This is a genomic window from Burkholderia sp. AcTa6-5, from assembly GCF_017815075.1.
GTDB classification, from domain to species: Bacteria; Pseudomonadota; Gammaproteobacteria; order Burkholderiales; family Burkholderiaceae; genus Burkholderia; species Burkholderia sola.
In genome coordinates this window covers 1-48433 of record NZ_JAGIQE010000040.1, presented here as the reverse complement: position 1 = coordinate 48433, position 48433 = coordinate 1, and the positions used below count along the sequence as shown (strand labels likewise).

47 protein-coding genes and 1 pseudogene are annotated in these 48433 nt (G+C 66.2%); 30 read left to right on the top strand and 18 right to left on the bottom strand.

Features of this window, described 5'->3' with window-relative positions:
* The 3 genes from J8I33_RS32695 to J8I33_RS32685 all read left to right on the top strand — a co-directional run.
* A partial coding sequence (locus J8I33_RS32695) for a 4Fe-4S dicluster domain-containing protein (protein ID WP_185727961.1) occupies positions 1–270 on the top strand: 270 nt, incomplete at its 5' end.
* Positions 271–318: 48 nt separating this feature from the next.
* Positions 319–1512: a beta-ketothiolase BktB gene (gene bktB / locus J8I33_RS32690; RefSeq protein WP_050017773.1), complete on the top strand. Its 1194-nt coding sequence runs from the start codon at positions 319–321 to the stop codon at positions 1510–1512.
* A 38-nt stretch (positions 1513–1550) separates the two neighbouring features.
* Positions 1551–2405, top strand: coding sequence for a 3-hydroxybutyryl-CoA dehydrogenase (locus tag J8I33_RS32685; RefSeq protein WP_050017772.1), 855 nt, complete (start codon positions 1551–1553; stop codon positions 2403–2405).
* Between the two features lie 115 nt (positions 2406–2520).
* On the opposite strand, the gene J8I33_RS32680 is transcribed toward J8I33_RS32685, so the two are convergent.
* A complete protein-coding gene (locus J8I33_RS32680; RefSeq protein WP_124631908.1) occupies positions 2521–3384 on the bottom strand; it encodes a DUF2071 domain-containing protein in 864 nt (287 codons plus the stop codon).
* Between the two features lie 126 nt (positions 3385–3510).
* Positions 3511–4191 carry a deoxyribose-phosphate aldolase gene (gene deoC, locus J8I33_RS32675; protein ID WP_209939819.1) on the bottom strand — a complete coding sequence of 227 codons (681 nt, stop codon included), beginning with the start codon at positions 4189–4191 and terminating at the stop codon, positions 3511–3513.
* A gap of 146 nt (positions 4192–4337) precedes the next feature.
* Here deoC and deoR point away from each other — a divergent pair, with 146 nt between their 5' ends.
* On the top strand, positions 4338–5108 hold the full coding sequence (deoR, locus tag J8I33_RS32670; RefSeq protein WP_124557405.1) for a DNA-binding transcriptional repressor DeoR: 771 nt from the start codon (positions 4338–4340) through the stop codon (positions 5106–5108).
* Positions 5109–5139: 31 nt separating this feature from the next.
* On the opposite strand, the gene J8I33_RS32665 is transcribed toward deoR, so the two are convergent.
* Genes J8I33_RS32665 through rbsK form a run of 3 tightly spaced genes read right to left on the bottom strand, consistent with a single transcriptional unit; the run spans position 5140 to position 8535 of the window.
* The gene (locus J8I33_RS32665; RefSeq protein ID WP_209928234.1) at positions 5140–6192 is read right to left on the bottom strand and encodes an aldose 1-epimerase family protein; all 1053 of its coding nucleotides are present in this window, start codon (positions 6190–6192) and stop codon (positions 5140–5142) included.
* A 2-nt stretch (positions 6193–6194) separates the two neighbouring features.
* Positions 6195–7568 carry an L-fucose:H+ symporter permease gene (gene fucP, locus J8I33_RS32660; protein WP_209939818.1) on the bottom strand — a complete coding sequence of 458 codons (1374 nt, stop codon included), beginning with the start codon at positions 7566–7568 and terminating at the stop codon, positions 6195–6197.
* Between the two features lie 40 nt (positions 7569–7608).
* On the bottom strand, positions 7609–8535 hold the full coding sequence (gene rbsK, locus J8I33_RS32655; RefSeq protein WP_209939817.1) for a ribokinase: 927 nt from the start codon (positions 8533–8535) through the stop codon (positions 7609–7611).
* Between the two features lie 459 nt (positions 8536–8994).
* Between rbsK and J8I33_RS32650 the strand changes: the two genes are divergently transcribed.
* Entirely contained in the window at positions 8995–9249 is a 255-nt protein-coding gene (locus tag J8I33_RS32650) for a type II toxin-antitoxin system Phd/YefM family antitoxin (RefSeq protein ID WP_124557408.1), read from the top strand.
* The gene (locus J8I33_RS32645; RefSeq protein WP_124557409.1) at positions 9240–9662 is read left to right on the top strand and encodes a type II toxin-antitoxin system VapC family toxin; all 423 of its coding nucleotides are present in this window, start codon (positions 9240–9242) and stop codon (positions 9660–9662) included. The genes J8I33_RS32650 and J8I33_RS32645 overlap by 10 nt, the downstream gene beginning before the upstream one ends.
* Positions 9663–9837: 175 nt before the next feature.
* Here the strand turns inward: J8I33_RS32645 and J8I33_RS32640 are convergent, their stop codons facing one another.
* Positions 9838–10440, bottom strand: a complete 603-nt coding sequence (locus J8I33_RS32640; protein ID WP_124640004.1) for a LysE family transporter — start codon at positions 10438–10440, stop codon at positions 9838–9840.
* A 794-nt stretch (positions 10441–11234) separates the two neighbouring features.
* Between J8I33_RS32640 and J8I33_RS32635 the strand changes: the two genes are divergently transcribed.
* Genes J8I33_RS32635 through J8I33_RS32620 form a run of 4 tightly spaced genes read left to right on the top strand, consistent with a single transcriptional unit; the run spans position 11235 to position 16810 of the window.
* A complete protein-coding gene (locus J8I33_RS32635; protein WP_209939816.1) occupies positions 11235–12851 on the top strand; it encodes a tryptophan halogenase family protein in 1617 nt (538 codons plus the stop codon).
* Entirely contained in the window at positions 12851–13936 is a 1086-nt protein-coding gene (locus tag J8I33_RS32630) for a monodechloroaminopyrrolnitrin synthase PrnB family protein (protein WP_348636050.1), read from the top strand. Before J8I33_RS32635 ends, J8I33_RS32630 begins: the two co-directional genes overlap by 1 nt.
* A 54-nt stretch (positions 13937–13990) precedes the next feature.
* Complete coding sequence (locus tag J8I33_RS32625) at positions 13991–15691, top strand: tryptophan 7-halogenase (RefSeq protein ID WP_209939815.1); 1701 nt, start codon at positions 13991–13993, stop codon at positions 15689–15691.
* A gap of 24 nt (positions 15692–15715) precedes the next feature.
* On the top strand, positions 15716–16810 hold the full coding sequence (locus J8I33_RS32620) for a Rieske 2Fe-2S domain-containing protein (RefSeq protein ID WP_209939820.1): 1095 nt from the start codon (positions 15716–15718) through the stop codon (positions 16808–16810).
* Between the two features lie 186 nt (positions 16811–16996).
* Here the strand turns inward: J8I33_RS32620 and J8I33_RS32615 are convergent, their stop codons facing one another.
* On the bottom strand, positions 16997–17509 hold the full coding sequence (locus J8I33_RS32615) for an Lrp/AsnC ligand binding domain-containing protein (RefSeq protein ID WP_124640009.1): 513 nt from the start codon (positions 17507–17509) through the stop codon (positions 16997–16999).
* Positions 17510–17679: 170 nt separating this feature from the next.
* Here J8I33_RS32615 and J8I33_RS32610 point away from each other — a divergent pair, with 170 nt between their 5' ends.
* Positions 17680–18696 (top strand): 1-aminocyclopropane-1-carboxylate deaminase, encoded by a 1017-nt coding sequence (locus J8I33_RS32610; protein ID WP_050014211.1) that lies wholly within the window; start codon positions 17680–17682, stop codon positions 18694–18696.
* A gap of 72 nt (positions 18697–18768) precedes the next feature.
* Positions 18769–19158 (top strand): annotated as a pseudogene (locus tag J8I33_RS32605) (pyruvate dehydrogenase (acetyl-transferring), homodimeric type); the annotation flags it as partial.
* A gap of 186 nt (positions 19159–19344) precedes the next feature.
* Here the strand turns inward: J8I33_RS32605 and J8I33_RS32600 are convergent.
* The gene (locus tag J8I33_RS32600) at positions 19345–20241 is read right to left on the bottom strand and encodes a LysR family transcriptional regulator (protein ID WP_209939814.1); all 897 of its coding nucleotides are present in this window, start codon (positions 20239–20241) and stop codon (positions 19345–19347) included.
* A 134-nt stretch (positions 20242–20375) separates the two neighbouring features.
* Between J8I33_RS32600 and J8I33_RS32595 the strand changes: the two genes are divergently transcribed.
* The 5 genes from J8I33_RS32595 to J8I33_RS32575 all read left to right on the top strand — a co-directional run bounded on the left by J8I33_RS32595 (position 20376) and on the right by J8I33_RS32575 (position 26136).
* On the top strand, positions 20376–21800 hold the full coding sequence (locus tag J8I33_RS32595) for a M20 family metallopeptidase (RefSeq protein ID WP_209939813.1): 1425 nt from the start codon (positions 20376–20378) through the stop codon (positions 21798–21800).
* A gap of 48 nt (positions 21801–21848) precedes the next feature.
* Entirely contained in the window at positions 21849–23135 is a 1287-nt protein-coding gene (locus J8I33_RS32590; protein ID WP_209939812.1) for an MFS transporter, read from the top strand.
* Positions 23136–23227: 92 nt separating this feature from the next.
* Positions 23228–23701: a hypothetical protein gene (locus tag J8I33_RS32585; RefSeq protein WP_209939811.1), complete on the top strand. Its 474-nt coding sequence runs from the start codon at positions 23228–23230 to the stop codon at positions 23699–23701.
* 300 nt (positions 23702–24001) lie between these two features.
* Entirely contained in the window at positions 24002–24679 is a 678-nt protein-coding gene (locus J8I33_RS32580; RefSeq protein WP_050014215.1) for a heavy metal response regulator transcription factor, read from the top strand.
* Entirely contained in the window at positions 24676–26136 is a 1461-nt protein-coding gene (locus J8I33_RS32575) for a heavy metal sensor histidine kinase (RefSeq protein ID WP_209928170.1), read from the top strand. The genes J8I33_RS32580 and J8I33_RS32575 overlap by 4 nt, the downstream gene beginning before the upstream one ends.
* A 130-nt stretch (positions 26137–26266) precedes the next feature.
* On the opposite strand, the gene asnB is transcribed toward J8I33_RS32575, so the two are convergent.
* The 4 genes from asnB to J8I33_RS32555 all read right to left on the bottom strand — a co-directional run bounded on the left by asnB (position 26267) and on the right by J8I33_RS32555 (position 34771).
* On the bottom strand, positions 26267–28039 hold the full coding sequence (gene asnB / locus J8I33_RS32570) for an asparagine synthase (glutamine-hydrolyzing) (protein ID WP_209939810.1): 1773 nt from the start codon (positions 28037–28039) through the stop codon (positions 26267–26269).
* Positions 28040–28495: 456 nt separating this feature from the next.
* Entirely contained in the window at positions 28496–30028 is a 1533-nt protein-coding gene (locus J8I33_RS32565) for an efflux transporter outer membrane subunit (RefSeq protein ID WP_209939809.1), read from the bottom strand.
* Between the two features lie 31 nt (positions 30029–30059).
* Positions 30060–31478 carry an efflux RND transporter periplasmic adaptor subunit gene (locus J8I33_RS32560; protein ID WP_209928164.1) on the bottom strand — a complete coding sequence of 473 codons (1419 nt, stop codon included), beginning with the start codon at positions 31476–31478 and terminating at the stop codon, positions 30060–30062.
* Positions 31479–31531: 53 nt separating this feature from the next.
* Complete coding sequence (locus J8I33_RS32555) at positions 31532–34771, bottom strand: efflux RND transporter permease subunit (protein ID WP_209939808.1); 3240 nt, start codon at positions 34769–34771, stop codon at positions 31532–31534.
* Between the two features lie 207 nt (positions 34772–34978).
* Between J8I33_RS32555 and J8I33_RS32550 the strand changes: the two genes are divergently transcribed.
* Both J8I33_RS32550 and J8I33_RS32545 read left to right on the top strand, forming a co-directional pair.
* Complete coding sequence (locus tag J8I33_RS32550) at positions 34979–35224, top strand: AbrB/MazE/SpoVT family DNA-binding domain-containing protein (RefSeq protein ID WP_209939807.1); 246 nt, start codon at positions 34979–34981, stop codon at positions 35222–35224.
* 161 nt (positions 35225–35385) lie between these two features.
* Positions 35386–35700 carry a DUF4148 domain-containing protein gene (locus tag J8I33_RS32545; RefSeq protein WP_209939806.1) on the top strand — a complete coding sequence of 105 codons (315 nt, stop codon included), beginning with the start codon at positions 35386–35388 and terminating at the stop codon, positions 35698–35700.
* A 67-nt stretch (positions 35701–35767) separates the two neighbouring features.
* Here the strand turns inward: J8I33_RS32545 and ansP are convergent, their stop codons facing one another.
* A complete protein-coding gene (ansP, locus tag J8I33_RS32540) occupies positions 35768–37258 on the bottom strand; it encodes an L-asparagine permease (protein WP_050017630.1) in 1491 nt (496 codons plus the stop codon).
* A 471-nt stretch (positions 37259–37729) separates the two neighbouring features.
* On the opposite strand from ansP, the gene J8I33_RS32535 reads away from it, so the two are divergent.
* The 6 genes from J8I33_RS32535 (at position 37730) to J8I33_RS32510 (ending at position 41414) form a co-directional block, all read left to right on the top strand.
* Entirely contained in the window at positions 37730–38536 is an 807-nt protein-coding gene (locus J8I33_RS32535; RefSeq protein WP_050017628.1) for a transporter substrate-binding domain-containing protein, read from the top strand.
* A gap of 89 nt (positions 38537–38625) precedes the next feature.
* Positions 38626–39312: an amino acid ABC transporter permease gene (locus tag J8I33_RS32530; protein ID WP_050017627.1), complete on the top strand. Its 687-nt coding sequence runs from the start codon at positions 38626–38628 to the stop codon at positions 39310–39312.
* Positions 39309–39959, top strand: a complete 651-nt coding sequence (locus J8I33_RS32525) for an amino acid ABC transporter permease (protein WP_050017626.1) — start codon at positions 39309–39311, stop codon at positions 39957–39959. The genes J8I33_RS32530 and J8I33_RS32525 overlap by 4 nt, the downstream gene beginning before the upstream one ends.
* The gene (locus J8I33_RS32520; protein WP_089471091.1) at positions 39946–40695 is read left to right on the top strand and encodes an amino acid ABC transporter ATP-binding protein; all 750 of its coding nucleotides are present in this window, start codon (positions 39946–39948) and stop codon (positions 40693–40695) included. The genes J8I33_RS32525 and J8I33_RS32520 overlap by 14 nt, the downstream gene beginning before the upstream one ends.
* 174 nt (positions 40696–40869) lie before the next feature.
* Complete coding sequence (locus tag J8I33_RS32515; protein WP_124557425.1) at positions 40870–41148, top strand: DUF4148 domain-containing protein; 279 nt, start codon at positions 40870–40872, stop codon at positions 41146–41148.
* The gene (locus J8I33_RS32510; RefSeq protein ID WP_050017624.1) at positions 41145–41414 is read left to right on the top strand and encodes a hypothetical protein; all 270 of its coding nucleotides are present in this window, start codon (positions 41145–41147) and stop codon (positions 41412–41414) included. The genes J8I33_RS32515 and J8I33_RS32510 overlap by 4 nt, the downstream gene beginning before the upstream one ends.
* Here J8I33_RS32510 and J8I33_RS32505 read toward each other — a convergent pair.
* The 3 genes from J8I33_RS32505 to J8I33_RS32495 form a co-directional block, all read right to left on the bottom strand.
* The gene (locus J8I33_RS32505; protein ID WP_209939805.1) at positions 41342–42484 is read right to left on the bottom strand and encodes an FAD binding domain-containing protein; all 1143 of its coding nucleotides are present in this window, start codon (positions 42482–42484) and stop codon (positions 41342–41344) included. The two genes, J8I33_RS32510 and J8I33_RS32505, sit on opposite strands and share 73 nt — an antisense overlap.
* Before the next feature lie 41 nt (positions 42485–42525).
* Complete coding sequence (locus tag J8I33_RS32500) at positions 42526–43401, bottom strand: alpha/beta hydrolase (protein ID WP_176016161.1); 876 nt, start codon at positions 43399–43401, stop codon at positions 42526–42528.
* Between the two features lie 127 nt (positions 43402–43528).
* A complete protein-coding gene (locus tag J8I33_RS32495) occupies positions 43529–44248 on the bottom strand; it encodes a TetR/AcrR family transcriptional regulator (RefSeq protein WP_124557429.1) in 720 nt (239 codons plus the stop codon).
* A 238-nt stretch (positions 44249–44486) separates the two neighbouring features.
* Between J8I33_RS32495 and J8I33_RS32490 the strand changes: the two genes are divergently transcribed.
* Positions 44487–44723, top strand: coding sequence for a DUF1427 family protein (locus tag J8I33_RS32490; protein WP_089490279.1), 237 nt, complete (start codon positions 44487–44489; stop codon positions 44721–44723).
* Positions 44705–45442, top strand: coding sequence for a YoaK family protein (locus J8I33_RS32485; protein WP_050017619.1), 738 nt, complete (start codon positions 44705–44707; stop codon positions 45440–45442). The genes J8I33_RS32490 and J8I33_RS32485 overlap by 19 nt, the downstream gene beginning before the upstream one ends.
* Positions 45443–45615: 173 nt before the next feature.
* On the opposite strand, the gene J8I33_RS32480 is transcribed toward J8I33_RS32485, so the two are convergent.
* Positions 45616–46524 carry a LysR family transcriptional regulator gene (locus J8I33_RS32480; protein WP_209939804.1) on the bottom strand — a complete coding sequence of 303 codons (909 nt, stop codon included), beginning with the start codon at positions 46522–46524 and terminating at the stop codon, positions 45616–45618.
* Between the two features lie 108 nt (positions 46525–46632).
* Positions 46633–46911, bottom strand: a complete 279-nt coding sequence (locus J8I33_RS32475; RefSeq protein WP_209939803.1) for a XapX domain-containing protein — start codon at positions 46909–46911, stop codon at positions 46633–46635.
* 298 nt (positions 46912–47209) lie between these two features.
* On the opposite strand from J8I33_RS32475, the gene J8I33_RS32470 reads away from it, so the two are divergent.
* From J8I33_RS32470 to J8I33_RS32460, 3 genes are all read left to right on the top strand, one after another.
* Positions 47210–47896: a hydrolase gene (locus tag J8I33_RS32470; RefSeq protein ID WP_034175518.1), complete on the top strand. Its 687-nt coding sequence runs from the start codon at positions 47210–47212 to the stop codon at positions 47894–47896.
* A 168-nt stretch (positions 47897–48064) separates the two neighbouring features.
* Positions 48065–48232: a DUF1427 family protein gene (locus J8I33_RS32465; RefSeq protein ID WP_014725963.1), complete on the top strand. Its 168-nt coding sequence runs from the start codon at positions 48065–48067 to the stop codon at positions 48230–48232.
* A gap of 19 nt (positions 48233–48251) precedes the next feature.
* On the top strand, positions 48252–48433 hold a 182-nt coding region (locus tag J8I33_RS32460; protein WP_148093459.1), incomplete at its 3' end, for a hypothetical protein.

Here is a 48433-nt window from a genome sequence, read left to right as displayed (position 1 = left end):
AACCACGAGGAGAACCAGCCGGCGCACCTGACGCTGAAGGATGCGAGCGTGCCGGTGAACGTGAACCTGCGCACGTATGCGGGGCCGGAGGCGCGCTTCTGCCCGGCGGCCGTGTACGAGTTCGTGAAGAACGACGACGGCGGCGATCGGCTCGTGATCAACGCGCAGAACTGCGTGCACTGCAAGACCTGCGACATCAAGGACCCGACGCAGAACATCGTGTGGGTCACGCCCGAAGGCGGCGGCGGGCCGAACTACCCGAACATGTAACGCAACGCATCCCCGCGCCCGCGGGCGCGAACGAACCGGAGTGAGACGATGAGCAATGCAGCGAAGGAAGTCGTGGTGGTGAGCGGTGTCCGTACCGCGATCGGTGATTTCGGCGGCAGCCTGAAGGATTTCTCGCCGACCGACCTCGGCGCGAAGGTGGTCGCCGAAGTGCTGTCGCGCGCGAACGTGCCGGGCGATGCGGTCGGCCATGTCGTGTTCGGCCACGTCGTGAACACCGAGCCGAAGGACATGTATCTCGCGCGCGTCGCGGCGATCAACGGCGGCGTCGCGCAGCACACGCCGGCGCTGACCGTGAACCGCCTGTGCGGCTCGGGCCTGCAGGCGATCGTGTCGGCCGCGCAGACGATCATGCTCGGCGATGCCGACATCGCGATCGGCGGCGGCTCGGAGAGCATGAGCCGCGCGCCGTACACGGTGCCGGCCGCGCGCTTCGGCCAGCGCATGGGTGACGCGAAGCTCGTCGACATGATGCTCGGCGCGCTGCACGACCCGTTCCAGACGATCCACATGGGCGTGACGGCCGAGAACGTCGCGAAGAAATACGACATCTCGCGTGACGCGCAGGATGCGCTGGCGCTCGAATCGCATCGTCGCGCGGCGCGCGCGATCGCCGAAGGCCGCTTCAAGGACCAGATCCTGCCGATCTCGATCCGCACGAAGAAGGGCGAAGTCGCGTTCGACACCGACGAGCACGTGCGGCACGACGCGGGCCCGGACGACTTCTCGAAGCTGAAGCCGGTGTTCGCGAAGGAGAACGGCACCGTGACGGCCGGCAACGCATCGGGCATCAACGATGCGGCCGCCGCCGTGCTGATGATGAGCGCGGACACCGCGCGCGCGCAGGGCGTGAAGCCGCTCGCGCGCCTCGTCGCGTATGCGCATGCGGGCGTCGATCCGGCGTACATGGGCATCGGCCCGGTGCCGGCCACGCAGAAGGCGCTCGAACGCGCGGGCCTGAAGATCACCGATCTCGACGTGATCGAAGCGAACGAAGCGTTCGCCGCGCAGGCGTGCGCGGTCACGCAGGAGCTCGGCCTCGATCCGGCCAAGGTCAACCCGAACGGCTCCGGCATCTCGCTTGGTCACCCGATCGGCGCGACCGGCGCGCTGATCACGGTGAAGGCGCTGTACGAGCTGAAGCGCATCGGCGGGCGTTACGCGCTCGTGACGATGTGTATCGGCGGCGGCCAGGGGATTGCCGCGATCTTCGAGAACATCTGATAATCGACCGCTCAGCATCCGAATACACAGGAATCGTCATGGCCATCGAAACCGTCGGCGTCGTGGGCGCCGGAACCATGGGTAACGGCATTGCGCAAACCGCCGCCGTTGCAGGACTGAACGTCGTGATGATCGACGTCAGCGACGCCGCGCTCGACAAGGGCCTCGCCACGCTGAAGGGCAGCCTCGAGCGGCTCGTGTCGAAGGACAAGCTCGCGGCCGACGCCCGAGATGCGGCGCTCGCGCGCATCACGACGTCGACCGACTACGCGAAGCTTGCCGCGGTCGACATCGTGATCGAGGCCGCGACCGAGAACGTCGAGCTGAAGGGCCGCATCCTGAAGCAGATCGAGGCCGTCGCGCGCCCGGACGCGATCATCGCGACCAACACGTCGTCGATCTCGATCACCGCGCTCGCGGCGCCGCTCGCCGATCCGTCGCGTTTTCTCGGCATGCACTTCTTCAACCCGGTGCCGCTGATGCCGCTCGTCGAGATCATCCGCGGGCTGCAGACGAGCGACGCGACCGCGTCGGCCGTGCGCGCGCTGACCGAGCGTTTCGACAAGTCGCCGATCGGCGTGCGCAACTCGCCGGGCTTCGTCGTGAACCGGATCCTGGTGCCGATGATCAACGAGGCGTTCTTCGTGCTGGCTGAAGGCATCGCGTCGGCCGAGGAAATCGACGCGGGGATGAAGCTCGGCGCGAACCACCCGATCGGGCCGCTCGCGCTGGCCGACCTCGTGGGCCTCGACGTGTGCCTCGCGGTGATGGACGTGTTCCTGAAGGACTTCGGCGACCCGAAGTATCGCGCGTGTCCGCTGCTGCGCGAGATGGTGTCGGCAGGCAGGCTCGGGCGCAAGACCGGGCGTGGGGTGTACGACTACAGCAAGTAAGCCGGTCGTCCACGGTGTTTCGCGCGGCCGCCTTCGGGCGGCCGTGTGTTTTGTGCGGCGGGATGACGCGTCGAGTACCGACAGGTCGCGCGGCAACGCGTGCTTGAACATCGCGCTACAGCAGCCGCTCGGACAGTACGCGGAATGCGACGTCGGGCACGACGAAGCACAGCGGTTCGCCGGTCGCGCCGATGCGGGCGAGGAAGTCGCCGCCCGCGGGCCCGACCGTCTTCAGCGGCCGCACCGCATCGACGTCGATCGGCAAGTCGATCGACGCATATGCGAGGCGGTCGCAGTCCTCGACATGGGCGACGGCCGCGTGCTGCAGCGACAGCGCGGCGACGGCCGCGCGCCAGTCGTCGAAGAACGGCGCGAATGCGTCGGGCAACGTCCGGTCGTGCGACGCTTCGGCCGTGCAGCGGAAGTCGGGCGCGCTGCCGCCGCTGCCAGCCAGCCGCGTGTCATAGCGTCCGTCGTGTGCCTCGTGCGTAAAGGGCCGCGCGAGATGCGACGGCAGCGCGTCGCTGAACAGCCGGCTGCCGAGAGCATAGAGCGGGTGATCGAACACGTTCTTCACGAACAGCACGGTGCGCTCGGCCGGCGCGCCGCCCGGCAGCGCATCGACGTAGAGCCGCCAGTTGCTTTGCAGCGGCGACGGAAACGCGCGCCGCAGCGGGCCGGCGAGACGCGGGCCGAAATGCCGGTGCCGGTAGGTGAGCGTTGTGAACGGTGTGCGGCCGCCGCGGCTCGCGAGCGTGACGCCGCGCGGCACGAGGTGCGCGACGGCCGCGACATCGACGACCCACGTGCAATACACGACGTGCTCGACGTCGCTTGCGAGCTGCAGGAACGGTAGCCGCGACAGCAGCGCGCGACGTGCGCGCAGCAGCGGGCCACTCGCGACGATCCGGTTGGCGAGTCGGCCGGCGATGCCGGAGGACGGATGGACGAAGGCGTTGTCGTGGCGCATGGGCGGCATTGTGCCGGGGTTGTCGCATACGGGGAAGATGCGCGGCAAGTGTCTTGAGCCGAGCGGGCGCACATCCGCCGGCGACCCCGCGCGGTGCTGCTCGCGCGACGCATGGCGACGGCCGGGCTTCGCGCGTCAATACCCCGACCCGCCGCCGCCCTGATCGGTCACGATCGCCACCCCCGAACTCGTGCCGAGCCGCGTCGCGCCGGCTTCGAGCATCGCCAGCGCGGCTGCGCGATCGCGCACGCCGCCCGACGCCTTCACGCCGAGCGTCGGCCCGACCGTACGCCGCATCAGCGCGACATCGGCCAGCGTCGCGCCGCCGTGGCCGAATCCGGTCGACGTCTTCACGAACGCGACGCCGAGATCGCGGCACATCCCGCACACGCGCACCTTCTCGTCGTCGGTCAGTAGCCCCGTTTCAAGGATCACCTTGAGCGGCACCGGGCCGCAAGCGCGATGCACGGCGTCGATGTCGGCCTTCACGTCGTCGGTGCGGCCGCTTTTCAGCGCGCCGATGTTGATCACCATGTCGATCTCGCCGGCGCCCGCGGCGATCGCGGCGGTGGCTTCGAACGCCTTCGTGGCGGACAGCCCCGCGCCGAGCGGGAAGCCGACCACGGCGCAGACGAGCACGCCGGTTTCAGCCAGTTCGTGCGCGGCGAGCGGCACGTTCGCCGAATTCACGCAGACCGAGTAAAAGCGATGCTCGGCCGCCTGGCGGCAGAGTTCGCGGATCTGCGCGTCGCTCGCGTCGGGCGCGAGCAGCGTGTGATCGATGGTTTGGGCGAGTTGGGCGTTGGAAAGCGGCATGTGTCAGGGCTCCACGGATCGTGTGCGGAAAGGGCACACGGAAAGTTGATGTTTTCACATCGGTTTGTTACAAATACGACATTCCGGCCGGGCCCGCGGGCCCGGCACGACGAGCGACTCACGCGGCGGGCACGCAGGATACAGGCATGGAAACAAAGAAGGGCGAACGGATCAAGACATTGATGAACGTGCTGCAAGGGCAGAACGCGATTCATCTGAGGGAAGTCGCCGAGTTGTTCGGCGTGTCCGAAATGACGATCCGCCGCGATCTCGCGGACAACCCGCACGGCCTCAGCCTGATCGGCGGCTACGTGACGCGCCATTTCGCCGCGCAGCGCAGCGACATCGGCGAATACCTGATCAGCGCCGAGAACAACCGGCAGACCGAGGAAAAGCGCCGCATCGGCAAGCTGGCCGCGCAGTTCGTGACGACCGGCGACACGATCTTCGTCGACTGCGGGTCGACCACGCCGTTCATCGTCGACTTCATTGCCGACGACCTCGAATTCACGGCGGTCTGCAATTCGCTGAACGTGTTCGCGAAGTTGCAGCAGAAGCCGCATTGCAACGTGATCCTGTGCGGCGGCGCATATCACCGGCAGAACATGGTGTTCGAATCGGTCGCCGAAACGGGCATTCTCGATTCGGTACGCGTGTCGAAGGCGTTCATCTCGGCGGCCGGCGTGAGCGAGCGCTGCGGCGTCACGTGCTTCAACTTCCACGAAGTCGATGCGAAGAAGAAGGTGATGGCGCGCGCGCAGAACCGCTTCCTGCTGGTCGACCACACGAAGTTCGACGAAGTGCGCGCCGCCTATTTCGCAGAATTGACCGATTTCAACTACGTGATCTCCGACGGGCAACTGAGCCGCCGCTACGAAACGGCGATCCGCGAGCACGGGATCGCGCTCGTGACCTGATGCGGCGCCGTGCATCGCGCTTTTCAGCACGTCACGCATCGCGCGCTTCCGCCGCGCTGAGGTAGCCGGTAAGCACCTCGAAGCGGCGCGATGCGCCGGGCGCCAGCGCCGCGACGTGGCCCTTGCGGCGTTCCGCTTCGTAACCCTCCGGCTCGCAGGTCGACGGCAACGCGAACGCGGCCACCTGCTGATCCGCGTTGTGCAGGATCCAGCGCGTCGCATGCGGGAATTGCGCGGGGCGATACGCGGTGTGGAACGCGCCGCCGTCCGGATGCGCGAGCCGGAAATGCGCGACGCCGTCGGCATCCGTTGCCACGTCGTTCATGAAGAACACGATCTCGGGGTCGTACAGCGCGGGCGCATCGAGCGTCGCGAGCCGGGCCGGTTCGTGCGCGAGCATGGCCGTGTAGTCGCGCCATGCGGCGGTGGGCTTCACGTGCGCGGGCACGCTGTCGCGCAGCCGCATGCCGCCGCGCGGCAGCGACTGCACGAAGCGGCCGCCCGGCACGTATGCGTAGTTCAGGTGGGCCATGTACATCAGGTCCATCGGCGCGCCGCCGAGGTTCGTCACGTCCATCGCGATCGTCATCCGCGCCTCGTGCTCGGCCAGCCGCACCGACGGCCGCGCGACGTAGTGGCTGCCGAAGCCTTGCACGTATTCGTATTCGCCTGTCACTTCGACCGTCGCGCCGCGCGCGTCCATGCCGACGACGAGGCTCGCGCGGTCCATCGGCGCGCAGGGCATCTCGCCGTGCAGCGCGTGCGTGTCGTCCGGCCCCGGGCAGCCGTTGCGCAGCAACCCGCTATGGAACATGAAGCAGCCGTAGGTATCGATGATCGACGCCGCGCGCTTCGGCTGCCGGAACATGTGCTTCATCGTCAGGTCGCGGCCGTCGAATTCGGCGGCCCAGATCATCTGACCGAGATACGGCAGCACGACCAGATGACCGCGGCGGTTCTCGAGCTTCAGCGCCTCGACGCCGGACGGATACGCGAACGCGGTGACGGTGAGGCTGTCGGTGCGGTACAGCGTGCGCGGCGCTTCGCGGAAGTCGTCGCGCCGCAGTTCGATCTCGCCGCGCATGGTCAGGCTCCCGACGTGTTGCGCGTCGCACCGTAGCGCGCGGACGAATGGCCGTCGGCCGCCGCGTCGGGGGTCGACGCCGGCAGGTGACGCAGGCAGTAGAAGCCGTAGTACACGATCACGACGAAGCACAGCAGCGGCACGACGAACGCGAGCTGCATGTTGCCGCCGGTGTGATCGGAGATCAGCCCCTGGATCAGCGGCACGACCGCGCCGCCGACGATGCTCATCACGAGGATCGAGCCGCCGTATTCGGTGTCCTTGCCGAGGCCGTCGATCGTCAGCCCGTAGATCGTCGGCCAGCACGGGCCGAGGAAGATGCTCACGCACACGGCCGCATACACGGCGGTGATGTTGTGTACGCTGATCGTGTACGCGAGCAGCGCGATGCACAGGATGCCGTACACGATCAGCACCTTGGCCGGGCCGACGCGTTTCATCACGAGCGTCGCGACCAGCTTGCCGACGAAGAACGCGAAGAACGTCGCGAGCAGATAGCGCGATGCGCCGCGCTCGGTGAGGCCGCCGATCTGCATCGCGAGCCGGATCGTGAAGCTCCACACGCCGACCTGCGCGCCCACATACAGAAATTGCGCGACGACGCCCGCGACGAAGCGCCGGTTGCCGAACAGCCGCGCGAGCGTGCCGCGCGCGTCGATCCGGTGCGCGACCGTACTCGCGCCGTTGCCCTTGCAGGCCGGATACGGCGTGAGCGCGAACACGATGAACACGGCGACGAGCACGACGATCAGCCATTTGTACGGCTCGAGCGTGGCCTGGATCATCGCGAGCTGGTGCGTATGCGCGTCGGCGGCCGACATCGCCGCGAGCTGCGCATGCGACGCATCGCCTTCCTTGAAGATCAGGAAGCTGCCCATGTAGACGCCGGCCATCGCGCCGAACGGGTAGAACGTCTGCGAGATGTTCAGCCGCCGCGTGCTGGTGTCGCGCGGGCCCATCAGCGTCGAATACGAGTTGGACGCCGTTTCGAGAAACGACAGGCCGGCGGCGATCACGAACAGCGCGACGAGGAACATCCCGTACTTCGCCATCGACGCGGCTGGGAAGAACAGCAGGCAGCCGGTCGTGTAGAGCAGCAGGCCGACCAGGATCGTCGTCTTGTAGCTGAACTTCTTCACGACGGTCGCGGCCGGAATCGCGAGGAAGAAGTAGCCGAGATAGAACGCGGACTGCACGAACGCCGATTCGAAATCGGACAGGAAGAACGATTTCTTGAACTGCGCGATCAGCACGTCGTTCAGGTTCGCGGCGGTGCCCCACAGCGCGAACAGGCAGCACAGCAGCGTGAACGCGAAGAGCGGCGTGCGATTCAGGTAATAGCCGTCAGGCGTGTGTTCGATCGGGGTCCGGCTCATGGGTGTCTCCTTCCCAATGTCTCGTCGATGAAGGCGCCGGTCAGAAGCCGGCGTCGCGGAGGAAGCGTTCGAACGTCGCGGCGTCGGCGTACGACTTCTGCGTGCCGAGGCCCGTGACCGAATGCGCGGCGTACGCGGACGCGTAACGCATCGCGTCGACCGCGTCGCGCGACGCCGCGTAGCAGCGTGCGAAGCAGCCGATATAGGCGTCGCCGGCGCCCGTTGTGTCGCGTGGGTCGACGGGGACGCCCGGCACGTGGTGCACGCCGTCGCGCGACACCAGCAGCGAACCGTTGCTGCCGAGCGTGACGAGCACGTGCTGGAGCCCGCGTGCGACCAGCGCTTGGGCGGCGCGCGTAGCGCTCTCGCGCGAATCGACCGGCATGCCCGACACGATCGCGAGCTCGGTTTCGTTCGGCACGAAGAATTCGACGGAACGGATGCGTTCGAAATCGAGATCGGCCACGGCGGGCGCTGGGTTCAGCAACACGGGAATGCCGTGCCGCGCGCCGAATTCGATCGCGTGATAGACGGTGTCGAGCTCGATTTCGAGTTGCAGCACGATCAGCGCGCATTCGGCGAGCATCGGCGCGGCCGCGTCGATGTCGGCCGGCCGCAGGTGGCGGTTCGCGCCCTTGACGATCAGGATGCTGTTGCTCGAATCGGGCTCGACGAAGATCGGCGCGACGCCGCTCGGCACGCCGGCGACCTTGCGCACGTGCGCGGTGTCGATGCCTTCGCGCTCGAAGTTGCGAATCGTGTTGTCGGCGAACACGTCGTCGCCGACCTTGGTGACCATCACGACGCGCGCGCCGAGGCGTGCGGCCGCGACGGCCTGGTTCGCACCCTTGCCGCCGCAGCCGAGCTCGAAGTTCGACGCCTCGAGCGTTTCGCCCCGGGCGGGCATGCGCGCGACGTAGGTCACGAGGTCGACCATGTTGCTGCCGATGACGGCGATTGTCTCCATCTGGGTCTCTTCCTTGGTATGGGGGCGGCCGTATGCGTGGGTGGCAGCGGGTCGCGATAGGTGATAATAAAATCACATAGAGTGTGAAAATGCAATCCTATGATGTTAGGATGGTCACTTTAGGGCTGGCGGGAGGGTGGGGAATTCCCCCATGCGTGCCGGAGAGACGGCTTCACGTCAGGCGGTGCTGATGCACAATTGCGAGCGCTCAGATCGAGCGCGGGGAGAGGCGAGAGCCTCGCCGGGAAGGTGGCTGAATTCTCTCCGCGGTGCGGAGAGGATTAGGGGGCGGCAGGATTCCGCGGTTACCGAGATTCCCACTGCTACCGCGTGGTGCCGCGCCCGGGCGAGCGTAACGCGCGGCGCGTCACCGACTTCATCGTCAGGGGCGAAGCCCCGATCTGTGTTCGAATGCGTAAAATACGTATAATACGCATTTGTTGCTCCGAGGAGGCCACCATGCCCACCATTACCGCCACCGAGCTGGCGCGTCACACCCGCCAGATCCTCGATCAAGTCGCCCAGCGCCGCGAGACCGTCGTGGTCGAGCGCAATCAGACCGTGATCGCGCGCCTGGTGCCCGCCGACCCCGTCATGAACGCCGTGCAGGCGCTCGAGGGCCTGCAGCAGAGCCTCGGCGCCGACGATGCGGCCCGCTGGTTGCGCGACAGCCGCGCCGGCTTCGACGACGGAGTGCGTGACCCGTGGGCGTGATCATCGACAGCTGCGTCTGGGTCGGTCTCGCCGGCGGCACCGTCGACGCGCGCGCCGTGATCGATACCGCCGGCGACGCGCCCGTGTTCATCTCGACGATCTCGCTGGGCGAACTGGCGTTCGGCGTGCAGTCCTGTGCTGATGCCGCCGAGCGGGCGCGGCGGGGAGCCCATCTGCGTCAGCTCGAGCTGCGCCCCGTGCTCGAGGTCACGCGCCACACCGCGGCCGCGTTCGGCGTGCTGGCCGCCGCGGTCAAGCAGGCCGGCCGCTCGCCGCGCCCGCGCTACAACGATCTATGGATCGCGGCGCAGGCGATCGAGCACGGCTACGCACTGATGACGCTGAACGTGGCGGATTTCGCGGACCTGCCGGGACTGAACGTGCGAGTGCCGACCACCGCCGGGGGGAATTGAACGGCTCTCGAACAACGCACGGCCGCGACGGCCAGCGCTACAACGGTATCGCGAAAGAGTCGACGCCGGTCTTCGCAACGCGGTGGATAGTGACAACCTAAATACGCGGCAAGCAAGCGCTTGAATAACTCGCTTGCGGAGCGAAATGCGTTTTCGCCGCGAAGCGCCGCGTCAATCAGCGGTTCACGACCGAGTACACGAGCGTGCCGGAGAACATCAACAGCACGAGCGACGCGCCGCGCAGCAGCGTCGACGTACGGGCGGCCCACGCGCGTTGCGACGTGAGGAGCCCGCCGAGGGACGACCAGCCCACCCCGATCGGCGCGAGCACGACCAGAAATACGACGAGCGCCCACGCGAAATAGTGTGCGGACCTGAACGCCTCCAGCGGAAACAGCGTGCTCGAGAACAGCAGCGCCTTCGGGTTCATCATCGTCGCGACGAACACGTCGCGAAAGCGCACCGGCGCGACCGATACGTCCTGCAGCACGCGGCTATGCGTCCACATCCTGAGCGCGAGGAAAAAGATGTAGACGGAACTCGCGAGCTTGACCCCGTCATACAGCCAGGGCCGGCCGGCAGCGAACGTGGACAGAAAGAATCCCCATACGGCAATCGCGATCGCATAGCCGAGCGCCTCCGCGACGACCAGCGGCCACGTGCCGCGCAGGCCGACCTTCAACCCGGACGACAGCAGCAGCGTATTGGTCGGCCCCGGCACGATCAGCACCAGCGAGACGTACATCGACATTTTCAGCAACGCTTCCTGGATGGGCACGCGGCCTCCTCGATTCGTCAGTGTCGCGGTTCGCGTCCGGCCGAAGCGGCGCGCCGCTGAAATGGCGGTTGACCTTCATGCACAGACCGTTCGATCTGCGCTTCCGTGAACTTGCCCGTTTTCATCGCATGGCCTTCGTGTCCGCCCGGGCACATGATGACGAATTTCTCTGCCGACGAGTCTGATTATTTTTGGGTCGAGATCACGATCGTCGAAATGCGAAAAGGTCGGAAGCTTTATATTTGAAGTGGTGAATTATTTGTTTCTTTCATGTGAATTGCGTCTGTCATTTCGCATATTTTTTGAAGAAATGATTATTGAGTCATGCGCGCAAAATGAAAAAATTAATTTTTTTGTTTCGAAAAAATTGAATCGGTCGTTGTGAGGTATTTGGTCGATATTTTCAGGTATTTAGAATTTCTCTGGACAGCCGGGGATTGATATGAAATTTTTCGAGATGTGCCATCATGAACGCTGCTATTGTGTGTCGGACAGTCAAGCACAAGGTACGACGATCCTGGAAACAATTAGGTAGACTGAATTTGTAAATGCACTAATGGCAATCACCGTGTCGTAAATTCAATTTGTCGAAGCAGAATCCATTCCGTGGTGTGCCTCCGCGTGCGATGGAGGCTTCGCGTTGTCGCCTGACTTCGCTGCGATTCACTACGCCTTTTCGGTGTCATTTGTCGTGATGGACCGGGCGCGTCATTATGCGTTACCGGACGAGTGGCTGGTTCAATTCGACAAGGCGGCACTATCCATTCAGGTTTCAAATCCCATGGGAAGCGTTCATGAGTAATCCGATCAAGAATATCGTCATCGTGGGCGGCGGCACGGCGGGCTGGATGTCCGCGTCGTACCTCGTCCGGGCGCTCCAGCACCACGCGAACATCACGCTCGTCGAATCCGCGGCGATCCCCCGGATCGGCGTGGGCGAGGCGACCATCCCGAGTTTGCAGAAGGTGTTCTTCGACTTCCTCGGGATACCGGAGCGGGAGTGGATGCCCCAGGTGAACGGCGCGTTCAAATCCGCGATCAGGTTCGTGAACTGGCGGAAGTCGCCTGATGGTTCGCGCGGCGATCACTTCTACCATTTGTTCGGCAACGTGCCGAACTGCGACGGCGTGCCGCTGACCCACTACTGGCTGCGCAAGCGCGAACAGGGCTTCCAGCAGCCGATGGCGTACGCGTGCTATCCGCAGACCGACGCGCTCGACGCGAAGCTGGCGCCGTGCCTGGCCGACGGCACCCGCCAGATGTCCCACGCGTGGCACTTCGATGCGCACCTGGTGGCCGACTTCCTGAAGCGCTGGGCCACCGAACGCGGGGTGAAGCGCGTGGTCGACGAGGTCGAGCAGGTTCACCTGAACGATCGCGGCTACATCGCCAGCCTGTCCACCAAGGAAGGGCGCACGCTGGAAGCGGACCTGTTCATCGACTGCTCCGGCATGCGCGGGCTCCTGATCAACCAGGCGCTGAAGGAGCCCTTCATCGACATGTCAGACCACCTGCTGTGCGACAGCGCGGTCGCCAGCGCCGTGCCCGCCGACGACGCGCGCGACGGGATCGAGCCGTACACGTCGGCGATCGCGATGAACTCGGGGTGGACCTGGAAGATCCCGATGCTCGGCCGGTTCGGCAGCGGCTATGTGTTCTCGAGCAAGTTCACGTCGCGCGATCAGGCCACCGCCGACTTCCTCGACCTTTGGGGGCTCTCGGACAAGCAGCCGCTCAACCAGATCAAGTTCCGGGTCGGGCGCAACCGGCGCGCGTGGGTCAACAACTGCGTCGCGATCGGGCTGTCGTCGTGCTTTCTGGAGCCGCTGGAATCGACAGGCATCTACTTCATCTACGCGGCGCTTTACCAGCTCGTGAAGCACTTCCCCGATACGTCGTTCGACCCGCGGTTGGCCGACGCATTCAACGCCGAAATCGTCTACATGTTCGATGACTGCCGGGATTTCGTGCAGGCGCACTATTTCACCACGTCGCGCGACGACACCGCGTTCTGGCGCGCGAACCGGCACGACCTGCGGCTGTCGGACGCGATCAAGGAGAAGGTCGAACGCTACAAGGCGGGGCTGCCGCTGACCACCACGTCGTTCGACGATTCCACGTACTACGACACCTTCGATTACGAATTCAAGAACTTCTGGTTGAACGGAAACTACTACTGCATTTTTGCCGGCCTGGGACTGCTGCCCGACCAGTCGCTGCCGCTCTTGCGGCACCGGCCGGAGTCGATCGACAAGGCCGACGCGATGTTCGCGCGGATCCGGCGCGAGGCGGAGCGTCTGCGAGCGACCCTGCCGACGAACTACGATTACCTGCGCTCGCTGCGCGCGGGCGATGCGGGACTGTCCCGCAGCCAGCCCGGGCCGACGCTCGCGACGCCGGAGATCCTGTAGTGGACCGCGCCCCGGACCGGGTACGCGCGATCGCGGCCACGCACGCTGCCGTGGCGGCCTGCGACCCGCTGCAGGCGCGCGCGCTCGTCCTGCGGCTGCCGGGCCTGAACCGTCGACAGGATGTGCCGGGCATCGTCGGGCTGTTGCGCGAGTTCCTCCCGGCGCGCGGCGTGCCCTCGGGCTGGGGCTTCGTCGAAGCCGCCGCCGCGATGCGCGACATCGGGTTCTTTCTGGGATCGCTCAAGCGGCACGGACACGAGCCCGTGGATGCGGTGCCCGGGCTCGAGCCGGTGTTGCTCGACCTGGCGCGCGCGACCGGCCTGCCGCCGCGCGAGACGCTGTTGCACGTGACGGTCTGGAACCCCGCGGCGGCCGACGCGCAGCGCAGCTACACGGGGCTGCGCGACGAAGCGCACCTGCTCGAGAGCGTGCGCATCTCGATGGCCGCGCTCGAGGCGGCCATCGCGTTGACCGTCGAGCTGACCGACGTGCCGCTGCGTTCGCCCGCGTTCGCGCAAGGGTGCGACGCGCTGGCGGACTATCTGCAGAAAATGGTCGACTCGATCGTCTACGCGTATCGCTTCATCTCGGTGCAGGTGTTCTACGACGAGCTTCGTCCGTACTACGAACCGATTCGAGTTGGCGGCCAGAACTACCTCGGCCCCGGTGCGGTCGAAATGCCCCTTTTCGTGCTGGAGCACGTGTTGTGGGGGGCGCGATCGGACCACCAGGGTTATCGGGAATTCAAGGAGACGTACCTGCCCTACGTGCTTCCCGCGTTCAGGGCGATCTACGCGCGGTTCGCCGGGCGGCCGGCGCTCGTCGACCGCGTGCTCGGCGAAGCGCAAGCGGCCCGTGCGCGCGGCGAGCCGGTCGAGGCCGGGTTGGCGGCCCTCGACCGCGTATTCGAGGTCCTGCTGCGTTTTCGCGCGCCGCACGGCAAATTGGCCGAGCGTGCGTACGAAGTCGGGCGAAGCGGCCCCACGATCGGCAGCGGCGGGTACGCACCGAGCATGCTCGGCGATCTGCTCACGCTCACGCGCGCGGCACGGTCACGCGTTCGCGCCGCGCTCGACGCGCGCTGACGGCGCGACGCGGGCGGCGGCCATGTGTTCCATCTCACCAGGAGAGTTTGCCCCATGACTCAGCAGAGCCCCGCGAACGGGCGCGACAGCAACCACTACGACGTGATCATTCTCGGCTCGGGCATGTCGGGCACCCAGATGGGGGCCATCTTGGCCAAGCAACGGTTTCGCGTGTTGATCATCGAGGAATCGTCGCATCCGCGCTTCACGATCGGCGAATCGTCGATCCCCGAGACGTCGCTGATGAACCGCATCATCGCCGATCGCTACGGCATTCCGGAGCTCGACCACATCACGTCGTTCTATGCGACGCAGCGTTACGTCGCGTCGAGCACGGGCATCAAGCGCAACTTCGGCTTCGTGTTCCACAAGCCCGGCGAGGAGCACGACCCGAAGGAGTTCACGCAGTGCGTGATTCCCGAGCTGCCGTGGGGGCCGGAGAGCCACTATTACCGGCAGGACGTCGACGCGTACCTGTTGCAAGCCGCCATCAAGTACGGCTGCACGGTTCGCCAGAAGACGAGCGTGACCGAATACCACGCCGACCAGGACGGCGTCGCGGTGGCCACCGCCCAGGGCGAACGCTTCACCGGCCGCTACATGATCGACTGCGGCGGGCCGCGCGCGCCGCTCGCGACGAAGTTCGGGCTGCGCGAAGAGCCGTGCCGTTTCAAGACACACTCGCGCAGCCTCTACACGCACATGCTCGGGGTCAAGCCGTTCGATGACATCTTCAAGGTCAAGGGGCAGCGCTGGCGCTGGCACGAGGGAACCTTGCACCACATGTTCGAGGGCGGCTGGCTCTGGGTGATCCCGTTCAACAACCACCCGCGATCGACCAACAACCTGGTGAGCGTCGGCCTGCAGCTCGACCCGCGTGTTTACCCGAAAACGGACATCTCCGCGCAGCAGGAATTCGACGAATTCCTCGCGCGGTTCCCGAGCATCGCGGCGCAGTTCCGGGACGCCGTGCCGGTGCGCGACTGGGTCAAGACCGACCGTCTGCAGTTCTCGTCGAGCGCCTGCGTCGGCGACCGCTACTGCCTGATGCTGCACGCGAACGGGTTCATCGATCCGCTGTTCTCCCGCGGGCTCGAGAACACCGCAGTGACCATCCACGCGCTCGCGGCGCGCCTGATCAAGGCGCTGCGCGACGACGACTTCTCCCCCGAACGCTTCGAGTACATCGAGCGCCTGCAGCAGAAGCTGCTGGACCACAACGACGACTTCGTCAGCTGCTGCTACACGGCGTTCTCGGACTTCCGCCTGTGGGACGCGTTCCACCGGCTGTGGGCGGTCGGCACGATCCTCGGGCAGTTCCGGCTCGTGCAGGCGCACGCGAGGTTCCGCGCGTCGCGCGACGAGCGCGCCCTCGATCATCTCGACGACGATCCCCCGTACCTCGGGTACCTGTGCGCGGACATGGAGGGGTACTACCAGCTGTTCAACGACGCCAAGGCCGAGGTCGAGGCCGTGAGCGCCGGGCTCAAGCCGGCCGGGGAGGCCGCGGCGCGGATTCACGCCCTCATCGACGAACGCGAGTTCGCGAAGCCGATGTTCGGCTTCGGGTACTGCATCACCGGCGCCAAACCGCAGCTCAACAACTCGAAGTACAGCCTGCTGCCGGCGATGAAGCTGCTGCACTGGACGCAGACCAGCGCGCCGGCGGAGGTGAAACGGTACTTCGACTACAACCCGATGTTCGCGCTGCTCAGGGCGTACGTCACGACCCGCATCGGCCTGGCGCTGAAGTAGTCGACCGACCCCGGAATGAAAATGATAGACGACGTTCAATTGAATCAAGTGCGGGCCAGCGAGCATCCGTCGGCGGCGTACGACGCGACCACGCGTGTAGCCGCGAGCTGGTACGTCGCGATGCGCTCGGACGACCTCAAGGACAAGCCGACCGCGTTGACGCTCTTCGGTCGGCCATGTGTCGCGTGGCGCGGCACGACGGGCCGCGCCGTGGTGATGGACCGCCACTGCGCGCATCTTGGCGCGAACCTGGCCGACGGGCAGATCAAGGATGGGTGCATCCAGTGCCCGTTTCACCACTGGCGGTACGACGAGCACGGCCAGTGCGTGCACATTCCCGGCCACAGTGCGGCGGTGCAGCGCCTGGAGCCGGTGCCGCGCGGGGCGCGCCAGCCGACGTGGGTCACCGTCGAGCGGTACGGCTACGTGTGGGTCTGGTACGGCTCTCCGCAGCCGCAGCACCCGCTGCCTGAAATCGCCGCGGCCGACGTCGACAACGGCGACTTCATGCACGTGCACTTCGCGTTCGAGACGACCACGGCGGTGTTGCGGATCGTCGAGAACTTCTACGACGCGCAGCACGCGACCCCCGTCCACGCGCTCCCGGTCTCGGCCTTCGAGCTCAAGCTCTTCGACGATTGGCGCGCGTGGCCGGAGGTCGAGCCGCTGGCAAGGGCCGGTGCGTGGTTCGGCGCCGGGATCGATTTCAGCGTCAACCGGTACTTCGGGCCCCTCGGCATGCTGTCGCGCGCGCTGGGCCTGAACATGTCGCAGATGAACCTGCACTTCGACGGCTACCCCGGCGGGTGCGTGATGACCGTCGCGCTGGACGGAGTCGTCAAATACAAGCTGCTCCAGTGCGTGACGCCGGTGAGCGACGGCAAGAACGTCATGCACATGTTGATCTCGATCAAGAAGGTGGGCGGCGTCCTGCGCCGCGCGACCGACTACGTGCTGTTCGGGCTCCAGACCAGGCAGGCCGCGGGGTACGACGTCAAGATCTGGAACGGGATGAAGCCGGACGGCGGCGGCGCGTACAGCAAGTACGACAAGCTCGTGCTCAAGTACCGCGCGTTCTACCGCGGGTGGGTCGACCGCGTCGGCTCGAGCGAGCGGTAACGCATGAGTCGGCGGCGCTGGCCGGCCCGGTGTCGGTCGCGCCGCTTCGTCCGGCGCTCGCGAACCGCGGCGCACTGAGCGGCCGCGTGTCGCCTTCGCGTGCCGCGAGTCGGCCGGACCCGCTTCCGCGCGATTGTCGCCGGTGCGTTGCAGCGTGCACAGGAAAGGGCCCGCCTGTCTCAGCCGCTATATGGCGATCTGCGTCGAAGAAAAAACCTGCTTGAGCACCATGAAAGTCCGAATCTGACGCACGCCGGGCAGATAAAGCAGTTGTTCGGCATGGAGCCGGTTGAAGCTTTCGCTGTCGCGGGTGCGCAGCATCATGAAGTAGTCGAACTCGCCGGTCACCACATGGCATTCCATGCAACCGGATACGTTCTGTGCCGCTTTTTCAAACGCGGCAAAGGATTCGGGGGTCGATCGATCCAGCACGACCCCGATGATGACGACCATGCCCGCGTCGAGGGCAGGCGCGTTGAGCAACGCGACGATTCCTCGGATCAAACCGAGGCTCTTGAGCCGTTCGACGCGGCGCAAACAGGCCGGCGCACTCAAATTCACCTTCGCCGCCAGCGCGACGTTCGAGATCGATGCGTCCTTCTGAAGGGCGCGCAGGATCGCTTTGTCCGTACGGTCAAGTTCGACGTGGCTCGCGTCCGCCGGGCGCGATTTGTCGAGAAATTTTGTTGTCGATTTCATCGATTCGAAAAAATTTGCGTTCGTCGGGATGGGGAAAATTGTATTTCAAAGCACGGAGGAGGAAATATGTTTGCAACCACGTTTCGAGGGTATTTCACTAGAATTTCTTCATGCCCGGTCGCCCTGACGACAGGCGTCCGAACCCACCGCCCACCTTTCGGAGAACCTCCGTGAACCTCGATCGCTTTCCCCGCCACAAGCTGACCTTCGGACCCACCCCCATTCATGAGTTGCCGCGCCTCGGCAAGGCGCTGGGCGGCAAAGTGCAGCTCTATGCAAAACGCGAAGACTGCAACAGCGGCCTGGCGTTCGGCGGCAACAAGACCCGCAAGCTCGAGTACATCGTGCCGGACGTGCTGGCGAGCGGCGCCGACACGCTGGTATCGATTGGCGGCATCCAGTCGAACCAGACGCGTCAGGTCGCGGCAGTCGCGGCTCATCTTGGCCTGAAATGCGTGCTGGTTCAAGAAAACTGGGTCAACTACTCGGATGCTGTGTATGACCGCGTCGGCAACATTCAGATGTCCCGCATGATGGGCGCCGACGTTCGGCTGGTGAGCGACGGCTTCGACATCGGCATTCGCCCGAGTTGGGAAGAGGCGCTGGAGAGTGTCCGCAACGCGGGCGGGAAGCCGTATCCGATCCCCGCCGGTTGTTCCGAGCATCGGCTTGGCGGCCTCGGGTTCGTCGGTTTCGCGGAGGAAGTGCGCGCCCAGGAAGCTGAACTCGGATTCAAGTTCGACTACATCGTCGTGTGTTCGGTGACCGGAAGCACGCAGGCCGGCATGGTCGTCGGGTTCGCGGCGGATGGACGCGCGGATCGCGTGATCGGTATCGATGCGTCGGCCAAACCCGAGCAGACGCGCGAGCAGATTCTTCGCATCGCACGCCAGACTGCCGATCTCGTGGAACTCGAGCGGCCGATCGAGGACGCGGACGTGGTGCTCGATACGCGCTACGGCGGCCCTGAATACGGCTTGCCGTCGGAAGGGACGCTCGAAGCGATTCGACTGTGCGCGAAGACCGAGGGAATGCTGACCGACCCGGTTTATGAAGGCAAGTCGATGCACGGAATGATCGATAGGGTGCGCCGCGGCGAGTTTCCGGAAGGGTCCCGGGTCTTGTATGCGCACCTCGGCGGTGTCCCCGCATTGAACGCATATAGCTTCCTGTTCAAGAACGGTTGAGGCTTGGGCCGCGTTCCGACTGCAAGTGAAGTCGGAGTGCGGCGTGCATATCGCCAATTCGGGGCGCCAAGTATGGACATGCAGAATCGACTTCCGACCAGCACGATGACGGATGCCGACCCGGAGGAACTCCGGGAATGGTGCGACGCGCTCGATGGCGTGTTGCATGCGTGGGGCGGCGATCAAGGCAACGCACGTGCACGCCATCTTCTCGACTCGTTGTTGGCGCATGCACACACCCGTCGCGTCGCGTGGCGGCCGCCGCTGGTCACGCCGTACGTCAATACCGTGGCGCCCGACGAGCAGCCGGCCTATCCGGGCGATCTGCACCTCGAGCGGCGGATCGCGGCGTTGATACGGTGGAACGCGCTCGCGATGGTGGTTCGCGCCAACCGTGCGCAGGGTGAACTGGGTGGGCACATTGCAAGCTATGCTTCCGCCGCGGATTTGTTTGCTATCGGTCTGCTAGCGTCGCCCCTGCGCGGGGCGGCGGTCACTTTTCTTTGTCTTCCAAAGAAAAGTAACCAAAAGAAAGGCGCGTCCTTGGGCGGACGGCAAAGGAGGTCCTGCTCAGGGTCGTGGTTTCTTTGTTGTCCCAGTTCGTGGGATTCAGACTGGGCGTGACAACAGTGCGACGTCGCCGTGTACCTAATCGGCCGTTTGCAGTTGCTTCACCAATTCGCCAACGAAGTCGATCAATACGGTCGACAACACTCTTCCGGTCAAGGTCTGGATCTGGATCGCACGCAACGACATGCCCGGATGATCGATCGGTATCGTTACCAGACCGTCCGTCGCCAGACGCGCCTGCACCGTCAGGCGGCTCGTCAGGGACACGACCCCCGACATTTGAGTGAATGCATACAGCGTGTTGGAGTTGTTGCAGGTCAGGACAGGCTCGAAGAGAAGATTCTCCAGGCTCGCCGTCGTATCGAAAAGCTGACGGATCGTCGTGCCGCGGTCAAGCAGCGCAATCGGGAAATTCCGCAACTCCGCCATCGATACCGTCGCACGCCCGGCCAGCGCGTGAGAACGGGGCATGACCGCGCAAATGGGCGCGCTCTGCGTGTACTCGACGTTGATCTCCGGCTCTCGTACGACACCGAACGTCAGGCCGATATCGGCTTCGCCGTTGCGGACGTGTGCCGTCACCTCTTTCGGCGCCGTCACCGCCACCTCGAAACGGGTACCGGGCGACTTTTCCAGAAATTGCGTGATGGCGCGAGGGAGCACATCCCGGGCAAACGCCTCTGACGTCGAGACGCGGATCGTGCTCCGATCGAATGAGTTCAGCGCCTTGATCTCCTCGATCACCTGCTGACCTTCGAGCAGCGTTCGTCGGACATGCGCGGCCAACAGCTCCCCGGCCTTGTTGGGGACCATGCCCCGCGCCTGACGCTCGAACAGCGGGCAGCCGACCTCCTCCTCGAGCTTCGTCATCTGACGGCTGATCGCCGAGATCGAAACGTGCAGCTTCTCGGACGCCTCGCTCAACGAACCGGTGTTGGCAACGGCAAGGAAGTATCGGAGTGCAGCGTTGTGCATGACGGGCCGCCAAGTTTGCGTTATTGGAAAGCAGGGCACGCAAAAAAGTCAATTGTAGTGCGCGTTTTGGCTCCGTACGCTTGATCCATCAAGGTTGAACAAACCGCTCTTCCACAATACACGCGAGGATCGTCATGACGCGCCGCCAAGCAATCGACTCTGCCACAACATATTTCGATTCGGGGGGCTTCCTGAAAGATCTCGCGCGACGCGTCCACATGATGACGGAAAGTCAGGATTCCGGAAGGGCCGACGATCTCAGAGCCTACCTCGCCGACGAGATCGTCCCGTCGATCGACCGTATGGGTTTCGAGTCTCGTATCGTCGAGAACCCGGTTGCGGGGAGCGCGCCGTTCTTGATTGCGACGCGTATCGAGGATCCCTCGCTTCCGACGATCCTGATGTACGGGCACGGTGATGTCGTCCGTGGCCATGACGGACAGTGGAAGGACCAGATGTCGCCATGGAACGTCACGGTTGAAGGAGACCGATGGTTTGGGCGGGGCACCGCGGACAACAAAGGGCAACACACGATCAACCTGGCCGCGCTGGAGCAAGTCGTCGCGGCCAGGCATCGACGCCTGGGTTTCAATGCGACGCTGCTGCTCGAGATGGGGGAAGAGACCGGATCGCCCGGGCTGCGTGCGGTCTGCGAGCAGAACAAGGATCTTCTCGCATCCGACGTTCTGATCGCGTCGGATGGCCCGCGGGCCAGATCGCACGTCCCCTGTGTTTTTCTCGGGTCGCGCGGGTTCGTCAACTTCACGCTTTCCGTCCGGCTCCGGTCGGGCGCACATCATTCCGGAAATTGGGGCGGGGCGCTCGGCAATGCCGGCACCGTCCTCGCCAACGCGATCTCGTCGCTCGTCGACGGGCGGGGGCGGATCCTCGTTGACGCGCTGTTGCCGACGCATATTCCGGATGCGGTGCGGACTGCGCTGAAGCATATTGCCGTCGGCGGCGGACCCAACGATCCTCACGTCGATGCCGATTGGGGCGAACCTGGCTTGACCGCCCAGGAGCGCGTCTATGCATGGAACGCGCTGGAAGTACTGGCCTTTACCACCGGTAACCCGACCAGCCCGATCGGCGCGATTCCGCCCGTTGCGCACGCGCATTGCCAACTCAGGTACGTCGTCGGTACGGATTGCGAGCGTATCGAAGAAGTCTTGCGGCATCGCCTCGATGCATGCGGGTTCGATCGGGTCGAGGTGGCCATCGGCGAGCGGATGGGCGCCACGCGCCTGCCGCCGGAAGATCCGTGGGTCGCATGGGCGCTCGATTCGATCGAGCGGACGACCGGCAAGCAGCCGGATTTGCTGCCCAATCTTGGCGGGTCGCTGCCCAACGACGTCTTTTCCGAGGTGCTGGGCCTTCCGACGGTCTGGATTCCGCACTCATACGGCGCCTGCTCGCAGCATGCACCGAACGAACACCTGCTTGGAAGTGTCGCGCGTGAGGCGCTTCAGATCATGGCCGGCATATTTTGGGATCTCGGGGAGTCGGCATCCGCCGTCCGGGATCGGCGCAAGGAAGGAGTGCTTGTCGCCCAGGCATAAGACGCCAATTTTTAATGCACTTGTTATCGTAGGTTACCGGAGAATGAGATGCGTACTATGGAAATGGTGGATGCCGCGCCCACAAGAGAACAGGCTCCAAACGTGTTGCGACTGGTGTCCGCCGCGACGGTCGGCAATGCCTTGGAGTGGTTCGACATACTGATTTATGGATTCTTCGCGATCTCGATTTCAAAGGCTTTCTTTCCGGCGTCGAGCAGCGGGGTCTCCCTTCTTCTGACGTTCGGGACGTTCGCGATCTCGTATTTGGCCAGGCCGATCGGCGCGCTCGTGCTGGGTTCGTATGCGGATCGCCGCGGTCGCAAGGCATCGATGATGGTGTCGATCGTGACGATGATGATCGGCACGACGACGATCGCACTGACGCCGAGTTACGCGTCGATCGGCGTGATCGCACCGATTCTGGTCATCTGCGCTCGACTGCTTCAGGGCTTTTCCGCGGGCGGCGAGTTCGGCAGTACCACTGCATTTCTGGTGGAACAGTGTCCCGAACGCAAGGGATTGTTCGCCAGCTTCCAGTTCGCGAGTCAGGGATTGAGCTATATGCTCGCGGCCGGTTTCGGCGTTCTCCTGACCTTGACGCTCGATGCAGACGCCATCGACGCATGGGGCTGGCGCATACCGTTTCTCTTTGGCGTGTTGATCGGCCCCGTCGGCCTGTACCTGCGAAAGCACGTGCATGAGGCCGACGGCGCGACGCGTGAAAAGCGCGAATCGTTCCCGGTAAGGGAAGTGTTCGTCAACCAGAAAGCCAGGATGTTGTTGGCGATCGGTACGCTCGTCCTTTCCACCGGCGCCAGCTACGTCATTCTTTACATTCCGACCTACGCGGTACGTGAGCTTCATCTGCCCGCCAGTTTCGGCTTCATCGCAACGACGTTGACCGGCGCCATCCTGACGTTCGTGACGCCGTTCGTCGGCAATCTGTCGGACAGGATCGGCCGCGTCAGGCTGATGATCTGGGCCGGGATGGCATTCATTCTGACCATTTATCCGGTTTTCAAATTGCTTGGCGCGCATCCCGATCTGGGAAGGCTCATTGCGATGATGGCCTGGATCGGGACGCTGAAGGCGGTCTATTTCGGCGCGCTGCCGGCGCTGATGGCGGAAGTATTTCCGACAGAAACCCGAGCGACGGGCATGGCCATCAGCTACAACATCGGCGTCACGCTTTTTGGCGGTTTCGCGCCGCTGATCGTCGCATCGTTGATCCATCAGACAGGCAATTTGGCATCGCCGGCGCTTTACCTGATGTTGCTCGGCGTGCTGAGCTTGATGGCGTTGCGCGGATGCCGATCAATGTTGAATCTCCGATAAGGCAGCGCATCGAGAGAATCCCGCACAGTCGAGCGATTGCTTCGCCTGGTGCGGTCCGAGACTGTTTCGACGACATGCGAGGAGAGATCGGGATGAGTGCAAGGAAACTGGACACGGTATCGTCGGTCGCGTCGACGTGGAATTGGCTGTTGCCGCCTTCGGAGCGGGCCCGCGTGTGTGTCGTCATTGATCCGAGCCTCGGCGTTGCCGCGGTTTCGGCGATCGTAGCCAGCTTCACGGCGATGCCGGAAGTCGCGCTTCTCCAGATTGACGATCCCGTCGATGCACACCGTGCATGGAGCGCGTCGCTCATGCCGGGTAACGGTCCCGATGCGGCGAAGACGAGCGCGGAGTGCCGATCGGGTCGATTGCCGCGAGGCGTGCCGTTGCTGGTGTGGTCGACACGCCCGCAGGACCTCGACTGGGTCGGCGGCATCGAAGGGAACAGGGTGCGGGCCCTCGTGACCTTCGAGGATGACGAGGTCGAAATGCAGGTATCTCGTCTTCTCACGCTTGTTCTGAAGGAGTTGAAGCATGCGATCGCCGAGAACATGTTGATCTATTAATACGATCAAAATGGTCTTGCTTCGGCATGCGGCCTTCCGGATTTCATCGAGTCATTTCAATGCCGGAGAACGGGCGCGATGCACCGCCTGCGATAGCCGACCGCACGGCAATTGGTCGAAAAAGTTGCGCGTCAGGACCGACGGCGCGGGAATCCGCCGTCTGGCGCCGCGACCGCACGCCAGGCTGACCGTCCGATTACCGTTTTGTCATCTACGCCGTTCGCGCCTGCACGGAGCGAAGCCGTGTCGCCGTTTCCGGGTAACATCGCCGGATGTCCCTACGAATGCGACGGAGCCGCCATGCGCATCCTGATAGTCGAAGACGAACCGAAGACGGGCGCGTACCTGAAGAAGGGGCTCGAGGAATCGGGCTTCAGCGTCGATCTCGCGAAGGACGGCGCTGAAGGGCTGATGCTCGCGCAGGAAGAGCGTTACGACGTGATCGTGCTCGACGTGATGCTGCCCGTGCTCGACGGCTGGGGCGTGCTCAAGCGGCTGCGCGAAACGCACACGACGCCGGTGCTGTTCCTGACCGCGCGCGACGACGTGCAGGACCGCGTGCACGGCCTCGAACTCGGCGCCGACGACTACCTCGTGAAGCCGTTCGCGTTCGTCGAACTGCTCGCCCGCATCCGCACGCTCGCGCGTCGCGGGCCGCCGCGCGAGACCGAACACCTGGTGGTCGGCGATCTGGAAATCGACGTGGTGCGCCGCCGCGTGAAGCGCGGCGCGACGCGGATCGACCTGACGCCGCGCGAATTCTCGCTGCTGCAGTTGCTCGCGCGCCGGCAGGGCGAGGTGCTGAGCCGCACGCAGATCGCGTCGTACGTGTGGGACATGAATTTCGACAGCGACACCAACGTCGTCGAGGTCGCGATCCGGCGCCTGCGCGCGAAGATCGACGATGCGTTCCCGGTCAAGCTGATCCATACCGTGCGCGGCGTGGGCTACGTGCTCGAACCGAAGGACGACGCATGACGCGCCCGCGCTCGCTTGCGGCGACGCTCGCGCTCGCGTTCGCCGCAACCACGCTCGCCGCGTTCGCGCTCGTCGGCGCATACGTGTATGCGGGCCTCGAGCGACAGGTCAACACGCAGGACGATCTCGACATCGTGCTGGCCGCGCGTCACACGCGCCGGCTCGCGGGCGAACTCGAGTCGCTCGACGCGGTTCGCGCGCACGCGGAGCGGCTCACGAGCCAGGTGCTGGGCAACGAGGCGCTGTCGATGGTCGTCGTCGATGCGCAGGGCGACGTGCTCGCGCGCCACAACGTCCGGCTCGCGGCGCTCGACGACGCGCCTGCGGTCGCATCCGTTCCGCTGGCGGACGCGCAGCTGTTCGCGCCGCACGCGGTGCCGGTTCCGTCGAACGACCGGATCACGGCCGACCGGCTCGTCACATGGACCGCCGGCGGCGGCACACCGATGCGCGGCGTCCTGATCGAGGCCGCACTCGGCGACCGCACGCCGATCCGCATCGCGATCGCGCGCAACATGCACGACCGGGCCGATCTGCTCGAAGGCTACCGCGACCGGCTCAAGCTTGCCGGCGCGCTCGGCGCGCTGTTCGCGCTGCTGCTCGGGTACTGGCTGATTCGCAAGGCGCTCGCGCCGCTGCGCGAGATCGTCGACGACACCGGCCGGATCACGGTCGACAAGCTCGACACGCGGCTCGATGCGTCGCGCGCGCCGCCCGAACTGCGCGCGCTCGTCGATGCGCAGAACGCGATGCTCGGCCGCCTGCAGCAGGCGTTCGCGCATCTGTCGCAATTCAGCGCCGATCTCGCGCACGACTTGCGCACGCCGCTGAACAACATGCGCGGCGCCACCGAAGTCGCGCTCGCGCGGCCGCGCTCGGTCGACGAGTACCAGACGCTGCTCGAATCGAATCTCGAGGAATACGACCGTCTCGCGCGGATGATCGAGAACGTGCTGTTTCTCGCGCGCGCCGAGCACCCGAGCTTCGTCACGCGGCAGCGCGCATTCGACGTGCGCGAGGAACTCGAGCGCATCGCCGAGTATTTCGAGGGGCTCGCCGACGAAGCGGGCTCGACGCTGCGCGTCGACGGGCACGGGCAACTGACCGCCGACGTCGAGCTGTTTCGTCGCGCGGTGGGCAACCTGCTCGCGAACGCGCTGCGTTACACGCCGGCCGGTGGCGTCATCACGCTCGCTGTCGACGAAACGCCGGACGCGGTGCGCGTCGTCGTCGCGAATCCGGGCGAGCCGATCGATCCCGCGCTGCTGCCGCGGATCTTCGACCGGTTCGTGCGCGGCGACCCCGCGCGCAGCGGCGGTGTGCCGGGCGGCACGGCCGGGCTCGGCCTTGCGATCGTGCGCTCGGTGATGGAACTCCACGGCGGCACCGCGCAGGTCGAAAGCGACGCGCGCGACACGCGGTTCGTGCTCACGTTCAACCGGCCGCCGGCAGCGTGACGGCGGGTTCGGGCCCGGCGGCGGGCGCGTAGAACGCCACTTCGAAGCCTACCGGTTCGCAAGCGCTGGTCGGGTTCGACACGAAGATTGAGATGCTCCTTCTCGGGCACCACGCAAAACGAGGCTCGCCTCATGGCATGCTCACGCCGTGAACCCGCGACCAGTGAGCCAACGAGCACGCCCGAAACATGATGGCGCGCTCTTGCTCATTCAGCGGCGATGGATCGGCGCAGCGGCGCTGCAGCCGGGGTACGTCGAGCAAGCCGGCGATGCGGTCGGCGTCCGTAGCCAGTATTTCGCGTGTGTGCTGGCGCAATGCCTCGCCGTTGCCTTGATCCTTGGGTAAGGCCGATTTCCTGCGCAGGCGCACGGCTTCCGGCAACGCACCGCGCGACGCTTCACGCAACATGGCCTTTTCCACGCCATCACGTAGCGCCAGTTCGGCCGGAATGGTGGCAGCCAGGTCCAGAACTTCGGTATCGCTGAAGGGGATGCGCGCTTCCAGTCCATGTGCCATCCCATGGATATCGCCGTTATGCAACAGCCGCTGCAACCAACGATGGCGCACCAGCCATTGCGTGGCGCGCAGACGTGAGGCGGGCGTATGCCAATCGTGTCCGGCGGCGATCGCCAGTTGGCGATAGACCTCGCCGTAGTGTTGCAACGGTTGCGCCAGCAGGCCGGGCCGTAGATAGGGATCGGCGGTCAAGCGTTGCAGGATATGGGTCGGGTCACGGGTGGCGTGCGGGTCGAGCAAGAAGTGATAGCCGTAGTGCGTTTCATCGGCGGCATCGCCGACCAATACCGCCTTGACGCGCGTGCTGGCGGCTCGCGCCAGGTAATGTTGCGCCAGCTCCTGTTCCCACGCGGGCAGTACATCGTTCTGCGTGGCCAATTGCAGCAGATCCTGGGCGAGTGTTGAGCGCGTCGGTGTGACGTCTTCACGTGGCAGACCCAATTCATCGGCGGCCTGCTCGGCGAAAGGTTGATCATCGGAAGCCACGATCAGCGAACGCGCGTAGTCGTAGCGATGGTGATCTTCAAAGCGAATGGTGAAGCAGGGCGGTGTCGCACCTGCCGCTCGCGCCAGGCCGCCGATCAGCGTGGAGTCGAGGCCACCGCTGAAAAACAGGCCGACCGGTGTATCGGCGATCAAGCTGCGCTGGACGGCTGCGGCGAGGCGCTCGCGCAGCGCGGGAGCGATATCGTCGGCCCGGGTGGCCGGGTTTTCGGCAATCTCCGGCGCCCAGCGCGATAGCTGCAAGCCATCGCGATCCACGCGCAGCAGATGCCCGGGCGGCAGGTACGCCATGCCCTCGAACATGGGTTGCGCCACGCCGCTGAAGAACGGCGCCACCAGGTATTCCAGCACGGCGTCGACATTCGCACGCGGCGCTTGCATCGCGGGCAGCAGTCCTTTGGCCTCCGACGCAAACAGGAATTCCGGCCCCTGTTGCAGGTAAACGAACGGCTTGACGCCCAGCCGGTCGCGCGCGGCAAAGGCGCGTTGACGATGGGTGTCCCACACCAGGAACGCGAACATGCCGTTGAAGCGCCGAAGACACACTTCGCCCCAAACCGCATACGCGGCGAGCACCACCTCGGTGTCGGTGTTCGTACGGAACGACCAGTGCGCGCTCAGTTCGCGGCGAAGCTCAGCGTAGTTGTAGATTTCACCGTTGTAGACCAGCACGTAACGATGGTCGGCACTGCACATCGGCTGCGCGCCATGCTCGGCGTCGAGTAGCGCCAAACGGTCGTGAGCAAGCACGGCGTGTTGGTCATGCCATAAGCCCCGGCCGTCTGGCCCACGATGCCGTTGTTGCTCGCGCATGGCGAGCACCCGCTCGACCTGTGCGGGTGCCTGGCCGTCGTAGCGAATCAGCCCAGCCAAGCCGCACATCAGACGGTCGCGCCCGGTTGAACGGGGGCGAGCAACAGCGTGGTCCGTCGCTGTTGCCGTTCGAAGGTTCTGCTAACGGTCACCACAGATACGGCTAATGGGAAAACTTGTGGTAGTGCCGTCAGCAAAGGCTGAGAGCGACGTTCTTTTTGTGTCTGCACGCGTTGCGCTCATGCAAAAAACGGGGGACGTATGCGCGAAGATTTTGCTAATGCGCCTTCAAGCGCTTGCAATGTCGGATTTGGTTCATGAGCGGCGTAATGAGGAAAGCTACTCGTGGCAAAAGCATAGCGTGCACGTAACGGATGATCAACAAATTGGTGCGTGCACAACAATATAACCATCATCCGAAGCCCGGTGGGGCGACTCTAGTGCTTGTTTCCCCTAGACAGCATCGCAAGTGCGCCGCGAAAGGATTTTTGCGGGCATAGCGCGCGGCACGCGTTCCTTGCAGGTTCAACCAGCCGCCGGCGGCGTGACGGCGGGTTCGGGTTGCGCGGCCCCGGCCTGTTCCTTCACGCCGGTGTTCGATTCCGCACCAGAGCCTGCGTTCGCCCCTGTCTGCCAGCCACCACCCAATGCCTTCAGCAACCCGACTTCCGCCTCGATCCGCCGCGCGTCGATCTGATCGGCCGTGCGCCGGTTCGTCAGCGCGATCGTCTGCGCGGTCACCACGTCCAGATAGCTGACGGCGCCCGCATTGAAGCGATTCGTCGTCAGCCGCAGCGACAGGTCGGCTGCGTCGGTCGCGCGTTGCTGGCTGCCGGCTTCGGATGCGAGCGCATCGATCGCGGACAACTGATCCTCGACCTGCTGGAACGCGACGAGCACGGTTTGCCGGTAATCGGCGACCGCGCCGTCGTATTGCGCATGCGCGCCGCGCAGCGACGCGCTGCGGCGGCCGCCGTCGAACAGCGTGCCGGCGAGTTGCGGGCCGAGCGACCAGAACAGGCTCGGCGCGGCGAGCCACGGCGCGAAGAACGAACTCTCGAGGCCGGCGCTCGCCGACAGCACCAGATCGGGAAAGAACGCGGCGCGCGCCTCGCCGATCTGCGCGTTCGCGGCCGCGACACGGCGCTCGGCCGCCGCGATGTCGGGCCGCCGCTCGAGCAGTTGCGACGGCACGCCGGCCGGAATGGCCGGCACGTGGAACGCCTGCACGCGCGGCGGCAGCGCGAACGTCGATGCGCTCTCGCCGACGAGCGTCGCGATCGCGTGCTGCAACTGCGCACGCGACGCGTCGATGTCGGTGTCCTGCGTGCGCGTCGATTCGAGCTGCGTGTCGGCTTGCGCAACCGCCGACGCGTCGATCGCACCGGCCGCGAGTTGTTGTTTGAGCAGCGTCAGCGCGTCCGCGTACGCGTGCACCGTGTCATCGAGCAACTGCTTCTGCGTGTCGAGCGAGCGCAGCGCGAAATAGTCGGTCGCGAGTTCGGCCGTGACCGACAGCTTCACGGCCTGCAGGTCGGCCGCGCTCGCGGCGGCATTCGCCTGCGCGCCGGTCACCGCGTCGCGCACGCGGCCGAACACGTCGGGTTCCCAGCTCGCGGCCACGCCGGCCTGGTAGTCGGGCGTCGTCTTGCCGGCGAGCGACGAACCGAGCCGGTTTTGCGACACGCGCGAGCGGCTTTGCGCGACGCCTGCCGTGATCGTCGGCAGGAAACCGGCGTGCTGATAGTCGACCATCGCGCGTGCCTGCTGCAGGTCGGCGACGGCTTTCTTCACCGTCTGGTTCGACACGTCGACGCGGGCTTCGAGCGTGTTCAGGTCGGCGTCGCCGAACACGGTCCACCACGCGCCGCGCGCGGCGGCGTCCGCGGGCATCGCGACGTGCCAGCCGGCTTGCGCGGCCGGCGCGCCCGCGTAGTGCGCGGGCACCGCGACGGCGGGTGGCGAATAGGGCGGCAGCGTCGAGCAGGCGGTCAATGTGGCGACGGCGCCGAGCGCGACGATGCGGCGAGCGAACGGGAGCGGATGAAGAAGGCGCATGGCAGGCATCTCGTGGGTGGTCGTCGATGGGTTAGCCGCGGGCGGGCGCCGGAGCGGGCGTTGAAGCAGCGCGTGCGACGCCGGCCGCGCGCAGCGGCGGCACGTCGCGCGCACCGGTCGCGGACGCCGGTTGCGCGGCCTGCGCGGACGAAGCAGCCGAAGCAGCCGAAGCAGCCGAAGCCGCAACCGGCGCCGCATCGCGCGAAGTCGCCACGATCTTCACGGCTTCCCCGGCCGTGATCGCATCGCCGGGGTTATCGATTACGCGATCGGTCGCCGCGAGCCCCGCGACGATCTCCACGCGCGTGCCGAAATCGCGCCCGATCTGCACGGTCTTCAGCGCGGTGCGTCCGTTCGCGCCGACGGTGGCGACCGTCACGCCGTTCGGGCGGAACAGCAGCGCACTGACCGGCAGGTCGAGCGCCGGCGCCGCGCTCGGCAAGACGAGATGCGCCTGCGCATACGCACCGGGCATCAGCGTGCCGTCGCGGTTGTCGACGTCGATCTCGACGCGCAGCGTGCGCGTGACGGGATCGATCGCGCCCGCGCTGCGCGCGACACGCGCGGCAACGCGCCGTCCCGGATACTGCGGCGTCGTCAGGTAGACCGGCGTGCCGGTCGACACGCCGGCCGCGCTGTCCTGCGGCACGTCGACGAACACGCGCAGCGTGTCCGTCTGTTCGAGATGGAACAGTTCGCCCGACAGGCCGGGGCTGCCGGGCGTGCCGCCCGCGGTGACCAGCGTGCCGACGTCGACGTTGCGTGCGGTGATCACGCCGTCGAACGGCGCGGTGACGGACTCGTACGACACGAGTTCGGCAAGGTGCGCGACGTTCGCCTGCGCGGACGCGAGCATCGCGCGCTTCGCGTTCATGTCCGCGACCTTCGTGTCGGTGTCCTGCTGCGACACCGACTGCGTTTTCAGCATGTCCTGCCAGCGCTGCGCGGTCGATTTCGCATAGTCGTAGTTCGCCTGTGCGCTCGCTTCGTCGGCGCGCGCCTGGCGCAGCTGCGCGTCGAGATCGGGCGCCGAGATCTGCGCGAGCGTCTGGCCGGCCTTCACGTGCGTGCCGAGATCGACGCTCCAGTGCGCGATATAGCCGCTCGTGCGCGCATAGATCGATGCGTCCGCATAGGGCGCGACCGAGCCGGGCAACGTCAGCGTCTGGTCGGCCGGCGCCGCGCCGGGCACGACGATGGACACCGGCAGCGCCTGCTGCACGGCCACCTGCGCACGTTGCGCGGCGCGTGCGTCGATACGCGGCACGATGCCGAGCGCGAGCAGCGCGGCGGCGAGCGCGACGGCCGCGAGCGGCACGGCCAGCTTGCGGCGGCCGCGGGCCGGCGGGGTGTCGGGGGCGCCGCCGCGGGCGGCGGGCGGCACGGCTGCGGCCGCGGTGGCCGCTTCGGCGGCGGGCGGCGGCGCGACGGGTTCGATCGAGTCGTTCATGATGGGTCCGGGGTCGGGCGAATCGATGGATAGGAAAGGTGGGGCGCCTGCGCTCAACGCAGCGCCGGCGTATCGGGTGCGTGCTGCGCGCGCCGGGCGGCCGCGGCGTCGCGACGCCGCGCGAGCCACGCGTGGACGAAGCCGAACAGCACCGGCACGAACAGCAGCGTCGACACCGTGCCGAACGCGAGGCCGCCGATCACCGCGCGGCCGAGCGGCGCGTTCTGCTCGCCGCCGTCGCCGAGGCCGAGCGCCATCGGCAACATGCCGATCAGCATCGCGAGCGCGGTCATCACGACGGGCCGGAAGCGGCTGAAGCCGGCGTCGAGCGCGGCCTGCCACGGCGATGCGCTGCCCGCGAGCAGTTCGCGCGCCGTATTCACGACGAGGATGCTGTTCGCGGTCGCGATGCCGATGCACAGGATCGTGCCGGTCAGCGCGGGCACCGACAGCGTGGTGCGCGTGACGAACAGCATCCACGCGATGCCGGCGAGCGACGCGGGCAGCCCGCCGACGATCACGAGCGGATCGAGCCACGACTGGAAGTTCACGACCATCAGCAGGTAGACCAGCGAGATCGCGAGCGCGAGGCCGCCGAGCAGGCCCGCGAACGATTCGTGCATCGCCTGCACCTGGCCGCGCAGCACGATCGACGAACCGGGCGGCAGTTGCGCGCGCGCGGCGTCGACGAGCTTCGTCACGTCGGCCGTGACGCCGCCGAGGTCGCGCCCCTGCACCGACGCGAAGATGTCGAGCACCGGCTGCACGTTGTAGTGCGACACCACGGCCTGCTGCGTCGCGCGCGAGAACGTGCCGAGCGAGCCGAGCAGGTTCTGCGCGGGCACGCCCGCGGCCGGGCCGCCGGCCGGCGTCTGCGGCGAGCGGGCGGTGCCGGCGGGCAGCGGCACGTTCGCGAGCGACTGCAGCGAATTCACCGTGTATTGCGGCGTCTGCACGAGCACCGGGTAGCTGACGCCGTTGCGCGGATCGAGCCAGAAGTTCGGCGTCGTCTGCGAGCTGCCGGACAGCGCGATCAGCAGGTTCTGCGCGACGTCGCGCTGTTCGAGGCCGGCCTGGATCGCCTTCGTGCGATCGACGTTCACGTTGATCGCCGGTTCGTCGCCGGGCTGCTGGATGCGCGCGTCGACGAGCCCGCGCACACCGCGCAGCTTCGCGAGCAGCGCGTTCGCGACCGCCCGGTTCTGGTCGAGCTTGTTGCCGACGATCTGGATGTCGATCGGCGCGGGCAGCCCGAAATTCAGGATCTGGCTGACGATGTCGGCCGGCAGGAACGCGAACGTCACGCCGGGGAACGATTGCGCGAGCACGTTGCGCAGCTTCGCGACGTACGCGGCGGTCGACGCGTGATTCGGCTTCAGCGTGACGAGCACGTCGGCGTCCTCGGTGCCGATCGGGTCCGACGAGTCGTACGTGAGGTTGATCCCGCTCACCGGCACGCCGATGTTGTCGAGCACGCCGGCGAGTTGGTTCGCCGGAATCACGCCGCGGATCTTTGCTTCGACCTGGTCGGTCAGCCGCGCGGTTTCCTCGATCCGCGTGCCGGTCGGCGCGCGCAGGTGCAGGCGGATCTCGCCGGTGTCGACCGACGGGAAGAAGTCCTGCCCGGCGAACGCATAGAGGCCGGTCGATGCGACGCAGGCGAGCAGGAACGCGGCCGCGAAGCGGCGGCGATGTGCGATCGCCGCCGACAGCAGCGCGCGATAGCGCAGCCGCACGGCCTCGAAGCGATGCTCGAACGCGGCCTGGAAACGTGCGATGCGCGCGAATACGCCGCGCGGCGGCCGGCCGCTGCCTTTGGCGCGCATCAGCGCCATCGCGAGCGTCGGCACCAGCGTGCGCGAGAAGAAGTACGACGCGATCATCGCGAAGATCACGGCTTCGGCGAGCGGCACGAACAGATAGCGCGCGACGCCGGTCAGCAGGAACATCGGTACGAACACGATGCAGATCGACAGCGTCGACACGAAGGTCGGCACCGCGATTTCGCCCGCGCCGGTCAGAATGGCCTCCTCGAGCGGCGCGCCGAGCTCGAGATGATGCGTGATGTTCTCGATCGCGACGGTCGCGTCGTCGACGAGGATCCCGACCGCGAGCGCGAGCCCGCCGAGCGTCATGATGTTGATGGTCTGGCCGAGCACGGACAGCGCGAGCAGCGACGTGAGCACCGCGAGCGGGATCGTGATCGCGATGATCAGCGTCGCGCGCCAGCTGCCGAGGAACAGCAGGATCATCAGCGCGGTCAGGCACGCGGCGATCAGCGCCTCGCGCACGACGCCCTGGACCGCCGCCTTCACGAACACGGACTGATCGTCGAGCGGCGAAATGTGCAGCGCCTTCGGCAGCCCGGCCGCGATCTTCGGCAGCATCGTCTTCACCTGGTCGATGATCGTCAGCGTCGACGTGCTGCCGGTCTTCTCGACCGTCAGCAGCGCCGCGCGCTTGCCGTCCGCCCGTACGATGTTGGTCTGCGGCGCGTAGCCGTCGCGAACGTGCGCGACGTCGCGCACATAGACGACATTACCGCCGATCGTCTTCACCGGCAGGTCGTTCAGCGCGGCGACCGTCTGCGTGCTGCCGTTCATCTGCACGTTGTATTCGTGCGTGCCGATCTTCGCGGTGCCGCCCGGCAGGATCAGGTTCTGCGCGTTGATCGCGTTGACGACGTCGATCGGCGCGAGCCCCTTCGCCTGCAGCGCGCGCGTATCGAGATCGACGACGATCTGACGAATCTTGCCGCCGAACGGCAGCGGCACGGCCGCGCCCTGGACGGTCGCGAGCTGCGTGCGGATGAAGCTGTTGCCGAGGTCGTACAGCTGCTGCTCGGGGAGCGTGTCGCTCGACAGGCCGAGCTGCAGGATCGGCACGGTCGACGCGTTGTACGTGATGATGTTCGGCGGCAGCGTGCCGGGCGGCAGGATGCGCAGGATCGACGCGGCGTTGCTCGCGGCTTCCGCGATCGCGCGATTGATGTCGGCGCCCGGATGGAAGAAGATCTTCACGACCGACACGCCGTTCAGCGACTGCGACTCGATGTGCTCGATGTCGTCGACGTCGGACGTGAGCGCGCGTTCGTAGTTCGACGTGATCCGCTTGGCCATGTCCTCGGCGGAGAAGCCGTTGTACGACCAGACGATGCTGACGACCGGAATGTCGATGCTCGGGAAAATGTCCGTCGGCGTGCGCAGCAGCGCGAGCGGCCCCGCGATGAAGATCAGCAGTGCGAGTACGACGAACGTGTAGGGCCTGCGTAACGCCAGCCGGACGATCCACATGATGGTGCTCCTCGAAGCAGGGCTTGGATGCGCATTCGATGCGACGAGCATGCAGTCTGCCGGCGCGGCGTTGACCCGACCCTGACTCGAAGATTACGAAACCGTTATCTGTGCGGGCGGCGGCATCGTGGGCGTTTGGTCGCCGGCGGCGCGCCCTTGCTTTTTCATATGCCTTCCCGGAAAGTAAGGAATAGTGGAGGTGCCGCAATGACAGCAGCCACTATCACTTCAAGGGGGCGGGTCACCATTCCGGTGGACGTCCGAAATCAACTGGGCCTGGCGTCTGGAGACCGGATCGAATTCAGCTTCAACGAGGCAACGGGCCGGTATGAGATCTACCCGGCCACGCGCTCGCTCGCCTCGCTGAAGGGCGTCGTGAAGAAGCCCGAGAAGCCGGTGTCAATCGAGGACATGAGTCGGGCCATCGTCGAACAGGGAGCGTCCGCGCGATGATCGGACTGGACGCGGCCAGATAACAAAACCGTAATCGAGGCCTCACCTTCAGGAAAGCGCGCGAATCGCAGAATGCACCCAACTCTTCATCGCATCGATGGGGAGCGGAGGTCCGGCCTGATCTGCGGACGCGAACACGCCATCTTTGAGAGGTGAACATCATGAACAACCTGATTCGTGCAGTCCTGCTTTCCTGTGCGCTGAGCGCACCGATCGTCGCTTTTGCGCAAACCACCGACCATGCGGTCACGCGGGCCGACGTGCGCGCCGATCTCGTCCGCGTCGAAAAGGCCGGTTATCGTCCGGTCGGCAGCGATCCGTACTATCCCGACGACATCCAGGCCGCGGAAGCGAAGGTCGCGGCACAGCAAGCGCAATCGGCCGCCGCGCGGCCGAGCGTCGCGGCCAAGGCCGCTGCGCCGTCGTTCGCATCGCTCGCGTCGCTCGACGAGCAACCGTTGTACGAGCATCACTGAATGCGGCGGTCGACCGCCGTCGTTGGCCCGACGGCGGATCGTTCGACGGCGCGCGTGCCGCCGCGAGTCAGTGCTCGCCGTTCTCGAGCACGTTCTGCGTGAGCGCGATCGACGGAATCGTCGGCTTGAGCAACGCACGGCGCGCGCGACGGCTCAGCCACTTCCAGCCGGCCACGAGCAGCAGCGCGACCAGCGGGATCGACGCAATCGTCCACGTCCCGTTCGGGTAGTCGAATGCCATCAACACCAGCACGCCGAGCAGGAACAGCAGCGTGAGCCACGACGTCACGGGCGCGCCCGGCATCCTGAACGCGACGTCTTCCACGTCGCCGCGCCTGACCGCGGCGCGGAACTTCATCTGGCACACGACGATGAAGCCCCATGTGCTGATGATGCCGAGCGACGCGATGTTCAGCACGATCTCGAACACGCTCGACGGCACCAGATAGTTGAGCAGCACGCCGACCACATAGATCGCGACCGTCACCAGAATGCCCGCGTACGGGACGGATTGCGAACTCATCCGCGCGAGGAACGCGGGGGCCGAGCCGCCCATCGACAGCGAACGCAACACGCGCCCGGTCGAATACAGGCCGGAGTTCAGGCTCGACAGCGCGGCCGTGAGCACCACCAGGTTCATCACCGAGCCGATACCCGGCACGCCGAGCGCGCCGAAGAACGTGACGAACGGGCTCTGGCCCGCCTTGTACGCGCTCCACGGCAGCAGGCAAACCAGCAGCACGACCGACGCGACGTAGAAAATCGCGATGCGCCAGATCACGTTGTTGATCGCGCGCGGCAGCACCTTGCGCGCGTCCTTGCATTCGCCGGCGGCCGTGCCGACCAGTTCGACGCCCGCGAACGCGAACACCACGCCCTGCACCAGCACCAGCGCCGGCATCAGTCCGTGCGGAAAGAACCCGCCGTTGTCGGTGATCAGATGCATGCCGGTGCCATGGCCGGCCACCGGCATGCCCGTGCCGAGGATCGCCGCACCGATCACGAGAAACAGCACGATCGCGGCGACCTTGATCAGCGCGAACCAGAACTCCATCTCGGCGAACCATTTCACGCCGATCAGGTTCATCGTCGCGACGATGCACAGCGCGACGAGCGCGAAGATCCACTGCGGCACGGCCGCGAACGGCGCCCAGTAATGCATGTAGAGCGCGACGGCGGTGATGTCGACGATGCCGGTCATCGCCCAGTTCAGGAAGTACATCCAGCCGGCGACGAACGATGCCTTCTCGCCGAGGAATTCGCGTGCGTACGACACGAAGCTGCCGCTGCTGGGGCGATGCATCACCAGCTCGCCGAGCGCGCGCAGGATCAGGAACGAAAACGCGCCGCACACCAGGTAGACGATCGCGAGCGCCGGGCCGGCGGCCTGCAGCCGCGCGCCGGCGCCGAGAAACAGCCCGGTGCCGATGGCCCCGCCGATTGCGATCATCTGCACCTGTCGATTGCCGAGGGTCTTGTGATAGCCGGCTTCGTGCGATTCGAGCCAGCTGCGTTTGTCGGTTTCGCCGGTTGTCGACGGGTCGGGAATCGATGCCATGACGGTATCCTCGCGCACGGATGGGATGGGACTCGCCCCGATCGCGGGACGATCGGGACCACCGGTACCGGAGGAGCAGCGCGCGCAATCGAGCGCGCCGGTCCTGATCGCGATTCGTCGGACGTGACGAAAGGCCCGGTACGTCGCGAACGTATTCAGCCGTAATTCCCGTCACAAACGGAATGCAAATTTGGACTGGGGCTGTTCGAATCCGTGCATAGGGCCCCGGCGCCGGGTGAACCGGATAGGTAATTTGGTGCGCCGGCGCGCGCTGCGGGGGCAAGCGTTACCGACGGCACCGGTTCGTGCACCGAAATGAGGAATCCGGTTCGCCGAGAGGTTCGCCGAAATTTCCGCCTCATGCCGGTGCGGCAAGCGTTTCACGTCGGTGGCCCGGTTTTTGCTGGAGTGGTGTCGGCCGCGCAATCGTTGCGCGCTGCCCGACGACATACCAGACAAGGAAGATTCACCGTGAGCCCGACGACCCGACCGTTCCCCCGACGCACCTGGCTGGCTGCGCTGCTCGCCGCCCCCGTGATCGCGCTGTTCGCCGCCGCGCCGGCCCACGCCGATGCGCTCGACACCATCGCGAAGAACGGCACGCTGCGCGTCGCGGTGCCCGAGGACTATCCGCCGTTCGGTTCGGTCGGCACGGACATGCAGCCGCAGGGTTACGACATCGACATGGCCGGACTTCTTGCCAAGGCGCTCGGCGTCAAGCTGAAGCTGGTGCCCGTCAACAGTGCGAACCGGATTCCGTACCTGACGACCAACAAGGTCGACATGGTGATCTCGTCGCTCGGCAAGACGCCGGAGCGCGAGAAGGTCATCGACTTCTCGAGCGCGTACGCACCGTATTTCCAGGGCGTGTTCGGGCCGTCCGACGTGAAGGTGAGCACGCCCGCCGACCTCGGCGGCAAGACGGTCGGCGCGACGCGCGGCGCGCTCGAGGAGATCGCGCTGTCGCAGCTCGCGCCGAACGCGACGATCAAGCGCTTCGAGGACAACAACGCGACGATCCAGGCTTTCCTGTCGGGGCAGGTCCAACTGATCGCGGCCGGCAACATCGTCGCGGCGGCGATTCTCGCGAAGAATCCGCCGCGCCGCCCCGAGGTCAAGTTCGTGATCAAGAATTCGCCGTGCTTCGTCGGCGTCAACAAGAACGAACCGCGCCTGCTCGCGAAGATCGACGATGCGATCGCGCATGCGAAGCAGGACGGCTCGCTGGGCGAAATGTCGCGCAAATGGCTCGGCCAGCCGTTGCCGGCCGGACTGTGACGCATCGCCGTGTCGCGTGACACGGCGCCGCGGCCGGGATGCCCGGCGCGGCGCGTGTCGTTGTCCGAACCCGAATCTATCCCGTTCCCATGAGCTACCAGCTTCAATTCGGCGAGCTTGCCGAGTATGCCGGCGTATTCGCGAGCGGCGCGGCGATCACGCTCGCGCTGACCGCGGTCGCGACCGTGCTCGGCGTGGCGGTCGGCGTGCTCGGCGCGGCCGCGTACAGCGCCGACGCGCGCGCGGCCGTGAAACTTCGCCCGCTGATCGGCGCATACGTCGAGGCGATTCGCAATACGCCGTTCGTCGTCCAGCTGTTCTTCATCTTCTTCGGCTTGCCGGCGCTCGGCGTGCACATCGACGAATACACGGCCGCGATCCTCGCGATGACGCTCAATCTCGGCGCGTACTCGGTCGAGATCGTGCGCGCGGGCGTGGCCGCCGTGCCGAAAGGGCATCTGGAGGCGGCGTCCGCGCTCGCGATGTCGCGCGCGCAGATGCTGCGCCACGTCGTGCTGCCGCAGGCGCTCGCCAAGGTGTTTCCCGCGCTGTCGAGCCAGATCGTGATCACGATGCTCGGCTCGGCGGTCGTGTCGCAGATCTCGGTGGCCGATCTGACCTATGCGGCCAGCTACATCCAGTCGCGCAACTTCCGCGCATTCGAGACGTACTTCGTGATCACGCTCGCGTATCTGGCGATGGCGCTGCTGATGCGCGCGACGCTCGGCGCGATGGGCCGCCGCCTGTTCTCCCGCCGCATGCGAGGTGCGCGATGACCGATTTCACGTTCGGGCAGATGCTCGCGAACCTGCTGCTGGCCGCGCGCTGGACGATCGTGCTGTCGATCGTGTCGTTCGTGTCCGGCGGCCTCGTCGGCCTCGGGCTGCTCGTGATGCGCGTGTCGAATTCGACGGTGCTGCGCGGCGTCGCGAAACTCTATATCGAAGTGTTCCAGGGCACGCCGTTGCTGATGCAACTGTTCATCGTGTTCTTCGGCTTGCCGCTCGTCGGGCTCGACGTTTCGCCGTGGGTCGCGGCCACCGCGGGGCTCACGTTCTTCACCAGCGCCTATCTGGCCGAGATCTGGCGCGGCTGCGTCGAGGCGGTGCCGAAAGGGCAGTGGGAAGCATCGGCGAGCCTCGCGATGAGTTATGTCGAGCAGTTGCGTCACGTGATCCTGCCGCAGGCCGCGCGCATCGCGATCGCGCCGACGGTCGGCTTCGGCGTGCAGGCCGTGAAGGATACGGCGCTCGTGTCGATCATCGGCTTCACCGAGCTGACGAAGGTCGGCATCGCGATCTCGAACGCGACGTTCCGGCCGTTCGTCGTGTATGGCCTCGTCGCGCTGATCTATTTCGCGCTCTGCTATCCGCTTACCCGTTATGCGCGCACGTTGCAAAGGAGATGGCATGCCGCTCGTTGAAACCCGGGGTCTCGAAAAGAACTTCGGCACCCATCATGTGCTCAAGGGCATCGATTTCTCCGTCGAGCGCGGGCAGGTCGTGTCGATCATCGGCCGCAGCGGCTCGGGCAAGAGCACGCTGCTGCGCACGCTCAACGGGCTCGAGAGCATCGACGCGGGCACGATCTCGGTCGACGGCGAACGCGTCGATGCACGGCATGCGGACTTGCGTGCACTGCGGCTGAAGGTCGGCATGGTGTTCCAGCAATACAACCTGTTTCCGCATCTGAGCGCCGGACAGAACGTGATGCTCGCGCAGTCGGTGGTGAAGAAGTCGCACCGCCAGCAGGCGCGCGCGATCGCGGAGCTGATGCTCGAGCGCGTCGGCCTCGGCGACAAGTTCGACGCGTTTCCGGAACAGCTGTCGGGCGGCCAGCAGCAGCGCGTCGCGATCGCGCGTGCGCTTGCGATGAAGCCGAGCGTGCTGCTGTGCGACGAGATCACGTCCGCGCTCGATCCCGAGCTCGTCGGCGAGGTGCTGGGCGTCGTCGAGCAACTCGCGCGCGAGGACATGACGCTGATCATGGTCACGCACGAGATGAACTTCGCGCGGGCGGTGAGCGACCGGATCGTGTTCATGCACCAGGGACGCGTGTGGGAGAGCGGGACGGCCGAGGAAATCTTCGAGCGGCCGCAGACGGTGGAGTTGACGCGGTTTCTGGGCAGCGTGCGGAATCCGGAAACCGCTGCGCGTTGACCGACACGGCCGTGCGGCCGGGCCGCGACCAGATGACAAGACCGTAATCGAAGCCTCACCTTCCGGACAGCGCGCGAATCGCAGAATGGACACCACTCCTCATCGCATCGATGCGGAGCGGATGTCCGGCCTGATCTGCGGACGCGAACACGCTATCTTTGAGAGGTGAAGGTCATGAACAAGCTGATTCGTGCAGTCCTGATTTCCTGTGCGCTGAGCGCACCGGTCGCCGCTTTTGCGCAAACCGCCGACCATACGGTCACGCGCGCCGACGTGCGCGCCGACCTGGTTCGGGCCGAGCGCGACGGCACGGTGCCGACGTCGAACTGGGACTATCCGCCGAGCACGCAGACGATCGCGCGCAATCGCGAGCTGTATGCGATCGCGCATGGCGACAGCCACACGGCAATGGCCATGACGTCGGCTGCCGTGTCGACCGCGAGCGCGCAATGAAGCGGGCCGCCATATCGATACGCGTGACGGGGCTGGCGATCGCCGCGTGGCTCGCGGCGGCCGCAGCCCCGGCGTTCGCGCGCGGGCAGCCGCAACTGCCCGATGACGACGGCGGGCGCGCCGGCGTGCTGCGCGCGTTGAACCCCGACTTCGATCCGCACCGCGCGGCACTCGACCTCCGGCCGGCGAGCCGTCACGCCGCGCCCATCAGCCGCGCGCCGAGCGCGATCCCGCGCGCGGACAACAGCGCGCTGGCCGCCCGCTGACGGGCGTCCCAGCCCGCCAGCGCGGCGTCGAACGCGACGCCGCGTGCGACGTCGCGCAACGCTTCGGCGAGATCGACCGCGTTGTCCGCCGCTTTCGCGACGCCCCCCGCGGTGTGCGGGCGCACGATGCACGCGGCGTCGCCGAGCAGCACCGCGCGGCCGAACGCCATGCGTGCGGCCGCGAGATCGATGATCGCCTGTGCGAACGGCGCGGCGGTCGCATCGACGAGCGCGGCGAGTGTCGGCGCGAGCATCCGGTCGGCGGCGTCGACGAGTTCCGCGCGGTTGTCGTCGCGCATCGCGCCGGGCGGCAGCGACCCGTCGCGCTGCGTGCCGTCGCGCGCGAGGAACAGCGACGGCAGCCGGTCGGACGCGAGCCGCCGGTACCACACCCAGTTCACGCGCCGCCCGCCCGGTTCGGTCGCGCCGTCGGCGCCGGGCACCAGATAGGCGAGGAACAGGTGCCGGTCGCCTTGCTGGAACGTGAAGCGTTCGCGCAGCATGACCAGCACCTGCTCGGGCAGCGCGCGTTCGTCGACGAGCCCGCGCCACGCGACATAACCCGCATACGCCGGCTGCACGTCCGGCAGCAACTGCGCGCGCACCGTCGAGCGGCCGCCGTCCGCGCCGATCAGCAGGTCGGCCGTCTCGACGCGGCCGCTCGCGAAATGCGCGACGATCCGCTCGCCGTCCTGCTCGAACCGCTCGAATGCGTCGCCCGCGTGGATGATTTCGGCCGGCAGCGCACGCCTCAGCGCCGTGTAGATCACGTTCCATCCCGTCTGCGTCTGCGGCATCGCGAAGCGCTGCACGATCCGGTCCTGCGCGTCGACGTAGATCCGGTCGACCGAATCGACGCCCGCGTCGCGCGGTAGCGCCACGCCGCCGAACGCGAATGCGCGCTCGATCGGCGGCTGCAGCACGATGCCGCCGCCGCGGCTGTCGAGTGCGTGCGGCGATTGCTCGAAGACGCGGACGTCCCAGCCGGCCGCGCGCAGCGCGGTCGCCGCGAACAGCCCGCCGACCGATCCGCCGGCGATGACGGCCTTGCGGCCCGATCCGTGTTCCATCCGATGTTCCCTCGATGATGCCGCGTGCGGCGAACGGCGCATCAGCCGCCCCAGCCGCGCAGGAAATCGAGCAGCAGCGCGTTCACGCGCTCGGGCTGCTCCTCGTGCGGCAGATGTCCGCACTGCGCGATCGGCTCGGCACGCAGGTGGGTTGCCATGCTTTCCCACACGGTCTTCATGTCGAACATCTTGCCGACCGCGTAGAAATCCTCGCCCCAGATCGCCATGGTCGGGCACGCGATCCTGATATCCGCATCGACGAGGTCCTGCTGGACGTCTTCCGCGTTCGCGCGATAGTCCGCCAGCGCGCCGCGCACGGCGCCCGGACGCCGATACGCGCGCACGTACGTGTCGAACGCATCGCCCGAGATCGCGTGCGGGTTGTAGCACCAGTCGGCGAAAAAATAGCCGAGCCATTCGGCTTCCTTGCCGGCGATCAGCGCCTCCGGCAGGTCGGGCACCTGGTGGAACAGGAAAAACCAGTACGCGCGGGCCGTTTGCGCGGTCATGTTCTGCGCGACGATGCGCGTCGGCACGTTGTCCATCACGACGAGCCGGTCGACACGTTCGGGGAAGTCCTTCGCGAAACGCGTCGCGACGCGTGCGCCGCGGTCGTGCCCGACGAGCGCGATCCGCCCGATGCCGAGCGCATCGAGCAGCGCGGCGACGTCGCGCGCCATGTTGCGCTTGTCGTAGCCGGCCGCGGGCTTGTCGGTTTCGCCGTAGCCGCGCAGGTCGGGCACGATCACGCGATAGTGCCGTGCCAGCGCCGGAATCTGGAAGCGCCACGCGAAGCTCGTTTCGGGGAAGCCGTGCAGCAGCACGACGACGGGCCCCGCGCCGGCATCGATGACGTGCTGGCGGATGCCGTTCGCCGTAACGGTGTGGTGGGTCAGGGCAAGCGTGTCGGTCGTCATGGGAAATCCCGGTTGTGCGGGCGGTGCGCGATACGGCACGCGTCCGATGCTGTCCGAGGATAGGGCAGGTGACGTGCGTCGCGGCTGAATCGTTCTGAACCGGCCTGAGCGCCCCGCCCCGCCGGCATCACTTGCGGCGGGGGCGCTTGCCGGATGCGTCGGACGCCACACGCTGCAGCGCGGCCGGCGTGCCGTTCAGGAACGCGTCGATCTGTCGTTCGATTTCCGCGTCGAGATCGTCGGGCACCGGCAACCCGTATACCCACTTGCGCACGCCGAGATAGAAGATGCTCGCGTGCAGGCTCCACACCAGTTCGATTTCCGCGTTGCGCTGCGCTTCCGACGCCGGTGTCGCGATGTCGTACGCGTGCCGCAGCTCGCGCAGCACCGGCAGGAACACGCGTTCGCGCAGCCGCGACAGATAGCGCGTATTGAAGCCCTCGCGGCTGAGCCCCGCGAAGATGAACGTGCGGATCCATTCGCGCCGCAGGATCGTCTGCGCGTACGACCGGTAGAACGCGACGAGCCGCTGCTGGAGCGGAACCGAGCGGTCGGCGATCAGCTTTTCCCACTCGGGGTCCCACGTGTAGACCTCGTCGTATACGCGATCGATCAGCGCTTCCTTGCTCGGGAAATACCGGTAGAGCAGCGGCTGGGTCACGCCGATCTGCCGCGCGAGCTCGCGCGTGCTGCCGGAAAAACCGTGGGTCGCGAAGTGTTCGACCGCCTTTTCGACGATCTGTCGTTCGCGTGCTTCCGGCGTGAGGCGGCGGCCCGATGTGCCGGCGGTGTCGTCGGCGGTCGTCCCGCGCGCACGGGGCGCTGCATTGCGCTTGGTCTCGGTCATGCGTCGGCTCCTGAATGGGCCATTCTGCACTTATCGATCGAAAAATAGCAAGGCGCGCCCCGGCGAGGGCCGCGCGGCAGGCCGCGAAGGCGGGCGTCGTGCCGCGCGCGGTTCGGCGGTTTCAGAAAATTTCAGGTCGCCGCCATGACTTTCAGGCCCGCATTCCCTACGCTTGCTCCCGAACCGCTGCACGAGGCCGAAGCCCTTCGGCCGGCCCGCGGCGCAACCGGAACGGACCATGGCTTACCTGATCTCGCCGGGAGCCGGCATCGCAGTCGGCTTCCTGCCCCCCCTCGTGCGCGTGCAGTCGCCCGCGCGGCCGCTGACCGCGCCAGCGGGCCTGCTCGGCCTCGTCTTCCGCGAGCATGCGATTCCGCTCGTGCAGGCGCAATGGCGCGTGCTCGCCGCGCGGGTCCGCGATACGGACACCTTCGATAGAACCACGGAAGCCACGACATGCAGCCCGCGCAAGTAACGGCAGCGGGCGCGGCGGCCCCCGATCACCTGCGCGGCGAGGATGTGTTCCTCGCCTCGATCGCCGGCTATGTCGACACGCTCGGCTTCGTCGCGCTGTTCGGGCTCTTTACCGCGCACGTCACCGGCAACTTCATCCTCATCGGCTCGGGCCTCGCCGGTGTCGGCCAGGGCCTGATGATCAAGTGGCTCGCGTTTCCGGCCTTCATTGCGGGCATCGTGGCCGCCCGCCTGCTCGATCACCGGATGCGCGTGCGCGGGCATGGCCCGCGGGCGTGCTCGCTGTATGCACTGCAGACGATCCTGCTGGCCGGCTTCATGCTCGCGGGCGTCGCGGCGTCGCCGATCGGTAGCGCCGATGCGCCCGCGACGATCGTCTGCGGGCTGCTCGGTGCGGCGGCAATGGGCGTGCAGAACGCGCACGGCCGGCTGACCGCGCGCACCGTCGTCGCGAATACCGTGATGACCGGCAACGTCACGCAGGCCGTCATCGATGCATTCGACTGGCTCGTGCCGATCGCCGCGCCGGCCGAACGGGAAGCCGCACGCGCGCGGCTGCGACGCACGCTGCCGCCGGTTGTCGGTTTCGCGATCGGCGCGGGCGCCGGCGCGACCGCGTACCTGTACGCCGGGTTCTGGGCCCTGGCGCTGCCGCTTGCGGCGCTCGGTTTCCTCACCTGGCGATCCGGCCGCGCCGGCGAGCCGTCCGCGTCGCGCTGAACGCCGATTCCGCACGCGGGGTCGGCTGCGTGCGCCACCGGCGCGGCGGCGAAGCCGCCCCGCGTTTCTTCATTTCATTCAACGCTGACTTCGAGAACCGCTTGGTTGATGCAGCTTGATTGATGCAGGTCGGCAAGCGCGAGACCGCTCGACCGTTCGCGGAAAGCGCAGCGTCACGCATGCGCGGTGAACCGGTCGACGAGGTCGTGGTGACCGAGCTGTTCGACCCACCAGCGTAGCGCGCGTCCGGCTTCGTCGGCGCGCCATGCGATATAGCAATGGGTCGTGTCGCGCATGCCGGTGACTTCCCGCGCGACGAGCCTGCCTTGCGCGATCGCGGGCGCCGCGATGCAGTCCGGGAGGGTACCCACCGCGAGTCCTTCGCATTGCGCGGCCAGTTTCGCGGCGAGCGTCGGCACCGCGAGATACGGTTGGCCGGCGTCAAGCGCGACCGGCTGCGGCTGAAGTTCGCGGGACGTGTCGGAGATCACCGCGCTGCGATACTCGACGATCGCCGCCATCGACAGCGGTTCGGGCAGCGCCGCGAGCGGATGGGTAGGGGCGACCGCGAACACGTGCCGGAGCGTGCCGATGGGCTGCGCGACGATGTCCGGCAGTTCCGGAGGCTCGCCCGCCGCGCCGACGATCAGATCGGCCCGCCGCGAAATCAGCGCATCCCAGGTGCCGCCGAGCACTTCGGTGGAGAAGCGCAGTCGCGTGTCCATTTCAAGGTCGTAGAACGCGTGAACGTATCGCCACATCATGTCGAACGGCAGTATCTCGGCGATGCAGACGCGGACCTCGGTTTCCCAACCTTGCTGCGCGCGCTGGGCCTTCCGCTCGAGCTGTTCGGCGGCATGAAGGAGACGGCGACCTTCCTCGACGACGACGCGGCCCGCATGCGTGAGCTTTGCACGACGCCCGCTGCGATCGAACAACGCGACGCCGAGATCGCTCTCGAGCTTCTGTACGACGTATGTCAGCGCGGACGGCACGCGGTGCACCAGCTCTGCCGCGTCGGCAAACGTACCGGTGCGGTCGATCGCGTCCAGTGCCTCGAGTGCTTCGAAAGACAGCTTCATGGCGAGTTTTCTACGGCAAGGGCATCAGGCGATGTCGCGCCGTCGGGCGACGCGGATTCCAATCCTGTTCACAACGGGCCGCCGCCGCATTCGCTCGACGTCAGCCTGTCACGTCGGTGTCGATTCGCGGCGCTTCACGGCAGCGTCGGCGTGTGCGCCGGGCAGCGCGCCGAACATGTGCTGGTTGCACTTCGCGTCGCGCCACGCGGTTCCCAGTCGGATCCCGTCGAACATCCGTCGCACCACGGGAAGGATCTGTTCGCCGGCCAGAATGCCGAGCAGGCCCGCCAGGGCGACGGCGGGCGGCGCTGGCGATTGCACGCCGATCAGCGCGTAAACGACGCCGGCGAGGATGCCGGCGAGAAGTGAAGCAATGTACGGTTTCATGGGTCTGGAATGGAATGACGGCCGTTTAAAAATACGGATGAATACCGGGCTGGCGTCGATCCGAAAGTCTTGGGCCAGCCTATCAGGTCTGCGCGTTCGTCGTCAGCGCATTCAATGAAATTCAGATCTTTTCAGTCTGAATTCAGCGCGTGGCGAGAATCAGAACAATTAACTGGTGCGGTCGCGCATTCGCGTATTGAATGACGCAGGCCGGTTGCCGGCACCGCGCATTGGACGCTTCGCGGATTCGTCGGCCAGGCGAGTCTCATCTTTCTCCGCGTCAAAGGACATCACCATCATGAGCAACCCCAAGCTTGAAGTACTTACCCCGCACAACAGCCAGCTGATCTTCATCGACCAGCAGCCGCAAATGGCGTTCGGCGTGCAGTCGATCGATCGCCAGACGCTGAAGAACAACGTCGTCGGCCTCGCGAAGGCCGCGAAGGTCTTCAACATCCCGACCACGATCACGACGGTCGAAAGCGAGAGCTTCTCGGGCCACACGTATCCCGAACTGCTCGACGTGTTCCCGAACCAGAAGACGCTCGAACGCACGTCGATGAATTCGTGGGACGACCAGAAGGTGCGCGACGCGCTCGCCGCGAACGGCCGCAAGAAGGTGGTCGTGTCGGGCCTGTGGACCGAAGTCTGCAACACGACGTTCGCGCTGTGCGCGATGCTCGAAGGCGACTACGAGATCTACATGGTCGCCGACGCATCGGGCGGCACGACGCAGGCTGCGCACGATATCGCGATGCAGCGCATGGTGCAGGCCGGCGTGGTGCCGGTCACGTGGCAGCAGGTGCTGCTCGAATGGCAGCGCGACTGGGCGCGCCGCGAGACGTACGACGCGGTGATGGCGATCGCGAAGGAGCATTCGGGCGCATACGGGATGGGCGTGGACTACGCGTACACGATGCTCCACAAGGCACCGCAGCGCACCGCGACGCCGCACGAGTCGATTGCGCCGGTTCCGGCGAAGTAAGTGAAGACGGCCGGTAACGGCTGATGCCGGTGCGGCCGGTTCGACGCGAACGCGCCGCATGGGCTCCATTGCCGCGGGCGGCGGACGTGACCGAAACACGAATGCCGCCCGCGGCATGCGGGTCGAAACACTGCGCCTGCATTTGAAATTGTCCGGGAGATTTATCGCATGGAACCTTATCTGGTTTCCCTTGGTGCGGGCCTGCTGATCGGTGTGATTTACAGCGCCATCAAGGTTCGCTCTCCCGCACCGCCGCTGATTGCGCTGGTCGGGTTGCTCGGCATGCTGATCGGCGTGCAAGCCCTACCCACCGTCAAACAACTCTTTGGCTTCTGATCAACAAGAGGTGATGCATATGACCGCAACCGTGACCCAACCGGATCTGATCCTGCACAACGGACGATTCACGACGCTCGACCGCGCGAACCCCGTCGCGACGGCCGTCGCGATTGCCGCCGGGCGCTTCGTCGCGGTCGGCAGCGAAGCGGACGTGATGCCGCTCGCGGGCCGCGCGACGAAGGTGGTCGATCTCGGCGG

Coding starts and splice junctions, on each gene's coding strand:
- J8I33_RS32685 (WP_050017772.1), top strand. CDS start 1,551: ATGGCCATCGAAACCGTCGGCGTCGTGGGCGCCGGAACCATGGGTAAC.
- J8I33_RS32545 (WP_209939806.1), top strand. CDS start 35,386: ATGAACAACCTGATTCGTGCAGTCCTGCTTTCCTGTGCGCTGAGCGCA.
- J8I33_RS32595 (WP_209939813.1), top strand. CDS start 20,376: ATGACGCGCCGCCAAGCAATCGACTCTGCCACAACATATTTCGATTCG.
- J8I33_RS32585 (WP_209939811.1), top strand. CDS start 23,228: ATGAGTGCAAGGAAACTGGACACGGTATCGTCGGTCGCGTCGACGTGG.
- asnB (WP_209939810.1), bottom strand. CDS start 28,039: ATGTGCGGCTTGGCTGGGCTGATTCGCTACGACGGCCAGGCACCCGCA.
- deoR (WP_124557405.1), top strand. CDS start 4,338: ATGGAAACAAAGAAGGGCGAACGGATCAAGACATTGATGAACGTGCTG.
- J8I33_RS32650 (WP_124557408.1), top strand. CDS start 8,995: ATGCCCACCATTACCGCCACCGAGCTGGCGCGTCACACCCGCCAGATC.
- J8I33_RS32550 (WP_209939807.1), top strand. CDS start 34,979: ATGACAGCAGCCACTATCACTTCAAGGGGGCGGGTCACCATTCCGGTG.
- rbsK (WP_209939817.1), bottom strand. CDS start 8,535: ATGGAGACAATCGCCGTCATCGGCAGCAACATGGTCGACCTCGTGACC.
- J8I33_RS32465 (WP_014725963.1), top strand. CDS start 48,065: ATGGAACCTTATCTGGTTTCCCTTGGTGCGGGCCTGCTGATCGGTGTG.
- ansP (WP_050017630.1), bottom strand. CDS start 37,258: ATGGCATCGATTCCCGACCCGTCGACAACCGGCGAAACCGACAAACGC.
- J8I33_RS32530 (WP_050017627.1), top strand. CDS start 38,626: ATGAGCTACCAGCTTCAATTCGGCGAGCTTGCCGAGTATGCCGGCGTA.
- J8I33_RS32480 (WP_209939804.1), bottom strand. CDS start 46,524: ATGAAGCTGTCTTTCGAAGCACTCGAGGCACTGGACGCGATCGACCGC.
- J8I33_RS32575 (WP_209928170.1), top strand. CDS start 24,676: ATGACGCGCCCGCGCTCGCTTGCGGCGACGCTCGCGCTCGCGTTCGCC.
- J8I33_RS32470 (WP_034175518.1), top strand. CDS start 47,210: ATGAGCAACCCCAAGCTTGAAGTACTTACCCCGCACAACAGCCAGCTG.
- J8I33_RS32490 (WP_089490279.1), top strand. CDS start 44,487: ATGGCTTACCTGATCTCGCCGGGAGCCGGCATCGCAGTCGGCTTCCTG.
- J8I33_RS32520 (WP_089471091.1), top strand. CDS start 39,946: ATGCCGCTCGTTGAAACCCGGGGTCTCGAAAAGAACTTCGGCACCCAT.
- J8I33_RS32495 (WP_124557429.1), bottom strand. CDS start 44,248: ATGACCGAGACCAAGCGCAATGCAGCGCCCCGTGCGCGCGGGACGACC.
- J8I33_RS32505 (WP_209939805.1), bottom strand. CDS start 42,484: ATGGAACACGGATCGGGCCGCAAGGCCGTCATCGCCGGCGGATCGGTC.
- J8I33_RS32475 (WP_209939803.1), bottom strand. CDS start 46,911: ATGAAACCGTACATTGCTTCACTTCTCGCCGGCATCCTCGCCGGCGTC.
- J8I33_RS32680 (WP_124631908.1), bottom strand. CDS start 3,384: ATGCCGCCCATGCGCCACGACAACGCCTTCGTCCATCCGTCCTCCGGC.
- fucP (WP_209939818.1), bottom strand. CDS start 7,568: ATGAGCCGGACCCCGATCGAACACACGCCTGACGGCTATTACCTGAAT.
- J8I33_RS32625 (WP_209939815.1), top strand. CDS start 13,991: ATGACTCAGCAGAGCCCCGCGAACGGGCGCGACAGCAACCACTACGAC.
- J8I33_RS32500 (WP_176016161.1), bottom strand. CDS start 43,401: ATGACGACCGACACGCTTGCCCTGACCCACCACACCGTTACGGCGAAC.
- J8I33_RS32560 (WP_209928164.1), bottom strand. CDS start 31,478: ATGAACGACTCGATCGAACCCGTCGCGCCGCCGCCCGCCGCCGAAGCG.
- J8I33_RS32565 (WP_209939809.1), bottom strand. CDS start 30,028: ATGCGCCTTCTTCATCCGCTCCCGTTCGCTCGCCGCATCGTCGCGCTC.
- J8I33_RS32510 (WP_050017624.1), top strand. CDS start 41,145: ATGAAGCGGGCCGCCATATCGATACGCGTGACGGGGCTGGCGATCGCC.
- J8I33_RS32555 (WP_209939808.1), bottom strand. CDS start 34,771: ATGTGGATCGTCCGGCTGGCGTTACGCAGGCCCTACACGTTCGTCGTA.
- J8I33_RS32665 (WP_209928234.1), bottom strand. CDS start 6,192: ATGCGCGGCGAGATCGAACTGCGGCGCGACGACTTCCGCGAAGCGCCG.
- J8I33_RS32485 (WP_050017619.1), top strand. CDS start 44,705: ATGCAGCCCGCGCAAGTAACGGCAGCGGGCGCGGCGGCCCCCGATCAC.
- bktB (WP_050017773.1), top strand. CDS start 319: ATGAGCAATGCAGCGAAGGAAGTCGTGGTGGTGAGCGGTGTCCGTACC.
- J8I33_RS32615 (WP_124640009.1), bottom strand. CDS start 17,509: ATGAAATCGACAACAAAATTTCTCGACAAATCGCGCCCGGCGGACGCG.
- J8I33_RS32580 (WP_050014215.1), top strand. CDS start 24,002: ATGCGCATCCTGATAGTCGAAGACGAACCGAAGACGGGCGCGTACCTG.
- J8I33_RS32590 (WP_209939812.1), top strand. CDS start 21,849: ATGCGTACTATGGAAATGGTGGATGCCGCGCCCACAAGAGAACAGGCT.
- J8I33_RS32525 (WP_050017626.1), top strand. CDS start 39,309: ATGACCGATTTCACGTTCGGGCAGATGCTCGCGAACCTGCTGCTGGCC.
- J8I33_RS32635 (WP_209939816.1), top strand. CDS start 11,235: ATGAGTAATCCGATCAAGAATATCGTCATCGTGGGCGGCGGCACGGCG.
- J8I33_RS32600 (WP_209939814.1), bottom strand. CDS start 20,241: ATGCACAACGCTGCACTCCGATACTTCCTTGCCGTTGCCAACACCGGT.
- J8I33_RS32515 (WP_124557425.1), top strand. CDS start 40,870: ATGAACAAGCTGATTCGTGCAGTCCTGATTTCCTGTGCGCTGAGCGCA.
- deoC (WP_209939819.1), bottom strand. CDS start 4,191: ATGCCGCTTTCCAACGCCCAACTCGCCCAAACCATCGATCACACGCTG.